This window comes from Paraburkholderia sp. Cpub6 (assembly GCF_014201065.1).
Classification (GTDB): Bacteria; Pseudomonadota; Gammaproteobacteria; order Burkholderiales; family Burkholderiaceae; genus Paraburkholderia; species Paraburkholderia tuberum.
Genome location: NZ_JACHDM010000007.1, coordinates 226,099 through 283,769 on the forward strand (window position 1 = coordinate 226,099; position 57,671 = coordinate 283,769).

The 57,671-nt window shown below is 65.4% G+C and carries 45 protein-coding genes and 4 pseudogenes (2 of these 49 only partly in view); 20 read left to right on the forward strand and 29 right to left on the reverse strand.

Annotated elements, in window-relative coordinates; translation table 11 throughout:
* From HDG33_RS15680 to HDG33_RS15690, 3 genes are all read left to right on the forward strand, one after another.
* A protein-coding gene (locus tag HDG33_RS15680) for an acetyl-CoA C-acetyltransferase (protein WP_184029827.1) crosses the window boundary here: on the forward strand, positions 1 to 1,159 show its 3' portion. 143 nt of this gene lie to the left of the window's left edge; only the last 1,159 of its 1,302 coding nucleotides appear in the window; its start codon lies beyond the left edge, outside the window; it ends in the stop codon at positions 1,157 to 1,159.
* Between the two features lie 55 nt (positions 1,160 to 1,214).
* On the forward strand, positions 1,215 to 3,002 hold the full coding sequence (locus HDG33_RS15685; protein ID WP_184029830.1) for an AMP-binding protein: 1,788 nt from the start codon (positions 1,215 to 1,217) through the stop codon (positions 3,000 to 3,002).
* Between the two features lie 97 nt (positions 3,003 to 3,099).
* The gene (locus HDG33_RS15690) at positions 3,100 to 4,038 is read left to right on the forward strand and encodes a DUF1571 domain-containing protein (RefSeq protein WP_184029833.1); all 939 of its coding nucleotides are present in this window, start codon (positions 3,100 to 3,102) and stop codon (positions 4,036 to 4,038) included.
* Here HDG33_RS15690 and HDG33_RS15695 read toward each other — a convergent pair.
* The 5 genes from HDG33_RS15695 to HDG33_RS15715 all read right to left on the reverse strand — a co-directional run bounded on the left by HDG33_RS15695 (position 4,035) and on the right by HDG33_RS15715 (position 7,831).
* Positions 4,035 to 4,463, reverse strand: coding sequence for a hypothetical protein (locus HDG33_RS15695; protein ID WP_184029836.1), 429 nt, complete (start codon positions 4,461 to 4,463; stop codon positions 4,035 to 4,037). The genes HDG33_RS15690 and HDG33_RS15695 overlap by 4 nt on opposite strands.
* Before the next feature lie 60 nt (positions 4,464 to 4,523).
* A complete protein-coding gene (locus HDG33_RS15700; protein WP_184029839.1) occupies positions 4,524 to 6,101 on the reverse strand; it encodes an FAD-binding oxidoreductase in 1,578 nt (525 codons plus the stop codon).
* A 97-nt stretch (positions 6,102 to 6,198) separates the two neighbouring features.
* The gene (locus HDG33_RS15705) at positions 6,199 to 7,107 is read right to left on the reverse strand and encodes an anti-sigma factor (protein WP_184029842.1); all 909 of its coding nucleotides are present in this window, start codon (positions 7,105 to 7,107) and stop codon (positions 6,199 to 6,201) included.
* Complete coding sequence (locus HDG33_RS15710; RefSeq protein ID WP_184029852.1) at positions 7,107 to 7,667, reverse strand: sigma-70 family RNA polymerase sigma factor; 561 nt, start codon at positions 7,665 to 7,667, stop codon at positions 7,107 to 7,109. The genes HDG33_RS15705 and HDG33_RS15710 overlap by 1 nt, the downstream gene beginning before the upstream one ends.
* A gap of 26 nt (positions 7,668 to 7,693) precedes the next feature.
* Positions 7,694 to 7,831: a hypothetical protein gene (locus tag HDG33_RS15715; RefSeq protein WP_184029857.1), complete on the reverse strand. Its 138-nt coding sequence runs from the start codon at positions 7,829 to 7,831 to the stop codon at positions 7,694 to 7,696.
* 438 nt (positions 7,832 to 8,269) lie between these two features.
* Here HDG33_RS15715 and hfq point away from each other — a divergent pair, with 438 nt between their 5' ends.
* Positions 8,270 to 8,743 carry an RNA chaperone Hfq gene (gene hfq, locus HDG33_RS15720; RefSeq protein WP_184029873.1) on the forward strand — a complete coding sequence of 158 codons (474 nt, stop codon included), beginning with the start codon at positions 8,270 to 8,272 and terminating at the stop codon, positions 8,741 to 8,743.
* 30 nt (positions 8,744 to 8,773) lie between these two features.
* Here hfq and HDG33_RS15725 read toward each other — a convergent pair whose 3' ends face one another.
* Complete coding sequence (locus tag HDG33_RS15725; RefSeq protein ID WP_409259020.1) at positions 8,774 to 8,953, reverse strand: hypothetical protein; 180 nt, start codon at positions 8,951 to 8,953, stop codon at positions 8,774 to 8,776.
* A 273-nt stretch (positions 8,954 to 9,226) separates the two neighbouring features.
* Between HDG33_RS15725 and HDG33_RS15730 the strand changes: the two genes are divergently transcribed.
* On the forward strand, positions 9,227 to 9,418 hold the full coding sequence (locus HDG33_RS15730; protein WP_090805694.1) for a hypothetical protein: 192 nt from the start codon (positions 9,227 to 9,229) through the stop codon (positions 9,416 to 9,418).
* 240 nt (positions 9,419 to 9,658) lie between these two features.
* Here HDG33_RS15730 and HDG33_RS15735 read toward each other — a convergent pair whose 3' ends face one another.
* A complete protein-coding gene (locus HDG33_RS15735) occupies positions 9,659 to 10,375 on the reverse strand; it encodes a DUF2968 domain-containing protein (protein ID WP_184029876.1) in 717 nt (238 codons plus the stop codon).
* A 107-nt stretch (positions 10,376 to 10,482) separates the two neighbouring features.
* A complete protein-coding gene (locus tag HDG33_RS15740; protein WP_184029879.1) occupies positions 10,483 to 10,749 on the reverse strand; it encodes a hypothetical protein in 267 nt (88 codons plus the stop codon).
* Here HDG33_RS15740 and HDG33_RS37315 point away from each other — a divergent pair.
* Positions 10,670 to 10,867: pseudogene (locus HDG33_RS37315) on the forward strand (ShlB/FhaC/HecB family hemolysin secretion/activation protein); the annotation flags it as partial. The gene HDG33_RS15740 and the pseudogene HDG33_RS37315 sit on opposite strands and share 80 nt — an antisense overlap.
* Before the next feature lie 201 nt (positions 10,868 to 11,068).
* Positions 11,069 to 11,554: a DUF2147 domain-containing protein gene (locus tag HDG33_RS15745; RefSeq protein WP_184029882.1), complete on the forward strand. Its 486-nt coding sequence runs from the start codon at positions 11,069 to 11,071 to the stop codon at positions 11,552 to 11,554.
* A 159-nt stretch (positions 11,555 to 11,713) separates the two neighbouring features.
* Here HDG33_RS15745 and HDG33_RS15750 read toward each other — a convergent pair whose 3' ends face one another.
* The 6 genes from HDG33_RS15750 to typA all read right to left on the reverse strand — a co-directional run bounded on the left by HDG33_RS15750 (position 11,714) and on the right by typA (position 21,551).
* Positions 11,714 to 12,172, reverse strand: coding sequence for a transposase (locus HDG33_RS15750; RefSeq protein WP_184029885.1), 459 nt, complete (start codon positions 12,170 to 12,172; stop codon positions 11,714 to 11,716).
* 99 nt (positions 12,173 to 12,271) lie between these two features.
* Entirely contained in the window at positions 12,272 to 13,369 is a 1,098-nt protein-coding gene (gene zapE, locus HDG33_RS15755) for a cell division protein ZapE (RefSeq protein WP_184029888.1), read from the reverse strand.
* A gap of 88 nt (positions 13,370 to 13,457) precedes the next feature.
* Entirely contained in the window at positions 13,458 to 14,900 is a 1,443-nt protein-coding gene (lpdA, locus tag HDG33_RS15760; RefSeq protein WP_184029891.1) for a dihydrolipoyl dehydrogenase, read from the reverse strand.
* Between the two features lie 138 nt (positions 14,901 to 15,038).
* Positions 15,039 to 16,313 carry a 2-oxoglutarate dehydrogenase complex dihydrolipoyllysine-residue succinyltransferase gene (gene odhB, locus HDG33_RS15765; protein ID WP_184029896.1) on the reverse strand — a complete coding sequence of 425 codons (1,275 nt, stop codon included), beginning with the start codon at positions 16,311 to 16,313 and terminating at the stop codon, positions 15,039 to 15,041.
* A gap of 141 nt (positions 16,314 to 16,454) precedes the next feature.
* A complete protein-coding gene (locus HDG33_RS15770; RefSeq protein WP_184029901.1) occupies positions 16,455 to 19,316 on the reverse strand; it encodes a 2-oxoglutarate dehydrogenase E1 component in 2,862 nt (953 codons plus the stop codon).
* A 405-nt stretch (positions 19,317 to 19,721) separates the two neighbouring features.
* Entirely contained in the window at positions 19,722 to 21,551 is a 1,830-nt protein-coding gene (gene typA, locus HDG33_RS15775) for a translational GTPase TypA (RefSeq protein ID WP_184029904.1), read from the reverse strand.
* 327 nt (positions 21,552 to 21,878) lie between these two features.
* Between typA and HDG33_RS15780 the strand changes: the two genes are divergently transcribed.
* The 4 genes from HDG33_RS15780 (at position 21,879) to HDG33_RS15795 (ending at position 26,889) form a co-directional block, all read left to right on the forward strand.
* Entirely contained in the window at positions 21,879 to 22,394 is a 516-nt protein-coding gene (locus HDG33_RS15780; protein ID WP_184029907.1) for a MarR family winged helix-turn-helix transcriptional regulator, read from the forward strand.
* A gap of 52 nt (positions 22,395 to 22,446) precedes the next feature.
* On the forward strand, positions 22,447 to 23,967 hold the full coding sequence (locus HDG33_RS15785) for an efflux transporter outer membrane subunit (RefSeq protein ID WP_184029913.1): 1,521 nt from the start codon (positions 22,447 to 22,449) through the stop codon (positions 23,965 to 23,967).
* Between the two features lie 83 nt (positions 23,968 to 24,050).
* A complete protein-coding gene (locus HDG33_RS15790; RefSeq protein ID WP_184029918.1) occupies positions 24,051 to 25,292 on the forward strand; it encodes an EmrA/EmrK family multidrug efflux transporter periplasmic adaptor subunit in 1,242 nt (413 codons plus the stop codon).
* Positions 25,293 to 25,326: 34 nt separating this feature from the next.
* Positions 25,327 to 26,889: a DHA2 family efflux MFS transporter permease subunit gene (locus HDG33_RS15795; RefSeq protein ID WP_184029921.1), complete on the forward strand. Its 1,563-nt coding sequence runs from the start codon at positions 25,327 to 25,329 to the stop codon at positions 26,887 to 26,889.
* Between the two features lie 124 nt (positions 26,890 to 27,013).
* Here HDG33_RS15795 and truB read toward each other — a convergent pair whose 3' ends face one another.
* The 5 genes from truB to rimP all read right to left on the reverse strand — a co-directional run bounded on the left by truB (position 27,014) and on the right by rimP (position 33,559).
* Entirely contained in the window at positions 27,014 to 27,949 is a 936-nt protein-coding gene (gene truB / locus HDG33_RS15800) for a tRNA pseudouridine(55) synthase TruB (protein WP_184029926.1), read from the reverse strand.
* Between the two features lie 78 nt (positions 27,950 to 28,027).
* Complete coding sequence (rbfA, locus tag HDG33_RS15805; protein WP_008922231.1) at positions 28,028 to 28,393, reverse strand: 30S ribosome-binding factor RbfA; 366 nt, start codon at positions 28,391 to 28,393, stop codon at positions 28,028 to 28,030.
* 222 nt (positions 28,394 to 28,615) lie between these two features.
* On the reverse strand, positions 28,616 to 31,534 hold the full coding sequence (gene infB / locus HDG33_RS15810) for a translation initiation factor IF-2 (RefSeq protein WP_184029930.1): 2,919 nt from the start codon (positions 31,532 to 31,534) through the stop codon (positions 28,616 to 28,618).
* 94 nt (positions 31,535 to 31,628) lie between these two features.
* Entirely contained in the window at positions 31,629 to 33,104 is a 1,476-nt protein-coding gene (gene nusA / locus HDG33_RS15815) for a transcription termination factor NusA (protein ID WP_176120042.1), read from the reverse strand.
* A complete protein-coding gene (gene rimP / locus HDG33_RS15820) occupies positions 33,101 to 33,559 on the reverse strand; it encodes a ribosome maturation factor RimP (protein WP_006052964.1) in 459 nt (152 codons plus the stop codon). The genes nusA and rimP overlap by 4 nt, the downstream gene beginning before the upstream one ends.
* A gap of 654 nt (positions 33,560 to 34,213) precedes the next feature.
* Here rimP and HDG33_RS15825 point away from each other — a divergent pair.
* Positions 34,214 to 34,686, forward strand: a pseudogene (locus tag HDG33_RS15825) (transposase); the annotation flags it as partial.
* A 298-nt stretch (positions 34,687 to 34,984) separates the two neighbouring features.
* Here the strand turns inward: HDG33_RS15825 and rluB are convergent.
* The 4 genes from rluB to HDG33_RS15845 form a co-directional block, all read right to left on the reverse strand.
* Positions 34,985 to 36,760: a 23S rRNA pseudouridine(2605) synthase RluB gene (rluB, locus tag HDG33_RS15830; protein ID WP_184029933.1), complete on the reverse strand. Its 1,776-nt coding sequence runs from the start codon at positions 36,758 to 36,760 to the stop codon at positions 34,985 to 34,987.
* A 63-nt stretch (positions 36,761 to 36,823) separates the two neighbouring features.
* On the reverse strand, positions 36,824 to 37,867 hold the full coding sequence (gene scpB, locus HDG33_RS15835; RefSeq protein WP_184029936.1) for an SMC-Scp complex subunit ScpB: 1,044 nt from the start codon (positions 37,865 to 37,867) through the stop codon (positions 36,824 to 36,826).
* A 375-nt stretch (positions 37,868 to 38,242) separates the two neighbouring features.
* On the reverse strand, positions 38,243 to 39,463 hold the full coding sequence (locus HDG33_RS15840; RefSeq protein ID WP_184029939.1) for a pyridoxal phosphate-dependent aminotransferase: 1,221 nt from the start codon (positions 39,461 to 39,463) through the stop codon (positions 38,243 to 38,245).
* Between the two features lie 190 nt (positions 39,464 to 39,653).
* Complete coding sequence (locus tag HDG33_RS15845; RefSeq protein WP_184029942.1) at positions 39,654 to 40,556, reverse strand: LysR family transcriptional regulator; 903 nt, start codon at positions 40,554 to 40,556, stop codon at positions 39,654 to 39,656.
* 403 nt (positions 40,557 to 40,959) lie between these two features.
* Here HDG33_RS15845 and HDG33_RS15850 point away from each other — a divergent pair.
* Both HDG33_RS15850 and HDG33_RS15855 read left to right on the forward strand, forming a co-directional pair.
* Positions 40,960 to 41,355 (forward strand): annotated as a pseudogene (locus tag HDG33_RS15850) (transposase); the annotation flags it as partial.
* Positions 41,356 to 41,690: 335 nt separating this feature from the next.
* Positions 41,691 to 41,942: a hypothetical protein gene (locus HDG33_RS15855; protein WP_090804114.1), complete on the forward strand. Its 252-nt coding sequence runs from the start codon at positions 41,691 to 41,693 to the stop codon at positions 41,940 to 41,942.
* Between the two features lie 373 nt (positions 41,943 to 42,315).
* On the opposite strand, the gene HDG33_RS15860 is transcribed toward HDG33_RS15855, so the two are convergent.
* Positions 42,316 to 42,639: a hypothetical protein gene (locus HDG33_RS15860; protein WP_018418368.1), complete on the reverse strand. Its 324-nt coding sequence runs from the start codon at positions 42,637 to 42,639 to the stop codon at positions 42,316 to 42,318.
* Positions 42,640 to 42,904: 265 nt separating this feature from the next.
* Between HDG33_RS15860 and HDG33_RS15865 the strand changes: the two genes are divergently transcribed.
* From HDG33_RS15865 to HDG33_RS15875, 3 genes are all read left to right on the forward strand, one after another.
* The gene (locus HDG33_RS15865) at positions 42,905 to 43,624 is read left to right on the forward strand and encodes a YdcF family protein (protein WP_409259021.1); all 720 of its coding nucleotides are present in this window, start codon (positions 42,905 to 42,907) and stop codon (positions 43,622 to 43,624) included.
* Between the two features lie 199 nt (positions 43,625 to 43,823).
* Positions 43,824 to 44,063 carry a hypothetical protein gene (locus HDG33_RS15870; RefSeq protein ID WP_090804113.1) on the forward strand — a complete coding sequence of 80 codons (240 nt, stop codon included), beginning with the start codon at positions 43,824 to 43,826 and terminating at the stop codon, positions 44,061 to 44,063.
* 236 nt (positions 44,064 to 44,299) lie between these two features.
* Complete coding sequence (locus HDG33_RS15875; protein ID WP_090804111.1) at positions 44,300 to 44,557, forward strand: DNA-binding protein; 258 nt, start codon at positions 44,300 to 44,302, stop codon at positions 44,555 to 44,557.
* A gap of 80 nt (positions 44,558 to 44,637) precedes the next feature.
* Here HDG33_RS15875 and HDG33_RS15880 read toward each other — a convergent pair.
* Positions 44,638 to 44,799, reverse strand: a pseudogene (locus HDG33_RS15880) (putative quinol monooxygenase); the annotation flags it as partial.
* Between the two features lie 494 nt (positions 44,800 to 45,293).
* Here HDG33_RS15880 and HDG33_RS15885 point away from each other — a divergent pair.
* Entirely contained in the window at positions 45,294 to 46,589 is a 1,296-nt protein-coding gene (locus HDG33_RS15885) for an EAL domain-containing protein (RefSeq protein WP_184030067.1), read from the forward strand.
* Positions 46,590 to 46,601: 12 nt separating this feature from the next.
* On the opposite strand, the gene arfB is transcribed toward HDG33_RS15885, so the two are convergent.
* Positions 46,602 to 47,006 (reverse strand): alternative ribosome rescue aminoacyl-tRNA hydrolase ArfB, encoded by a 405-nt coding sequence (gene arfB, locus HDG33_RS15890; protein ID WP_184029945.1) that lies wholly within the window; start codon positions 47,004 to 47,006, stop codon positions 46,602 to 46,604.
* 189 nt (positions 47,007 to 47,195) lie between these two features.
* On the opposite strand from arfB, the gene HDG33_RS15895 reads away from it, so the two are divergent.
* Positions 47,196 to 47,837, forward strand: coding sequence for a VC0807 family protein (locus HDG33_RS15895; RefSeq protein WP_184029948.1), 642 nt, complete (start codon positions 47,196 to 47,198; stop codon positions 47,835 to 47,837).
* A gap of 55 nt (positions 47,838 to 47,892) precedes the next feature.
* On the opposite strand, the gene HDG33_RS15900 is transcribed toward HDG33_RS15895, so the two are convergent.
* Genes HDG33_RS15900 through recC form a run of 3 tightly spaced genes read right to left on the reverse strand, consistent with a single transcriptional unit; the run spans position 47,893 to position 57,094 of the window.
* A complete protein-coding gene (locus tag HDG33_RS15900; protein ID WP_184029951.1) occupies positions 47,893 to 49,983 on the reverse strand; it encodes an AAA family ATPase in 2,091 nt (696 codons plus the stop codon).
* A complete protein-coding gene (recB, locus tag HDG33_RS15905) occupies positions 49,980 to 53,705 on the reverse strand; it encodes an exodeoxyribonuclease V subunit beta (RefSeq protein WP_184029954.1) in 3,726 nt (1,241 codons plus the stop codon). Before recB ends, HDG33_RS15900 begins: the two co-directional genes overlap by 4 nt.
* Positions 53,702 to 57,094, reverse strand: coding sequence for an exodeoxyribonuclease V subunit gamma (gene recC, locus HDG33_RS15910; RefSeq protein ID WP_184029957.1), 3,393 nt, complete (start codon positions 57,092 to 57,094; stop codon positions 53,702 to 53,704). Before recC ends, recB begins: the two co-directional genes overlap by 4 nt.
* Before the next feature lie 213 nt (positions 57,095 to 57,307).
* Between recC and HDG33_RS15915 the strand changes: the two genes are divergently transcribed.
* Positions 57,308 to 57,671 carry the 5' end (the start) of an FUSC family membrane protein gene (locus HDG33_RS15915; RefSeq protein ID WP_184029960.1) on the forward strand. It continues 2,159 nt past the right edge of the window, so the window shows 364 of its 2,523 coding nt (coding positions 1-364); its start codon is at positions 57,308 to 57,310; its stop codon lies off the right edge, out of view.

Genomic DNA, 57,671 nt, shown 5'->3' on the forward strand with positions numbered 1-57,671 from the left:
TGACCTGCACGGCGTGCGTCTCGGCGAAGTCGCGGCGGGCGCCGTCATCAAGCACTCGCGCGACTTCAACCTGACGCGCGAGTCCGTACTGTCCACCACGCTCGCGAAGGAAACGCCAGCCTACGACGTGCAGCAGGCCTGCGGCACCGGCCTCGAAGCCGCGATCCTCGTCGCCAACAAGATCGCGCTCGGGCAGATCGACGCGGGCATCGCGGGTGGCGTCGATACCACGTCCGACGCGCCGATCGGCGTCAACGAGCGCATGCGCAAGATCCTGCTCGAAGCGAATCGCGGCAAGAGTACGGGTCAGCGTATCGCCGCGCTCAGCAGGCTGCGGCCCGGCATGTTGTTCAAGCCGCTGTTGCCGCGCAACGGCGAGCCCCGCACGGGGCTGTCGATGGGCGAGCATTGCGAGCTGATGGCCAAGCGCTGGAACATCTCGCGCGAGGCGCAGGACGTGCTCGCGTACGAGAGCCATCGCAAGCTCGCCGATGCGTACGCGCGCGGCTTCGTCAACGATCTGATGACGCCGTACAAAGGCCTCGCGCGCGACAACAACCTGCGCGCCGACCTGTCGCTCGAAAGGCTCGCGAACCTGAAGCCCGTGTTCGACCGCGACGCGGGCACGCTGACCGCCGGCAACTCGACGCCGCTGACCGATGGAGCATCCGCGGTACTGCTCGCGAGCGAAGCGTGGGCGGCCGAGCGTGGCTTGCCCGTGCTCGCGTATCTGAGCTGGTCGGAAACCGCGGCGGTCGACTTTTTCGACAAGCAGGAAGGCCTTCTGATGGCGCCCGCCTACGCGGTGCCGCGCATGCTCGCGCGCGCCGGCCTCACGCTGCAGGACTTCGATTTCTACGAAATCCACGAAGCGTTCGCGGCCCAGGTGTTGTGCACGCTCGCGGCATGGCAGGATGACGAATATTGCCGCACGCAGCTTGGCCTCGCCGGCGCGCTCGGTGCGATCGACCGCACCAGGCTCAACGTGAACGGCGGTTCGCTCGCGACCGGCCATCCGTTTGCGGCGACGGGCGGACGGATCGTCGCCGCGCTCGCGAAGATGCTGGCGCAACTCGACAAACCGGCCGGCAGTGCACGCGGGCTGATCTCGATCTGCGCGGCGGGCGGCCAGGGGGTCGTCGCGATTCTGGAACGCTAGGGCCTGTTCACGCTAATAACGGGCAGCGCATACCAACATTTTCAGGAGGCAACCGATGACCGAGCCCACCCAAGCCCCGCCGCACGTGCCGGACGCAGGCGGCACGCCTCGTCAAAACCCGGTGCCCCACCCCGCTCCGAACACCGACGGCATCTGGTACGCGTCCTATCCGGACGACGTGCCGCGCGACATCGACGTCACGCAATACGAGTCGATCGATCAGTTCTTCGACGAATGCATCGCACAGTTCCGCGAGCGCGTCGCGTACGTGAGCGTCGGCGCGAACCTGACGTACGGTGAACTGGGCCGCAAGGCGAGCGCGTTCGCGGCGTACCTGCAAAGCATCGGCGTGGAGCCGGGCGAGCGCGTCGCGATCATGCTGCCGAACACGTTCCAGTATCCGGTCGCGCTGTTCGGCACGATCAAGGCGGGCGCGGTGGTCGTCAACGTGAATCCGCTCTACACGGTGCGCGAACTCGCGCACCAGCTAAAGGACAGCGGCGCGCAGACGATCGTCGTGTTCGAGAACTTCGCGAAGACGCTCGAAGATGCATTGCCCGGCACCAAGGTGCGCAACGTGATCGTGACCGCGCTCGGCGATCTGCTCGCCGACGGCGCGAACCTGAAGGGACACCTGCTCAATTTCATGCTGCGTCACGTGAAAAAGATGGTGCCCCCTTACAAGCTGCCGCAGGCAGTGCCACTCCTGAAAGCGCTTTCGGCCGGTTATGCGCGGCCGCACACACCGGTGCGCGCGACCCACGAAGACATCGCGTTCCTGCAATACACGGGCGGCACGACCGGCGTCGCGAAAGGCGCGATGCTCACGCACCGGAACATCCTCGCCAATCTGTTGCAGGCGAAGGCGTGGGCCGCGGGGCAGCTGTCCGGCGAGGGCGAAACGGTGCTCACGCCGCTGCCGCTTTATCACATCTACTCGCTGACCGTGAATGCGCTGATCTTCATGGGGCTCGGCGGGCGCAACATCCTGATCGCGAATCCGCGCGACATGAAGCGCGTGATGATGATCATCCGTCACGAAAAATTCACCGGCATGACCGCGGTCAACACGCTCTATAACGCGTTCCTCGACAACGAGGAATTCTGTCGGCGCGACTTCTCGGACCTGAAGCTCGCGATGGCGGGCGGCATGGCGACGCAGAAAGCCGTCGCCGAGCGCTTCAAGGCGGTGACGGGCAAGCCGATCATCGAGGGCTACGGACTCACCGAGTGCTCGCCGATCGTCTCGATGAATCCGGTCGATCTGACCAATCTGCGCGACTTCGAGGGCTCGATCGGCTTGCCCGCGCCGTCCACGCAGGTGCGCTTCAGGAAAGACGACGGCAGCTGGGCCAATATCGGCGAGGCGGGCGAGCTGTGCGTGAAGGGCCCGCAGGTCATGAAGGGCTACTGGAACCGCCCCGACGAAACCGCGAAGGTGATCGACGATGACGGCTGGCTCGCGACCGGCGACATCGGCGTGATGGACTCGCGCGGCTTTATCCGTCTGATCGATCGCAAGAAGGACATGATCCTCGTGTCGGGTTTCAACGTGTATCCGAACGAAATCGAGGACGTGATCGCCGCGCATCCGGACGTGCGCGAAGTCGCCGCGATCGGCGTGTCCGACCCCGCGCAGGGCGAGCGCGTGAAGGTGTTCATCGTGCGGCGCACGCCGACACTGACCGCCGAGCAGGTGATTGCGTACTGCCGCAAGAATCTGACTGGCTACAAGGTGCCGAAGCTCGTCGAATTCCGCGACGAGCTGCCGCAAACCAACGTCGGCAAAATTCTGCGCCGTGCGTTGCGCGACGAGGAACTCGCGAAACAGAAGTCCGCCTGACGGGAATAAGCGTTGCTTCAAAGCGTTATTGCCTTGTTGCTTCGCGTTATTGCCTTGCATGTTGCATGAGCGGCCGCGTCACTTTCTGGAGAAATTCATGAAGCACCGCATGTCCGCCCGTTCGCATCGCCGGCGACAGCGCTTGCTGGGTGCGCTGCTCGTCGCGCTCGGCCTGCTGTCGGTGCCGACGGCCTTCGCGCAGAACGACGATCGCCCGCCCCCGCTCAACACCGCGAGCGCCGTCAAACCGCCCACCACGCCGGCCGCGCAGGTCGGCAAGCTCACGCTCGACCAGCAGGTCAAATGGCTGCGCGCCGCGCAGCAAAGCGGCACGCTCGAAAAGCTCGACGACGCGCAACTGGTCGCGCTGTTCCAGTCGCTCAATCCGCTCGCGCTGCCGCGCTATATCAAGGAAGGGCCGAACGACTACCCGTCGTACGAGTTCACGATGTCGCGCTTCGAACGCATTCGCGGCATCTGGCCCGACAAGCCCGATCACATGCTGGTGCGCGTCGCGCACGACCCGCTGCGCATCTACGCGAAGTGGCTGCCCGACGGCGCGCACGCGGGCCAGGAAATCATCTACGACGAATCGAAACGTAGCGACGAAACCTACGGCCACCTCGGCGGCATCATGAACGTGATGCCGTTGTGGACGTCGCTGACCGGCGCGCTCGCACGCTCGCAATCGAATCACAGCGTGCGCGATCTCGGCACCGAGTACGTTGCCGATCAATACCTGAGTGAAGGAAAAAAATACACCGAGGCCGGCTTGCCACGTTCGGTGCGGATCGAAGTGAAGACCATCGACGGTGTGCGCGTCGTCGCGTTCACGTTCGAAACACCGGTCGGCCAGCCACAGTTCTACGCGAAAAAGGAGACGCTCGGGCTCGATCTGCGTCATCCGTTCTTTCGCAGCGTCCAGTCTTACGACAACGACGGCAAGATTTTCGAGCAGATCGTGTTCGAGAGCATCACGCCGAGGACATTCGACGATTCGACCTTCGATCCGAAGAACAAGGACTACAAGTTCTAGCGCGCGCTGCGCGGCGTCAGCGCGAAGGCCACGTGGGCGGGTTGCGCATCCAGTCCCTCGCGCGCTTCGTGACGATGCTCGACGAAGCGTCCCGTGCGAAGCGCGAGGTGTTGCAGGACGAAGTAATCGGACGCGCGCGTGAAGCCGATCAGCGCGGGCATCGCGTGCGGGGTCCGCCCAACGTCGAGCAGTGGCGCAAGTGTGGTGAACCAGAGCGCGCCCGCATCATCGCCGGTTTCGAAGGTCGGCAAGCGAAGATGCGCGGCATAGCGTGCGAACGACGCGCCGCATTCTAGCGTCGAGTCGACGATCGCGAACGCGCGCGCATCGTCAGCGCACGCGGCGGCTTGCGCGAGCCACGGCCATGCGCCGCCCGCGGCCGTCGCGAGGCATGCACCGGTGAGCATGAAAGTGCGTCGATCCATTGGCGTGTACGTTCCGTTCTGTTTGCGCTTCGGTTTGCCGTGCGTGTGCGCACGCGTCGTTCACGTGTACCCCCGCCGGTCGCGCCATGCCGCCGGCCAGATGCCCTGCTTGCCCGGCGCGAGAATGCCGTTCGGGTCGAGCGCATCCTTCAGCGTTTCGGCGAAGCGCAGCGACGCACCGTCGTTGAAGCTGTATTGCGCGGCCGCGAAATCCATGTACGCGAGATGCGCGCGATATTCGCCGTAGCCGGCCGCGCGCGCGTCGCTCATCAGCGAGCGCAGCAGCGCGCCGGCCTGCTCCACCTGGTTCGCGTCGTCGCGATCGAAAATCGCCGCGAAAATATGATGCAGATGCCGCGCGCCCGCGGTGAAGCCACCGTAGTAGTCGAAGCCGTATTCGGCGGCGCGCGCTTTCACCATCGTGTACTGGCGCATCGCGTCGCGCCCGGTCGCCGGACAGATCGGCGCGAAGTCGACGTGCGCGCCCGCGCCGCCGCGCCAGTCGAGCATGCGAAACGCGGTCATCGCGGGAATGCCGGCCATGTTGCGATCGCCGCCGCCAGTCGGCTGAGCATCGCCCGCATAGCGCGCCGCCGTGAGCCGCGCCTCTGGCACCCGCGCGAACGCGCGCTCGATCAGCGCGTAGCGCGCATCGATCACCTCGGGCGTGCCGTACAGAGCGAAATGCAGGTTCCAGCGCCCGACGCCGAGTTTGTCGAGCATCGCCTGCACCGCGCTCCCGGGCATCGGGCCCGCGCCGTCGTACCACTGCCGGCGTGGCGACAGGCTCGCCGCGCGCCGCAATCCACCCTCGATCACCGCGTGATTGCGGATCGTGCCGTCGAGCCGCAACGGCCGCAGAATCTCGACGATCTCCTCCAGATCGGCCTCGCGACGAAACTGGATTTCGCCGAGCAGATACGCGGGCGGCGCGGGCATCAGCCACACGCCGAGCTTCGTCACGATGCCGTAGTTCGACTGCGTGAACATCGCATCGAACGACGGCCCGTAGCCCGGCTGATACAGCTGCCACGCAGTGCCGATCTCGACGCCGCCCATGCCGGTGCGCAGCACGTCGCCGTTGGCGAGCACGACCTCCATCCCGCATTGGGCCGCCGCGTGATCGCCGTAGTCGGTATAGCCGAAGCCGCGCTCCAGCGTGTTGCCGACCACGCTGCCCCAGCCGGCAGCCGGTGGATCGACCCACAGCTTGTAGCCCTTGTCGCGCAGATGCGCGTACAGATCGAAATAGCTGACGCCCGGTTCGACCAGCGCGTAGGCGAGCGTTTCGTTGACTTCGAGGATGCGGTTCATGCGCTGCAAGTCGAGCACGACCGAGCCGCTGAGACGCGGCGCCGCGCCGCCGTACGCGAAGTTGCGCCCGGTCGACACGGTCCACAGCGGAATCCGGTACTGATTGGCGATGCGCAGCACCGCGCGGATTTCATCGACCGACGCGGGCAGCAACGCGGCGCTCGCGACAAACGCCCCCGGCTCGCCAGGAGCGAACGGATCGACATAGGCGGCGAGGCCGGCGTCGGAACGCAGCACGTGCGCTTCACCGACGATCGCGCGCCAGCCGGCGAGCGCCCGCTCGAACTGCGCGGCGGACAGGTTGGGCGGCAGCGTCTGGGGCAAGGCGTCTCCTTGTCGGTCGGGTAACCCGCGGGTGCAGTCGCGCGGGCAGCTTATGCGTGCGTCGCCGCTGACGGCCTTGACGACACCCTACCGCCCGCTACTGCTGCCACGTCTCTGGCTTACCACCGAGCGCGCTGCACACGTCGATCGCGATCTCGCGCAGCTTGCCTTCCGCGATCGCGCCAGACAGCGCGTAGCCCATGCCGTCGCTGATCCAGTAGAAGGTGCGGCGGTTGCCGTCGCGAAACAGGCGGAACGCGGTTTCGTCGCGGGTGACGCCGGTCACGTACAGCGTCAGGCGCGCGCCGGCCTGGTTCTCGTACATGAACTGCGCAGCCGGCCCGGCCTCGCCGGGCAACAGCCGGCCGCCCACCAGCGAATAACCATACTCCTGCAGCGACGGCACCGACAGCGGACGATTCAGCCGCTTCGACAGCCAGGTGATCAGATGCTCCTCTTCGCTCGCGGCGACTTCGACCGGATGACGCCGCTCCGGCGAGTACACCGCGTACGCGACATCCGCGCGCTGCGCAAAACCGGCCGGCTGTCCGCCGAAGCCGCTCCACGCGCCGCCGGTCAGCCGCGGTGCGAGCGGACCGAGGGCCAGCGCGAGCCCGGCGCCTGCCGCGAGCCAGCAGGCGGCGAGACCCGCGCGCTGCCACCACGGCCGCGTCCGACGCACGACGATAAAAGCCGGCTCCTCCGCCTCCGTGGGCTGGCTGCCTGCATAGCTTCGCTCGCCGGCTTCAGCGGTTTGCTGCCGATCGTCGGCCCGCTGCCCTGCTTGCGCTTGCCGCGCATCGCTGTCCGGCGCGCCGCACAGCGCCCGCAGCGCCGCCTTCTGCGCGCGCCACGCGGCCACGCGCGCGGTGGCCTGCGGATGCTGGCGAAGCTGCGTTTCGATCGCGGCGCGCTGCTCTTCCGGCAATTCGCCATCGACATAGGCCGACAGCGCGCGCAGATCGAGCTCGTCCTTCAAGCCGGAATCGGAGTCATCGTTGTTCATTATCGGTTTCTCACCACTTTCAGCGGCGCGACTTTATGCGCCGCCCGCGGCGCACGGGGCTGCGGTCCGTGCATCGGCCCTGGCGGCTCCTCGCACAGCAACGCGCGCATATGCTCGCGCGCGCGCGACAGCCGCGACATCACCGTACCGATCGGCACCCCCAGCGCGCTCGATGCCTCCTGGTACGACAGCTCCTCGACGCACACCAGCAGCAGCACCTCACGCTGCTCGAGCGGCAGGCAGTACAGCGCGCGCTGCACGTCGCGCAGCACCAGACCGTCGACCTCACCGTGCGGCGCCTCGAGATTGCGCCACGGCGCGCTTTCGTCGTCGACGGCGATCTCGCGGCGCCCGCGCAGCTGGTCGATGTACAGATGCCGCAGGATCGTCAGCAGCCACGCGCGCAGGTTGCTGTTTGGCCGGAATGCCGACCAGCGCGCGAGCGCGCGCTCCGCCGTATCCTGCACGAGATCGTCGGCCCAGGCGCGGTCGCCCGTCAGTGCGCGCGCATAGCGGCGCAGCTGGGGCAGCCACGCGATCACTTCCGCTTCGAATGTCACCCGGCGTGCCAGGCCCGGTCGCGGCGTTAGTAGCCGCCGCCGCTGCTGTTGCTGTTGCTGTTCGAACCCGACGCGGCGTTGTCGGTATCGGCCGCGTGCGCGAGGGAGCCGCACGCGAGCGCGAGCAGGACGAAGAGCGCTGACAGAATACGGGATGCTTTCATGGTGAGCCTCCTGGCAGATGCCCGGCACGCGATCGACCGACCGGCGCGGCGGGCGGCAGGCCGCGGGATGCGGTGCTGCCATACTGGACTTAACGCCGCGATCGCGTGGTTTATTCCATCGCCGTCGTGGCGCTGTTTCGCTGCGCTGTTTCTCCGGGCTTTTTCGCGGCGCGTCGACGCCGCCGCCGTGGTCTCGCAACATGCCCCTATGTTCTTCCTTTTCCGCCAACCATGCCGGCAATGCCTGGAGAGACCGGAAGAAGACGACATTGACCAGCAGATTCGTAACTCAACGTTACAGTCCCGCGTTATCGGATGCTTATGTGCTCGCAAGTCGTTATAGTGGACAAAGTTCGCCCCGTCGACGCGCTCTGCCCCCGCATAGGGGAGAAAGGGTAGAATCGCGGCGAACCACCGTCTATCTAACCTGAATTGTCCATGGCTTCCGCAGAATCGCATCCGCAAAACGACTTCATGAACGCTGCGCGCAAGGAACGAAAGCGCGTCGAGATCTATCTGGTCAACGGCATCCGCCTGACCGGATGCATCGAGTCGTTCGATCAGTACCTGGTGATGCTGCGCACGCCGGTTGGCCTGCAAGGCATCTACAAGCGCGCGATCTCCACGATCCAGCTCGACACCGGCACGCGGCCGGCGCCGCGCACGGGCCGAACGTCGCATGGCGAACATGGCGCGCGCGGTCCCCATGGTTCGCGCGAACATCGCGAGCCGCGCGAAGGGCGTGAATCGTACGGCACGCCGTCGGCGGAACGCGCGCCGAGCGAGCGCAGCGGCAACTCCGAAGGTCCGGTGGTCGTCACGCGGCGGCGGCGTCTGTTCGGCACCGGCGGCGAAAGCGGCAATCATGGCGGCAACCACGGCGGCGGCAGCCCCGGCGGCAATCAGGAATAAATACGAAGAAGCTGTAGCGGTCGCGCCTCGCTACTCCGCGGACGAACCGAGGCGCCGCAGAATTTTCTCCAGTTGGGTCAGCTGACGCTCGGTCAGCTCGAATCTCCCCTTGACCGCCAGCACGCGGCGCCGCCAGTAGCCGGCGTCGAACAGGTGCAGCGCCAGTAGCCGGCGTCGAACAGGTGCAGCGCCGGTTGCCGCGTCGCCCAATCCAGGTGTTCCAGTTCGGCTTCCAGCACGTGGGCTGCGAGCACTCGTCGCGAGCCCGCCGGCTTTTCCCCGTTCATCTGGTTCGCTGTGTGATGGATCGATGGAGGTGTCGTTCGCGGCTCGAGCGCGGCTCAAGCGCGGCCGGGTCACCACTCGGAGAACGAATCGATGCCGGCCGGCTTTAAACGACGCGCCTGCGCCATCTGGCGGTCGTTCACCGATAGCCGCGATGCGCTATGCTGAATGATCGACCCTCTACCGATGGAGCGCGCCATGACCAGCAAAAACCAGCATGCCTCCCGACCGGCGCGCACGCGCCGGACGCCCCCGACGTCCGCCGATACGCGGCTCGACGAAGCGCTGATGGAAAGCTTTCCCGCCAGCGATCCGATCGCCGTCGACGTGACGCAGCCGCCTCGCGAACGGATGCGCAAAACGCAAGCGGATACGCGCAAGCGGCATTGAAATCGCGCCGTCTTGCGTCGTACGACGGCGGCGCACGACGACACGGCAACGAGCCGTCAGGGCTCGCGAAAAATGCCGAGTGCAAATGCCGAAAAGCCCGGCGGCAAAGTGCGATGCGCGGGCTGGCGGGGTATGGAAAGCACCGATCAAACATAACAACGGTAACGCCCGCGGACGAGCCGGACGGCGCACCGATTTCCGCGCCGTCCCGCCACTCCACCCAGGCTCACACCGTCGTGCTCAATGCACCGGCAAGCCGCTATTGAGCTGACGCTGCAGGTCGCGCACCTGGCGCTGCGCGACGCGCAACTGATCCTGCGCGGCGGCCTTCTGCTGCGCCAGTTCGGTCGCCTCGGCGCGCTTCTGCTCCTGCTGGCTCGCGACGATGCTTTGCTGCTGACGCGCGACGTCGAGGTCGGCCTGCAGCCGGCTCGCGCGTTCCTGCGACAGCGCGACCATGCGCTGCGTGAACGCCTTCTGCGCTTCGAGTTGCGTACGGCGGATCTCGATGTCCGACAGTTGCATCGTCTGCCGCGCGAAATCCTTGTAGATCAGCTCGGCGCGCGCGGCGTCCTGCGACTTGATCACGCGCCAGAAGTTTTTCTGCTGGAACAGCGCGACGTAGTAGGTCATCTCCTTGCCGTAGAACAGCAGGCTCGCGCCATAGCTGCCGTTATACGTGGTGCGCAATTCGCTCAGATCCGGGCCGTGGATCATCTGCTGCAATTCAGCCACGTTCCCGGTGGCGGATTGCCGGTTTTCATCCGGCGTCAGTGCAGTGGTTTCCGCCTGGCCGGCCTGCGAGGTGTCGGGCAACGCACTCGTCGTACCCGGCTGGGACACGACCGTACCGCTCGCACCACTGTTCTCCAGAGCCTGTGCATTCGCGCCCTGAAGGGCCCCCAATACGATGCATGCGGCCAGAGCAATCTCTCGTAGCTTCGACTTTCGGTCCATGTGATACCTGTTGAACAGATTTTGTTTTAGTAGAAAACGGGGAATTATTACTCACTTTCGCGGGTTTCGGGCTCTTCGTCGAAAATATGGTACTTGCGCGTTTGCTTCTATAACAGGCACAAGCGTAGTCCCGCCTCACCGGCGCGGCGGTAGACGACGATCCGTTCGATTCCCTGCCGCTGATCGAGGCGCCCCACGGCGGTCCGAACCTGACCGTGCAGGTCGCCGGCGGGAAGTCGATTTCGTTCGACGAAGTCGCGCAACGCTTCACACCGCTCGTCGGCCAGGACATGCCATGAGCCGGGCGATGCGTCGGGCGATTCCGGCTGGGGCGCGACGGTCGAGGCCAACCGGCCGATCACGCTCGGCTTCACCTATGCGTACTGCGACAGCCTCGATGCGTCCGTCGGAAAAGCGGTCGGTGATGCGCCGGTGGAGAGCGCATCGCACAGTCCGCGCATCAACGCGAGGTTCTGCTACCAGCTGAATTGACACGCTTCAGAAGTGCCGCGAGCGGATTAGAAGCTCCACTATCAAACGACGCATGCACTTTCGCGTATTCTGCGCTGACGATGCAAACGGCACACCGCTGGCACCGTTACGGATCGCGAGGGCTGGTACCGCACATCCGACCACGATGCCCATAACACCGCGCGACCATGATCGCGCTGTCTCATATCAAGGAGGAAAGCAATGACGCGATTCACTCGACGTGCCGGCGCGCTTGCGCTGCGCACCGCCCGTCACGCCGCGCTCGCCGGCGCCCTGCTCGCCAGCGCCGTGACCGCGATGGCGCAGACCGATACACCGATCGGCACGTGGCAAACCATCGACGATCACACGGGCCAGCCGAAGGCGCTCGTGCAGATCACACAAGACGGCAATGGCGAACTGAACGGCAAGGTTATCAAGGGTCTCGGCGCGAACGATCAGCCGGATCGCCGTTGCACCGAATGCACCGACGCGCGCAAGGATCAACCGCTCCTCGGCATGACCATCATCAACAGCATGAAGAAGGATGGCGACGCGTGGGATCACGGCCAGATTCTCGATCCTGAAAACGGCAAGGTCTACAAATGCAAGATGCATCTCGAGGACGGCGGCAACAAGCTCGTGGTGCGTGGCTACATTGGGGTCGCGCTGCTTGGCCGCTCGCAAACGTGGATACGGCAGCAATGAGGGTCGACGTGCGGCGCATGCGTGGCGCCCGGCACGTCGCCTGAATGTGCGCATGATGCTGCAACGATGCGCGCTCGGCGCCAGGAGGTGCAACATAAAAAACGGCCGGCGATCAAGAATCGCGCGGCCGTTTTCATTGGGGCAAGCTGTTTGCGATGGTCATGCTGCCTGCTTGAGCGGTGCAGCGTAAGCGATCGGCGACGCCGGCACCGACGTGGCCGGTACCGGATTGTATGCGGCGGCCGGAACACGAAACGCCGCGGGCACGCGCTTGGACGCGGCGCGCTTGTGCTGCACGCTCGCGTGCGTGCGCATACGCGCTTCCATCAATCTGCAGAAATCTTCACTCGCGGTGCCGAGCAGTTGCTCCGTGACGTGCTTGAGCACGCCCGATTCGTACCACGACTTGAAGCGGCGATGACAGGTCTGATATGGCGGGTAGCGGCGCGGCATTGCGGACCAGGTGGCGCCGCTATACATGACCCAAAGCACGCCGTTGAGCACCGAGCGGGTATTGGCAAGTGGACGGCCACGCATTTCGGTACGCGGCCGGAGTTCGGGCAGCAGTGGCGCAACGCGCTGCCATTCTTCATCGGTGATTTCGCGATACGGGTTCATGCTTCCTCCTTTGTCAGAACAACGACAAAAGATAGCCAGTCATCCGTGCGCTGTATATCAGACCACTCCGATTCCTGAAAATGTGTCGTGCGCGGTAGCTCAGGTTAGGGACGTGTCGACGATCCGGCGCGGCGTGTCGAGATACTCCTTCGACTGCATCTCGACGATGCGCGACACCGTACGCGTGAATTCATTAGCCATCGGACCGTCGACGTACAACTGCTCCGGCGGCACCGCAGCCGACATCAACAGCTTGACCTTGTGGTCGTAGAACACGTCGATGAGCCACGTGAAGCGGCGCGCTTCCGACGCCATGCGCACCGACATCTGCGGCACGTCCGACAGGATCACCGCGTGAAAGCGGGTCGCGAGTTCGAGGTAGTCGTTCTGCGAGCGCGGGCCCCCGCACAGCGTCGCGAAGTCGAACCAGACCACGCCGTCCGCGCGGCGCAGCGCCTTCAGCTCGCGCTTCTCGATATGCAGCAGCGGGCTTTCGTCGGGCACCGCGGCGAGGCGCGCGAAGGCGTCGCGCAGCGCCTTGCCGGCGGCGGCGTCCAATGGCGTGTGATAGACCTCCACCTGCGCGAGCGTGCGCTGGCGATAATCGATCCCCGCATCGACGTTGATCACGTCGAGCTTCTGCTTGATCAGTTCGATCGCGGGCAGCATGCGGTCGCGATGCAGGCCGTCCGGGTACAGCGTGTCGGGCGCGTAGTTTGACGTCATCACGAACTGCACGCCGTTCTCGAACAGCTTGTCGAGCAGGCGATACAGGATCATCGCGTCGGCGATATCCGACACGTGGAATTCGTCGAAACAGATCAGCCGATAGCGCTTCGCAATGCGGCGCGCGAGTTCGTCGAGCGGATCGGCCCGGCCTTTGAGTTCTTCGAGTTCGCGATGCACTTCGCGCATGAACTCGTGGAAGTGCAGACGGGTTTTGCGATGCAACGGCACGATCATGTAGAAGCTGTCCATCAGGAAGCTCTTGCCGCGGCCCACGCCGCCCCACATGTACACGCCGCGCGGCAGATCGGGGTGAATGATCAGCTTCCTGAACGCGTTCGAGCGGCGCGACTTGTATGCGACCCACTCTTCAAAGCACCGCTGCAGGCGGTCGACCGCCGCGCGCTGCGCCGGATCGGATTGATAACCGCGCGTCTGCAGTTCTTTTTCGTAGTATTCGGTGACGTTCATCGTGTTGCTGCAAAAAGAAAGGCGGGAGGGATTGAACCCCGCCCGCCTTTGGTGATGCTAAGGTTGCGTTTCGGTCAGGCGTGCGTGCTTACATGTTCAGCGCGCGCTTGTCGACGGCGAGTGCCGCTTCGCGCATGACTTCCGACAGCGACGGGTGCGGATGGCAAATACGGCCGATGTCTTCCGACGCCGCCTTGAACTCCATCGCCACCACGGCTTCCGCGATCAGGTCCGATGCGTTCGCCGAGATGATGTGCACGCCGAGCAGTTCGTCGGTCTTCGCGTCGGCGATCATCTTGACGAAACCGTCCGCCTTGTTGATGCCGAGCGCGCGGCCGTTAGCCATGAACGGGAACTGGCCGGTCTTGATCTCGCGGCCTTCCGCCTTCAGTTGCTGCTCCGTCTTGCCGACCCATGCGATTTCCGGTTCGGTGTAGATCACCCACGGAATGCAGTTGTAGTCGATGTGCGGCTTCTGACCGTCGATCACTTCGGCAACCAGCACGCCTTCGTCCTCAGCCTTGTGCGCGAGCATCGGGCCACGCACCACGTCACCAATCGCGTACACGTTCGGCACGGCCGTCGCGCAGTGGTCGTCCACGTCGATGAAGCCGCGCTCGTTGGCCTTCAGGCCGATCGCTTCGAGGCCGAGGTTGTCGGTGTTCGGCACGCGGCCGACCGACACGACCAGGCGGTCGGCTTCGAGCGTCTGCGCGTTGCCGTCCTTGTCCGTGTAGGCGATCGTCACGCCGTTTTCGCTCGTCTTCACTTCGCCGACCTTCACGCCGACGCGGATGTCGAGACCTTGCTTCTTGAACTGCTTGGCCGCTTCCTTCGACAGCGCCTGGTCAGCCACGCCGAGGAATTCCGGCAGCGCTTCGAGCACGGTCACGTCCGCGCCGAGGCGGCGCCAGACCGAGCCGAGTTCCAGACCGATCACGCCTGCGCCGATCACGGCGAGCTTCTTCGGTGCCGTGTCGAACGAGAGTGCGCCTTCGTTGTCGGCGATCAGCTTGTTGTCGACCGGAATGCCCGGCAGATGACGCGCCTTCGAACCCGTTGCGATGATCACGTTCTTCGCCGTGACGACTTCGCTGCTTGCACCATCTTCGCCTTCGCCGCTCACTTCGATCTGCACGCCGGCGTCCGTCTTGCCGGTGAACTTGCCATGGCCCTTGAGCCACGTGATCTTGTTCTTGCGGAACAGGAATTCGATGCCCTTGGTCATCTTCTCGACGATGCCGTCCTTGCGGCCCATCATCTTCGAGATATCGACCGAAACGTTTTCCACCGAGATGCCGTGGTCGGCAAGGTGATGCGACGCGTTCTCGAACTCTTCCGACGAAGCGAGCAATGCCTTCGACGGAATGCAGCCGACGTTCAGGCAGGTGCCGCCGAGCTTCAGCGTGCCGGCCGGGTTCTTCCACTTTTCGATACATGCGACGGTCTTGCCGAGCTGCGCTGCGCGGATGGCGGCGATATAACCGCCAGGGCCTGCGCCGATCACGACGACGTCAAATTCTTTGGACATGACAATCCCTTTGATGGCGGAACGGCGCCGGGCCACCCGAGGTGGCGCGCGCCGTTCCTGTACTGCGGAATGCTAAAGACGTGCTACGGATGACGCCGGCCCGCGCAAACCGCCGGCCGGCGTCGGTGGAACGTGCGCTTACAGGTCGAGCAGCAGGCGAGCCGGATCTTCCAGCGCATCCTTCATCGCGACCAGCGACAGCACTGCTTCGCGGCCGTCGATGATACGGTGGTCGTACGACAGCGCGAGGTAGTTCATCGGGCGGATCACGATCTGGCCGTTTTCGACCACTGCGCGTTCCTTGGTGGCGTGCACGCCGAGAATCGCGGACTGCGGCGGGTTGATGATCGGGGTGGACAGCATCGAGCCGAACACGCCGCCGTTCGAGATCGAGAACGTACCGCCGGTCATTTCTTCGATGGACAGCTTGCCGTCCTTCGCCTTCTGGCCAAATTCGGCGATCTTCTTCTCGATGTCGGCGAGGCTCAGCTGATCTGCATTGCGCAGGATCGGCACCACCAGACCGCGCGGCGAACCGACAGCGATACCGATGTCGAAGTAGCCGTGGTAGACGATGTCGTTACCGTCGATCGACGCGTTCACGAGCGGGAACTTCTTCAGCGCGTGAACAGCCGCCTTCACGAAGAACGACATGAAGCCGAGCTTCACGCCGTGTTCCTTCTCGAACTTGTCCTTGTACTTGTTGCGCAGCTCCATGACCGGCGCCATGTTCACTTCGTTGAACGTCGTGAGGATGGCGTTGGTTTGCTGCGACTCGAGCAGACGCTCGGCGATACGAGCACGCAGACGCGACATCGGCACGCGCTGTTCCGGACGGTCCTTCAGCCATTGATCGGCCGATGCCGGGGCCTTGACGTCCGGCAGCGACGGCTTCGCAGCCTTCGGTGCGGCAGCCGGAGCCGGTGCGGCCTTGGCAGCCGGAGCAGCCTGGCCGGCGACGAGCACGTCGCCCTTCGTGATACGGCCGTCGCGGCCGGTGCCGGCGACGTCGCCCGCAGCCAGACCCTTCTCTGCCATCAGCTTGCCGGCAGCCGGCGAAGCAGCGGTGTTCGACCCCGTTGCCACAGCGGCCTGAGCCGCCGGTGCGGGAGCCGCAGCCGCGACCGGAGCCGGCTTCACTTCGGCTTCGACAGCGGCGGCGCCTGCGGTGCCTTCCGTGTCGATCTTCGCGATCACCTGCTCAGCCGTCACCGTGTCGCCGTCGTTCGAAATGACTTGCGCGAGCACGCCTGCTGCCGGTGCCGGCACTTCGAGCACGACCTTGTCGGTCTCGATTTCGATGAGGATTTCGTCCTGAGCGACAGCCTCGCCCGGCTTCTTCTTCCACTGCAGCATGGTCGCTTCCGAGACCGACTCGGAGAGCTGGGGAACCTTGACTTCAACAATAGCCATTATGAGTATCCTGAATACGTATCGGGTGACGGCGCTTCTTCACGACCGCCTGCGAACCGTGAACGCCGCGCCTGAACCTCATGGGAAACGTTCGGCGCGGCGCGGGAAAGCGCACTGCGCTTTCCCGGCTCGTCTGTTTCTTTATTTAGCGATCGACGCGCTCTTGAGACGGCCGAAAGCGCCTTCGATCAGCGCCTTCTGCTGCTCGTAGTGCTTCGCGTAGTAGCCGACTGCAGGCGAAGCCGAAGCCGGACGGCCGCTGTACGCCAGCTTCTGCCCTTCCTTCATGCCTTCCTTCAGATGGTGCTCGATGTAGAACCACGGGCCCTGATTCTGCGGCTCGTCCTGCACCCACACCACTTCGGTTGCGTTGTCGTACTTCTTCATTTCCGCTTCGAACTGCTTGTGCGCGAATGGATAGAGCTGTTCGATACGGATGATCGCGACGTCGTTCACCTTCGCTTCGCGGCGATGCGCGACCAGGTCGTAGTACACGCGGCCCGAGCAGGCCAGCACGCGCTTGACCTTCTTCGCGTCGATGGTTTCGTCCACTTCGCCGATGACCGGCTGGAACGAACCCTTCGCGAGTTCCGACAGATCCGACACGGCTTCCTTGTGACGCAGCAACGACTTCGGCGTCGCGACGATCAGCGGCTTGCGGAACAGGCGGATCATCTGGCGACGCAGCAGGTGGAAGACCTGCGCCGGCGTGGTCGGCTGAACGACCTGCATGTTGTGGTCTGCGCACAGTTGCAGGAAACGCTCGATACGCGCCGACGAGTGCTCCGGACCCTGGCCTTCGTAGCCGTGCGGCAGCAGCATGGTCAGGCCCGACACGCGGCCCCACTTCACTTCGCCCGACGAGATGAACTGGTCGATCACGACTTGCGCGCCATTCACGAAGTCGCCGAACTGCGCTTCCCACGCGACGAACGTGTTCGGTTCAGCGGTCGAGTAACCGTATTCGAAGCCGAGCACCGCTTCTTCCGACAGCACCGAGTCGATCACCGTGAACTTCGCCTGACCTTCGGCGATGTTCTGCAGCGGCACGTAGGTGCCGTCGTTCCAGCGCTCGCGGTTCTGGTCGTGCAGCACTGCGTGACGGTGCGTGAACGTGCCGCGGCCCGAATCCTGACCGGTCAGGCGCACGGCATAACCGGATGCGACCAGCGACGCGAACGCGAGGTGCTCGCCCATGCCCCAGTCGAGCTTCGCTTCGCCGCGGCCCATGGCGCGACGGTCGTTGATCACGCGCTCGACGAGCGGGTGAACCTTGAAGTTTTCCGGAATCGTGGTGATGCGTTCGGCGAGGCGCTTCAGTTCCGCGAGCGGCACGGCCGTGTCGGCCGCGTCGGTCCACTTGCGGTTAAGGAACGGCACCCAGTCCACCGCGTACTTGCTCTTGTAGTTCGAGAGCACCGGGTCGACCGTGTGGTGGCCCTCGTCCATCGCCCTGCGATAAGCCTTGACGAATTCCTCGCCATCCTCGGCCTTGATGACGCCCTGCTGAACAAGCTTTTCAGCGTACAGCGCGCGCGTGCCGGGGTGCTTCGAAATCGTCTTGTACATCAGCGGCTGCGTGACCGCCGGGGTGTCCTGCTCGTTGTGGCCCAGCTTGCGGAAGCAGACGATGTCGACGACGACGTCCTTGTGGAACTGCATGCGGAAGTCGATCGCCATCTGGGTGGCCAGCACGACCGCTTCGGGATCGTCACCGTTCACGTGCAGCACCGGCGCTTCGATCATCTTGACGACGTCCGAGCAGTACAACGTGGAGCGCGAGTCGCGCGGGTCCGACGTCGTGAAGCCGATCTGGTTGTTGATGACGATGTGCAGCGTGCCGTGCGTGCCATAACCGCGCGTTTGCGCGAGGTTCAGCGTTTCCATCACGACGCCCTGGCCGGCGAACGCCGCGTCGCCGTGGATCTGCACCGGCAGCACCTGAACGCCGTTTTCGTCGCCGCGACGGTCCATACGCGCCTTCGCCGAGCCCTCGACCACCGGGTTGACGATTTCGAGGTGCGACGGGTTGAACGCGAGCGACAGGTGAACCGGGCCGCCTTCCGTCGCGACGTCCGACGAGAAGCCCTTGTGGTACTTCACGTCGCCAGCCGGCAGATCATCGACGTGCTTGCCTTCGAATTCGGCGAACAGGTCTGCCGGCATCTTGCCGAGCGTATTGACCAGCACGTTCAAACGGCCACGGTGAGCCATCGCGATGACGATTTCCTGAACGCCGCGCAGACCGCCGTGACGCACGACTTCGTCCATCGCCGCGATGAAGCTCTCGCCGCCTTCGAGCGAGAAGCGCTTCTGCCCGACGTACTTGGTGTGCAGGAAACGCTCGAGGCCTTCGGCGGCCGTCAGGCGATTCAGGATGTGCTTCTTCTTGTCGTTGTTGAAGCTCGGCGTCGAACGGATCGATTCGAGGCGTTCCTTCCACCAGCGCTTCTGCTCCGGATCGCTGATGTACATGTACTCGGCGCCGATCGTGCCGCAGTACGTGTCGCGCAGGGCTTTGACGATCTCGCGCAGCGTCGCGCGCTCGAACCCGAAGTACAGATTCGTTGCGCTGAACTCCTGGTCCATGTCGGCTTCGGTGAAGTCGTAGAACGCGGGTTCAAGTTCGGGGATCGCGGGACGCTCGCGGCGCTTCAGAGGATCGAGATTGGCCCATTGCGAGCCGAGGAAGCGATATGCGCCGATGAGGGACTGGACGTAAACCTGTTTGCGGGCGGTTGCGAGATCTTCGCCGCCGGCCGTTGCGCGCGGTAGGAAGGCATTGGCCTTGGCGCGCTGGGCAAACGATTCGACGATCGGGCCATGGGCCACGTCGTTGGCGTTGCTGCCGTCCGATGCGGGCACGTTCTGCAACGCATCGAAATAGCTGCGCCAGGTCTCGGGCACTGACGCCGGATTATCGAGATACGCTTCGTACATTTCTTCAACGTACGGAGCATTGCCGCCGAACAGATAAGAGTTCGACTGGAATTGCTTCATCATTTTTACGCTCACCTTTCTTCGAGTTTCTCGAGAAATAGCGGGTTACCGAACCTTCCGCGACACGGCCTGACCGTTTAGCGGATTGCGCGAATCAAGTCTTGCTTGGAAGGACCTAAAACTTTGCACCCGGGAGCATAGCACAGAACGAATAGTCCAGATAGTGAACGGCACAGGCGCAGAGCCTGTGATGGCGGGCGTTTCGCGGGCGACGGGGTGCCTTTTCACAGCGCGCAACAGTGTTCTGTGAGAAATGAAGGCGAACAGCGCAATGGGTGTCTACATGTGTTCCGCCCCTGAAAGTGGCAGGCATGATGCAGCGCCAAACGTTTTGATGCGCCAAAAACAAGGAAGCCACCCGAAGGTGGCTTCCGCTTCCTGCTATCCAGACGGATATTCGAGTCCGGCTTATTCGCCGGCAACCTTGTTGCGGCTCGCGCTGCGGCGCTCGTGTTCCTTCAGGTAGCGCTTGCGCAGACGGATCGACTTTGGCGTGACTTCGACCAGCTCGTCGTCGTCGATGAACTCGACCGCGTATTCGAGCGACAGCTGAACCGGCGGCACGAGACGCACGGCTTCGTCGGTGCCAGACGCGCGCACGTTGGTAAGCTGCTTGCCCTTGATCGGGTTCACGACGAGATCGTTGTCGCGGCTGTGGATGCCGATGATCATGCCTTCATACAGCGCTTCTCCCGGCGCCACGAACATGCGGCCGCGGTCCTGCAGCTTCCACAGTGCGTACGCGACTGCCGCGCCGTCGTCCTGCGAGATCAGCACGCCGTTGCGACGTTCGCCGACTGCGCCTTCCTTGACCGGCTGGTAAGAATCGAACGTGTGGCTCATCAGACCCGTACCGCGCGTGAGCGTGAGGAATTCCGACTGGAAGCCGATCAGACCACGCGCCGAAATACGGTACTCGAGACGCGTGCGGCCACGGCCGTCCGATGCCATGTCGAGCATTTCGCCCTTGCGGCGGCCAAGTTCTTCCATCACGCCGCCCTGGTGGGTGTCTTCCATGTCGACGGTCAGATTTTCGTACGGCTCGTGCTTCTCGCCGTCGATTTCCTGCATCACGACGCGCGGACGCGACACGGCCAGCTCGTAGCCTTCGCGGCGCATGTTTTCGACCAGAATGGTCAGGTGCAGCTCACCGCGGCCGGCCACTTCGAACGTCGTTTCGTCGCCGGTGTCGCGCACGCGCAGCGCGACGTTGTGATTCAGTTCCTTCATCAGGCGGTCGCGAATCTGGCGGCTCGTGACGAACTTGCCTTCACGGCCCGCGAGCGGCGAGGAGTTGACGAGGAAGTTCATCGTCAGCGTGGGTTCGTCGACGGTGATCATCGGCAGCGCTTCCGGCTGTTCCGGCGAGCAGATCGTCACGCCGATGCCCACTTCCTCGATACCGTTGATCAGCACGATGTCGCCCGCCTCGGCCGAGTCGACCTGCACGCGATCGAGACCCTTGAACGACAGCACCTGGTTGATCTTGCGATTGAGGATTTCGCCTTCCGGGCCCAAGCGCACCGCGACGGCCATGCCCGGCTTGATGCGGCCGCGCGTGATACGGCCAATGCCGATACGACCAACGTACGACGAGTAGTCGAGCGACGTGATTTGCAGTTGCAGCGGACCTTCCGGGTCGGCCGGGCGCACCGGCACGTGCTGCAGGATTGCCTCGAACAAAGGACGCATGTCGCCGTCGCGTACATCAGGCGTGAGACCCGCGTAGCCGTTCAGGCCCGATGCGTAGACGATCGGAAAGTCGAGCTGCTCTTCGCTGGCGCCGAGCTTGTCGAACAGGTCGAAGGTCTGGTTGATCACCCAGTCGATCCGCGCGCCCGGACGGTCGACCTTGTTGACCACGACGATCGGCTTCAAACCCAGTGCGAGCGCCTTCTTCGTGACGAAGCGGGTTTGCGGCATCGGGCCTTCCACCGCGTCAACGAGCAGCAGCACCGAGTCGACCATCGACAGCACGCGCTCCACTTCGCCGCCGAAGTCGGCGTGCCCCGGCGTGTCGACGATATTGATGTGCGTGCCCTCGTACTCCACCGCGCAGTTTTTCGACAGGATCGTGATGCCGCGCTCTTTTTCGATGTCGTTCGAGTCCATCACGCGCTCGGCGATCTGCTGGTTCTCGCGGAACGTGGCGGTCTGACGGAGGAGCTGGTCGACGAGCGTGGTCTTGCCGTGGTCGACGTGAGCAATGATGGCGATGTTGCGTAGGGCGCGGGTCATAGGAAACCTGAAGACGGTTGAGTGCGCCGCTTGCTTATGCTGCTGGTTGAGGAGCCAAACCACGACAACAAGCCCAAAGCGCACTTTTGGGAACCCAAAATTATAGCACGCACGGATGATCCTTTTCTGGTATTCCCCGATAGACCGTCCGCTCTCCGCGCCTGCGGCGAGTTGCGCGAATCGCGCCTTGCCCCGCCCTACGCCATTCCGTACGGTTTGTTGCTTGAGCGCGAAATAATCCTTGCCTAAGCTGTATTAACGCTTGTCGCGTCAATCAACAGCCAGCTATACTAATGCCTAGTCAACCATTGCATTCGCACGAGAATCATGACGGAGCCGTCCAACGAATCCACGCCGGATCTCAGCGAGTACCAGCTCGGCGAAAGCGTCGGCTATCTCATCTCACGGGTGAAGTCGACCCTATCAAACCTGATCACGCAGCGCAGCATGGCCGAACTCGGCATCACCAGCCAGCAAGGCAGCATCCTGTTCATGGTGGCAAGCGGCAAATGCCTGCTCGCGGCTGAGTTGGCGCGTGAATACGGTATCGACGCAAGCGCCGTCACGCGCCTGATCGATCGGCTCGAGAAGCGCGGCCTGCTCACGCGGGTGCGCAGTAACGAAGACCGCCGCGTCGTGCGCCTCGCGTTGACGCCGGAAGGCCATGCGATCGCGGCTCGCATGCCGGCCATTTTCAATGGCGTGCTCGATAACCTGCTGAACGGGTTCACCCCGGAAGAAGTGGGCTTCCTGAAGAGCATGCTGCGTCGCGTGCTCGTCAATTCCGGCGAACACACGGGACTTTCCCGCGACGCCGCAAGCCATCCCGATAGCAAATCGTAATAGCTTGCTTGCTGCGTCCATCAATACATTCCACTCAAAGAAGAGTCGAGCGATGAAATCCCTTTCCCTGTCCGCGCCCGCGCTGTCGAGCCGCGCCGCTGTCGCCGCCGCGGTGACGGCGCTCGCCCTCACGGGGTGCGCGAACTACTTCGGCGTCAAAAGCGACAAGCAGATCGCGTCGCCGACGCAGTACGAGTCAACGCAGAGTCTGCCCAACGAGGGCGGCCAGTGGCCATCGCTCGACTGGGCCAACCAGTTCGGCGACCCGCAACTGCCGAAGCTGATCGCGGAAGCGCTCGAGGGCAGCCCGTCGATCGCCCAGGCGCAAGCGCGGCTCGCAAAGGCTTCGTCGTATATCGAAAGCTCGCGCGCAGCGCTGTTCCCGAAGGTCAGCGCGAGCTATTCGTGGACCCGCGAACTGTACTCGGCAAACTCCCTTTACCCGCCTCCGTTCGGCGGCACCTGGTTTAGCGAGAACAACGTGCTCGCGAGCGCGTCGTGGGATCTCGACCTGTGGGGCAAGAACCGTCAGCGGCTCGGCCAGGCCGTGTCGCAGCAGAAAGCCGCCGAGGCCGATATGCAGCAGGCGCGCGTGACGCTCGCCGCGTCGGTCGCGAGCACCTACAACCAGCTCTCGCAGCTGTATGCGTTTCGCGACATCGCCGCGCGTGAAATCGCGAACCGCCAGGACGTCGGCCGTATCACGAATGACCGCGTGACGGCCGGCCTCGACACCAACGTCGAGAAGCAGACCGCCGCCGGCAACGTCGCGACGAGCCAGTCGAACCTGACCGACCTCGACGGCCAGATCACCGTCGTGCGCTACCAGTTGGGCGCGCTGCTCGGCAAAGGCCCGGACCGTGGCCTGCAGATCGACAAGCCGGTGCTCACCGGCGGCGACGTTGTCGCTCTGCCGGACAACATCCCGGCCGACCTCGTGGCGCGTCGCGCGGACATCGTCGCCGCGCGCTGGCAGGTCGAAGCCGCGATGCATGACGTGAAGGAAGCGAAAGCCGAGTTCTACCCGGACGTGAATCTCGCGGCCGGCTTCGGCTTCGACGCGTTCGGCTGGGGCCGTTTCCTGACCGCGTCGAGCCGTCAGATCCAGTTCGGCCCGGCGATCCATCTGCCGATCTTCGACGCCGGCGCGTTGCGCGCGCAGTTGAAGGGCCGCTACGCCGACTTCGAGGGCGACGTCGCGAACTACAACCAGACGCTGATCAACGCGCTGCAGGACGTCTCGACGCAGGTGTCGTCGATCCGCTCGATCGACCGCCAGGAGGGCGACGCCCAGCGCGCGCTCGACGCGTCGAGCAAGGCGTACCAGCTCGCCGTAATCCGCTACAAGGCCGGCCTGTCGCCGCAGCTGCAGGTGCTCACCGCCGACGAAAACCGCCTTGCCGCCGAGCAGACGGTCACGGGTCTGCAGATGCGCCGCCGTAGTCTGCAGATCGGTCTGATCAAGGCACTGGGCGGCGGCTTCGACGCAACCCAGACCGGTCTCGTCGTGCCGACCGATGCTCCCGCATCGGCCAACGCCGCGAACCACGCCACGAGCACCGCCGCGAACTGAGCGAGCCCGCCCGCGCCGACGCACACGCATACACACGAACACCCGAATAAACGACGACGTTCAAAAGAACCCGGAGCACATCAATGAGCACCCCCCAGCAGCCCGCCACTCCACCGCAAGCGGCGAACAACGGCAAACGCAAGCGCATGATGACGCTGCTCGTCATCGTGATCCTGATTGCCGCGGTCGCGTACGGCCTGTACTACTTCCTCGTCGCGCGCTTCCATGAAGACACCGACGATGCCTACGTGAGCGGCAACGTCGTGCAGATCACCCCGCAGGTCACGGGCACCGTGATCGCGGTCAACGCGGACGACACCCAGGTCGTCAAGGCCGGCGACCCGCTCGTCGTGCTCGACCCGGCCGACGCGCGCGTCGCACTCGAACAGGCCGAGGCCAATCTTGCGCAGGTGGTGCGCCAGGTGCGCGGTCTGTTCGCCGACGACAGCCAGTACGAAGCCCGGGTCGCGGCGAGCCAGGCCGATCTGTCGCGCGCCCAGGACGACCTGAAGCGCCGTATGACGGTCGCGCAGACCGGCGCGGTATCGCAGGAAGAAATTTCGCACGCACGCGACTCCGTGAAGAGCGCGCAAGCCGCGCTCGACGCCGCCAAACAGCAACTCGCGGCAAACCGCGCGCTGACCGCGAACACCACGATCGCCGATCACCCGAACGTGCAGGCCGCCGCCGCGAAGCTGCGCGACGCATACCTGAACCACGCTCGCAATACTCTGCCGGCGCCGGTCACAGGCTATGTCGCAAAACGCTCCGTGCAGGTCGGCCAGCGCGTATCGCCCGGCTCGCCGCTGATGGCGATCGTGCCGCTGCATGACGTGTGGGTCGAGGCGAACTTCAAGGAAGTGCAACTGAAGCACATGCGCATCGGCCAGCCGGTCGAACTGACGGCCGACGTCTACGGCTCGTCGGTGCCGTATCACGGCAAGGTGGTCGGCTTCTCGGCCGGCACGGGTTCGGCGTTCTCGCTGCTGCCCGCGCAGAACGCGACCGGCAACTGGATCAAGGTCGTGCAGCGTCTGCCGGTGCGTATTTCGCTCGATCCGCAGGAACTGGAGAAGCATCCGCTGCGTATCGGTCTGTCGATGCAAGCTGACGTGAACATCAAGGACGACACCGGCGGCCAACTCGGTCAGGCGCCGTCCACGGTTTACCAGACCAACGTCTTCGACAAGTACGGCGCGGAAGCCGATGCGGAAATCGCACGCATCATCTCGGAAAACGCCGGCACGAACGCGAACGGCGGCGCGCAGAAGTCGACCGCGGCGAGCGCCGCGGCCGCCGCGAAACCGGCGGCCCATAAGAGCTGAGGCTCCGTCCGACGATTCAAAGAAGGCTCTTTTAATGGCTCAGGCTCAGGCGCAAGTCCCTCACCCGCCGCTCGAGGGCGCGCAACTGGTGATCGGCACCATCGCGGTGTCGCTCGCCGTGTTCATGAACGTGCTCGACACGTCGATCGCGAACGTGTCGATCCCGTCGATTTCCGGCGACCTCGGCGTATCGTCCGACCAGGGCACGTGGGTGATTACGTCGTTCGCGGTGGCCAACGCGATCTCGGTGCCGCTGACCGGCTGGCTCACCGACCGCATCGGCCAGGTGCGGCTGTTCATGGCGTCGATCGTGCTGTTCGTGCTGTCGTCATGGATGTGCGGGCTGTCGCCGAACCTGCCGTTCCTGCTTGCGTCGCGCGTGCTGCAAGGCGCGGTGGCCGGCCCGATGATCCCGCTGTCGCAGACGCTGCTGCTCGCGAGCTATCCGCGCGCGAAGGCGCCGATGGCGCTATCGATGTGGGCGATGACCACGCTGATCGCACCGGTTGCCGGTCCGATCCTCGGCGGCTGGATTTCCGACAACATCTCGTGGCCGTGGATCTTCTACGTCAACATTCCCGTCGGCGCGGTCGCGGCCGCCGCGACGTGGATGATCTTCCGTAACCGCGATTCGGTCATCAGGAAGGCGCCAATCGACGGCGTCGGCCTCGGTCTTCTGATCGTCTGGGTCGGCTCGCTTCAGGTGATGCTCGACAAGGGCAAGGACCTCGACTGGTTCTCGTCGACGACGGTCGTCGTGCTCGCGCTCGTCGCGGTGATCGCGCTCGCGTTTTTTATCGTGTGGGAGTTGACGGCCGAGCATCCGGTGGTTGATCTGTCGCTGTTCAGCCGACGCAATTTCACCGGCGGCACGATCGCGCTGTCGATCGGCTATGGGCTTTACTTCGGCAATCTCGTGCTGTTGCCGCTGTGGCTCCAGACCGATATCGGCTACACGGCGACCGAAGCCGGACTCGTGATGGCACCCGTCGGTGTGTTCGCGATCCTGTTGTCGCCGCTGACCGGCAAGGTGTTGCCGCGTACCGATCCGCGCTATATCGCGACGCTGTCGTTCCTGATTTTCGCGCTGTGTTTCTGGATGCGCTCGCGTTATACGACGGGCGTCGACACGTACTCGCTGATGCTGCCCACGCTGATTCAAGGTATCGGTATGGCCGGCTTCTTTATTCCGCTCGTGTCGATCACGCTGTCGGGCTTGCCGGGCCATCGGATTCCGGCGGCCTCGGGGCTGTCGAACTTCGTGCGGATCATGTGCGGCGGTATCGGCACGTCGATCTTCCAGACCGCCTGGGATCACCGCACGATCATGCATCACGCGCAACTGACCGAACAGGCGAATGCTTACAACCCAGCGTTCAGTCAATCGATTCATCAGATGGGCGCGGCGGGCCTGGATCAGCAGCAGACCTATGGTCTCTTCAACACCATGGTCACGCAGCAGGCCGCGCAGCTCGGCGTAAACGATCTGTTCTTCATTTCGGCCGGTATTTTTGTCGCGCTGATCGCGCTGATCTGGATCACGCGGCCGGAACGGGCCGGCGGCGATGCGGGAGCGGCGGCCGCCGCGGCACATTGAGGGGGGCGTTTGTGGTGTTGCTTTAGTTCGACACCGCTCCACCGCAGGGCATGATCAAAACGGGATCGCTCGATGGCGATCCCGTTTTTTTATTGTCCGCGCCGGGCTGGCAAAACGGCGACCTCTAGCTCTCCGTCGTCACGATCAGACGGTCGGGTGCGAGCACGCCTTCGCCCGGCTTCGCGACCCCGAGAAGCCGCCCCTGCGCCGAGTACACCCTCACGCGCGGGGCATTCACCGCGTCGGCGGCGATCGTCAACGACGACAGCTTCAGGCGCTGGCCGTGAAGGAAGCGGCGCGTGTCATCGTCGTTCAGACAGACCTGCGGGAACGTCGACAGCAGCGCGTCGACCGGTTGCAGCCATGCGTCGCGTTCGAGTTCGGTCGCGTAGGACAACGCGTCGAGCGTGACCGAATGCTCGAGCGTCAGCGCGCCGACGCCCGTGCGCCGCAGCGCGACCAGATGCGCGCCGCAGCCGAGCGCTTCGCCGATATCTTCGGCAAGCGTGCGCACATAGGTGCCCTTGCTGCACGTCACGCGAAACGTCACATCCGGCAACGCGCACGCAATCAGCTCGAGCGCGCGAATCGTCACCTGCCGCCCGTCCCGTTCGACCGTCTGGCCGGCGCGCGCGTACTCGTACAGCGGCTTGCCATCGCGCTTGAGCGCCGAGTACATCGGCGGAATCTGAACGATCTCGCCGATGAATTTCGGCAAGGCCGCCCGCACCGCCGCTTCGTCGCAGTCGACGGCGCGGATGTCGAACGCCTCGCCTTCGGCGTCGCCGGTGGTCGTGCGGATACCGAGGCGCATCGTCGCCTCGTAGGTCTTGTCGGCTTCGAGCAAGTCTTGCGAAAACTTGGTGGCCTCGCCGAAACACAGCGGCAGCAGGCCAGTTGCCAGCGGATCGAGCGTGCCGGTGTGGCCCGCCTTTTTCGCCAGATAAAGACGTTTCGCGCGAACCAGCGCGTCGTTGCTCGACAGGCCGAGCGGCTTGTCGAGCAGCAGCACGCCATCGAGCGCGCGACGCGGCACGCGGGGGCGTTGAGGTGCGGTCATGTCGAGGGAGGCAGAACGTTCGGGAAATGCGAAAAACGGCGCCGCGCGCTGCATGGAACGCCACGGCATGGCAGACGCTCAGTCGTCTTTCGCGCGCGTGGAATTTGCCTCGTCGATCAGACGCGACATCTCCACGGCGCGCTCGATCGTCTTGTCGTAGTGGAAATGCAGCGTCGGCACCGTGTGGATATGCAGGCGCTTGAACAGCAGATTGCGCAGATGGCCGGCAGCGTGCGTCAGCGCTTCGAGCGTTTGCTGCGGGTCGCCCGTCAGCGTCGTGAAGTAGACCTTTGCGTGCGCGTAGTCGGGCGTTAGCTCGACGCTCTGAAATGTGACGATGCCGATGCGCGGATCCTTGACCTCGCGCAGAAGCTCAGCCAGGTCGCGCTGGATCTGATCGGCGATCTGCACGTTGCGATTGGGAGTAGTACGTTTCTTAGGCATGGTGTTGTGTGCTCCGCTAACACGGATGCAAAAAATTGGTTCGCGCGAGCCGTGTTCGATATTCGTTCGATACGACGGCGTCGCGGTCGCCGCGGCGGGGTGAGAGTCCATTTGCGACGAACGCGGCAACCAAGCCAGCAACAAACTCGACACTGCGGGCTCAAAAACAACGGGCGGAGCGGGCGTCAAGCCCGTTCCGCCCGTTGTGCCGTGCCGCGCGAATTACAGCGTACGCGCGACTTCGGTGACCTCGAAGACTTCGAACTGATCGCCTTCGACGATATCGTTGAAGTTCTTGATCGACATACCGCACTCGAAGCCCTGACGGACTTCTTTCACATCGTCCTTGAACCGCTTGAGCGAATCAAGTTCGCCCGTGAAGATGACGACGTTGTTGCGCAGCACGCGCACCGACGACGAGCGCTTGACGAAACCGTCCGTGACCATACAGCCGGCCACCGTGCCGACCTTCGGCACCTTGAATACCTGGCGTACTTCCACCGTGCCCGTCACGACTTCGCGCTTCTCCGGCGCCAGCATGCCCGACATTGCCGCCTTCACCTCATCCACGGCGTCGTAGATGATGTTGTAGTAGCGGATGTCGACGCCATTAGCTTCCGCGAGCTTGCGAGCCTGCGCATCCGCGCGGGTGTTGAAGCCGATGATGACCGCCTTCGACGCCGTCGCGAGATTGACGTCCGACTCGCTGATGCCGCCGACCGCTCCGTGCACGATTTGCACGCGTACTTCGTCGGTGGAGAGCTTCTGCAGCGACTGCACCAGCGCTTCCTGCGAACCCTGCACGTCGGCCTTGACGATGAGCGGCAAGTACTGCACTTCGCCCTCGCCCATCTGCTCGAGCATGTTCTCGAGCTTCGCGGCCTGCTGCTTTGCGAGCTTGACGTCGCGGAACTTGCCCTGACGGAACAGCGCAACTTCACGCGCCTTGCGCTCGTCCGGCATCACGATCACTTCTTCGCCAGCCTGCGGCACTTCCGACAGACCCTGGATTTCGACCGGGATCGACGGACCCGCGGACTTGGTCGGCTTGCCGGTTTCGTCGAGCATGGCACGCACGCGACCGTAGGCGCTGCCTGCCAGCACGACGTCGCCGCGGTTCAGCGTACCTGACTGGACTAGGATCGTTGCGACCGGACCCTTACCCTTGTCAAGCTTCGCTTCGATGACGAGACCCTTGGCCGGCGATTCGACCGGTGCCTTCAGCTCCAGCACCTCGGCCTGCAGCAGCACGTTTTCGAGCAGATCGTCGATGCCCGCGCCGGTCTTCGCCGACACCGGCACGAACGGCGAGTCGCCGCCGTACTCTTCCGGCACGACGCCTTCCGTGACGAGCTCCTGCTTCACGCGCTCCGGATTCGCTTCCGGCTTGTCGATCTTGTTGATTGCGACGACGAGCGGCACGCCGCCAGCCTTCGCGTGGGAGATCGCTTCCTTCGTCTGCGGCATCACGCCGTCGTCGGCGGCCACCACCAGGATCACGATGTCGGTCGCCTTCGCACCGCGGGCACGCATTGCCGTAAAGGCTTCGTGACCCGGCGTGTCGAGGAACGTGATCACGCCGCGCGGCGTTTCGACGTGGTAGGCGCCGATGTGCTGCGTAATACCGCCCGCTTCGCCTGCCGCAACCTTCGCGCGGCGGATGTAGTCGAGCAGCGAGGTCTTGCCGTGGTCGACGTGGCCCATCACCGTGACGACCGGCGGACGTGGCAGCGCTTCGGCGTCGCTCGCTTCGCCTTCGACCAGCATGGCTTCCGGATCGTCCAGCTTCGCCGCGAGCGCATGGTGGCCCAGTTCCTCGACGATGATCATCGCCGTTTCCTGGTCCAGCATCTGGTTGATCGTGACCATCTGGCCGAGCTTCATCATCACCTTGATGACTTCCGAAGCCTTCACCGCCATCTTGTGCGCGAGATCCGCGACCGTGATGGTTTCCGGCACATGCACTTCACGCACGATCGGTTCGGTCGGCGCCTGGAACGTGGTCTGCTCCTGATGCTTGCCACGCCCCTTCGGACCGCCGCGCCAGCCACGATCGACGCCGCCGCTCGAATCGCCGCGCGTCTTGATGCCGCGGCGCTTCGCTGCGTCGTCCTGCCAGCCGCTCTTACCGCCGCCCGGCTTCTTCTTGTCGCCCGCCGACGGTGCGCTCGCGGGCGCCGGAGTCGCGGCGGTTGCCGGCTTTCTCGCTGCCGGGCGCGCCGGTGCTTCACCAGCCGGACGCGCCGGCTTATGCAGCGTGCCCTTGGCTTCGGCCGCCTTGGCCGGCTCGGCAGGCTTCGGTGCCGGTTCCGGCGCCTTCACCTGCGCCTTGCGCGGCGTGTTCATCATTTCGCGAATCGCGCGCGCTTCGGCTTCGGCCGCCGCGCGGCGCTTGGCGATTTCTTCCTGTTCGGCGCGCGCCTTGTCGGCGGCCACGCGCGCGGCGTCTTCCGCTTTCTTCGCGGCTTCGCGTTGCGCGGCGCGTTCCGCTGCCGCGCGTTCGTCGTCCTGCTCGTTTGCCTTCTCGGCAACCGGTGCAGCGGCTTTCGCCGCCGCCTGCTGGGCCTTCTCGCGAGCCGCCGCCTCGGTCGCAGCCGCTGCGCGCTTCTTTGCATCTTCTTCCGCGCGCTGACGCTCGGCTTCCGCGGCCTGCTCGCGCGCCTGACGGTCCGCTTCTTCGCGCTCGAGCTGTTCCTGGCGCGCCTTCAGCTCCTGCGCCTGCTTTTCGAGCAGCTCGGCTTCGTGACGTGCTTCTTCCTCACGACGCTGCAGTTCGAGATCTTCTGCGTCCGCGTTCTCGGCCACATGATTCGATGCATCCCCGCCTTCCGCGACAGTCTCGTCGCGGCGGACGAACGTGCGCTTCTTGCGCACCTCGACCTGAATGGTGCGAGCTTTGCCCGTCGCATCGGACTGCTTGATCTCCGACGTATGCCGTTTCGTCAGCGTGATCTTGCGCTTGTCTGCATCAGTCGAGCCGTGAGACTTGCGCAAGTGGTCGAGCAGACGCGCCTTGTCCGTTTCGGACAAGGAGTCGGCTTCGCTCGCTTTTGTGACGCCAGCTGCCTGCAGCTGCTCAAGCAGCACGCCTGCAGGCATTTTCAGTTCCGCGGCAAATTGGGCTACGTTGTTACTCGCCATTCATTCCTCTTAATGCAAGGACCGATTCCTTGCGGTTAGCATCGGGTCATGCGGCCTGACGGCCGCGTTCAATTCAGTGCGCCATGGTCATTTCTCACTGGAACCAGTGTTCACGTGCTTTCATGATCAACGCCTTAGCGGCATCCTCTCCCATCCCAGTCATCTCGACCAGTTCATCCACGGCCAGCTCGGCGAGTTCGTCGCGCGTCTGGATCTGATGTTCGGCCAGTTTCGCGAGCAGGTCGGCGTCCATGCCGTCCAGGCTCTTCAGGTCGAGCGCTACATTCTCGACCTTTTCTTCGTTCGCGATCGCCATCGTCAACAGCGCGTCGCGCGAGCGGTTGCGCAGTTCGTGAACGGTGTCTTCGTCGAATGCCTCGATTTCGAGCATCTCGTTGAGCGGCACGTAGGCGATCTCTTCGAGGCTCGTGAAGCCTTCGTCGATCAGGATGTCGGCGACTTCCTCGTCGACATCGAGACGCGCCATGAACAGGTCGCGCAGGACGCCGCGCTCCTGATTCTGCTTCTGCGCAGATTCGTCCGGCGTCATGATGTTGATCTGCCAGCCGGTGAGCTCGCTGGCAAGCCGCACGTTCTGGCCGCTGCGGCCGATCGCGACCGCGAGTTCGTTCTCGTCGACGACGACGTCCATCGAATGCTTTTCTTCATCGACGACGATCGACTGCACGGCTGCCGGCGCGAGCGCGCCGATCACGAACTGGGCGGGGTCTTCCGACCATAGCACGATGTCGACGTTTTCGCCACCGAGCTCGTTGCGTACGGCCTGCACGCGCGAGCCGCGAATACCGACGCAGGTGCCGATCGGATCGATGCGCTTGTCATAAGCCACCACGCCGATCTTCGCGCGCACGCCCGGATCGCGAGCCGCCGCCTTGATCTCGAGCAGGCCCTGCTCGATTTCCGGCACTTCCATCTCGAACAGCTTCATCAGGAATTCCGGCGCCGTACGCGACAGCTCGATCTGCGGACCACGCGCGGTGCGGTCGACCTTCGCGATATACGCGCGCACGCGGTCGCCCACCCGAAGGTTTTCCTTCGGGATCAGCTGGTCGCGGCGCAGCAACGCTTCGACGCGGCCCGATTCGACGATGAAGTTGCCCTTGTCGAGGCGCTTCACCGAGCCGGTCATGATGTGTTCGCCGCGCTCGAGGAAGTCGTTCAGGATCTGCTCGCGCTCGGCGTCGCGCACCTTCTGCAGGATCACCTGCTTGGCGGCCTGCGCGCCGATACGGCCGAATTCAATCGACGGCACCGGCTCCTCGATGAACTCGTCGAGCTGAATATCGGGCTGCTGCTCGCGCGCCTCGAACAGCAGAATTTCCTGATCCGGTTCCTGCAGACCTGCTTCGTCCGGCACTACCTTCCAGCGGCGAAACGTTTCGTGCTCGCCGCTTTCACGGTCGATGTGGACGCGGATATCCGCATCTTCTTCGAAGAGTTTCTTGGAGGCCGAAGCGAGAGCCGCTTCGAGCGCGGCAAATACCACGTCCTTATCGACATTCTTCTCGCGTGCCAGCGCATCCACCAGCATCAACACTTCGCGACTCATTGTTTGCGGCTCCTAAAGTCAACTTTCGGAACAAGGCGCGCCTTGTCCATGTCCGCGAGCGTGAAATCGAGCATCGCGGCTCCTTCTTTTCCTTCAAATTCCAGACCGATCGTCTCGCCTTGCGGAGCATGCAAAATGCCCCGGTACGATTTCCGACCGTCCAATGGCTTTTTCAGTGTGATAACCGCTTCGCTGCCCGCGAAACGTTCAAAATCCGCCAGTTTCTTCAGCGGGCGATCGAGACCGGGTGACGATACTTCGAGCCGCTCGTAATCGATATTTTCGACCGTCAGAACGTGCTGGAGCTGACGCGTAACTTTCTCGCAGTCTTCGATTGCGATGCCGGCTGGCTGGTCGATATAGATACACAACATGCCGCGCCCGGTGCGCTCGAGATCGACGAGCTCGTAGCCGAGTCCCACGACCGTGGTTTCAATCAGTTCCGTCAGTTGCACAGTGCCCTCTTAGATGTTCGCGCAGCGAGCCTCGCCTCTTCTGCAAACAACCAATGCGGGCCGCGCGCCAAGCCGGCGCACGTTCGTGCGAACCCGAGATGCCGAACCACGATGAACTGAGCGGCAAAAAAAAATGGGCTGAACGCCCATCATCTTATTGCCGGTGGTCGCACCTGAGCCGCACATGAAACCGTACGCCCAGCGACTTCGCGATTGTAGCCATTTTCCGGCCCAAACGCAATCCGCGGAACGCCGGGCGATGCGCATTTCCGCTTGATTTGATAGGAATCTTTCGACAATGTGGCGGCAAATCCGGGCTTTTGCAAGGTCGCCCGAGCCGTCGGGAAGGGGAGCCGGACGGGCTACGCCAACACTTTGCGGCGATGCGTCCTGTCGGTCTTCAGCGCAGTTTCGCACGGCGTTTGACGCATCGGAACGCCGTGCGAACGCGGCAAACAAGAGGCGGCATAAAATCGCCAAAAACGATAAACGGCTCGGCCGGGAAGCACTCGACATTGCTAGTCAGTATGCAGTATGACTGCCGTGAGGCAATGGCTGGCCCGCCGTAAGGAATCAAGCGCGGGTTGGCATTGCAGCCAGAGCAGCACAGTGCGGACACGGCCGCTCCCGGCGATTTCCGGCACGGCGGCCAGCATGGAAGACGATAGCACGCTGTGCGTCGGTCTCGATGTACACAAGGACTCGATCAAAGTCGCGTATGCGCCGGGCTCAGGCGAAGTCGAACCGCTGGGCAAGATCGGTATGACGCAGGCTGATGTCGATCACCTGTGCAGGCGCCTGCAGTCGAAAGCGCGGCACGTCTGCGTTGTCTGCGAGGCCGGTCCATGCGGCTACGGACTTTACCGGCAGTTCGTGCAGAAGGGATTCGGGTGCATCGTGTGCGCCCGATCGCTGATTCCGAAAAAACCGGGTGAACGGGTCAAGACTGAGCGGCGTGATGCGATCAAGCTTGTGCGGTCTTTGCGCGCCGGTGACCTCTGCGCGGTGTACGTGCCAAGCGACGACGACGAAGCGTTCCGCGATCTGGCACGGACGTGGGTGGCGCCAAAGACGACCTGAAGCGCGCACGGCAATGCGTGAAGGCCTTTCTACTCTCGCTTGGGATGAGTAACCCGCGACCAGGCTACGCAACGGACTACTGCATCCGACTTGCGGTTCCAGATAGCGGCAGGCTCATTGGGCGGACATCTGTAGTGCGGTACCCAACCCGCGAATATCAGCTTGATCCACCGCCGAAATGTACTGCTACGCCGCCCTGGGGAAATTCCGGCAATATGAATTCGAGAAACTAAAAACCCGATCCCGATTGACACCGGGAGCATATCAGCCTGGCAGGTCATGCGAACTGCACCAACGGGTATGGCCGTTCAACGGCCACCCCTCAAACGCGGTACAGCGCCCCGCTCAACGGCCGCGCGAGCGACCGCGCGCCGTGCCGCCGCCACGATTCGCGCCGCCCGAACCCGCGTTGCCGCCGGCACGGTTGGCGTTGCCGCCACGATTGCCGCCCGGCCCGCGATTGCCGCCGCTGTCGCCGGCCGCGCCGGCACGCTTGCCGCCAGTGCGCGCACGGTTGCCGTTGGGCGACGACGCGCGATTGCCGTCGACGTCGCGGCCGCGCTGCCCCCCGACGCCGCGATTGCCCGCACCGACACCAGAACCAGTGCCGCCCCCCATGCCCGCGCCGAAGCCACCGCCCGCCGCGCCACGGCGACCCTGTCCGCGCGGCTGCTGCTCGAAGCGGCTGTGCGACATTAACACCGGCTCGCGGTTGATAAAGCCCATCGACGTCTGCATCGGATCCGGCTGACGACGCTCCGGCGCCGCATTGCGGCTACCGCGCTCCTCAGCCGGCGCCTTCAGGCCGACCGATGCCATCAGTGCGCGCACCTGATTGTCCTCGAGTTCTTCCCAGCGGCCGCGCTTCAGACCACGCGGCAGGGAGATCGGGCCGTGGCGCGTACGAATCAGCCGGCTGACCATCAGGCCGGCCGCTTCGAACATGCGGCGTACTTCGCGATTCCGCCCTTCGGCGAGCGCGACGTGGTACCAGTGATTCGTGCCTTCGCCGCCGCCGTCGCGGATGCGCAAGAAATTCGCCGGGCCGTCCTCGAGTTCGACGCCGTTTAGCAGCTTCTGACGCATACCCTCGGCGAGTTCGCCGACGACACGCACCGCGTATTCGCGCTCGACGCTATAACGCGGATGCATGAACCGGTTCGCGAGATCGCCCGAGGTGGTCAGCATCAGAAGACCTTCGGTGTTGAAGTCGAGACGCCCGACCGCGACCCACTTGGCGGTTTTCATCGGTGGCAGCTTGTCGAACACCGATGGACGGCCTTCCGGGTCCGCGTGGCTGACGATTTCGCCGGCCGGTTTGTGGTACAGCAGCACGCGCGGCGGCTTGCTGGCGAGCCTGCGCTTGACCGGCTTGCCGTTGATGCGGACCTGGTCGGTCGGCATGATGCGCTGGCCGATGTGCGCCGGTTCGCCGTTCACCGACACGCGGCCGGCGATGATCAGCTCTTCCATGTCGCGGCGCGAGCCCATGCCCGCCTCGGCGAGCACCTTGTGCAGCTTCGGCGCGTCGTCATCGGGCGACAGCACGCGCTTCGGGCCCGCTGCCTTGTCACGGCGCAGCATCGGCGCGCGTACGCCGCCAGTCGTGGTGTTGTCGGCATCGAATGCGGGCGACGTCACGTATGAGAACAGATCGTCCTGAGCTGACTCCGCGGCCGCATCGGCGCCGCGGCGATTCTGGCGCTGGCCCTCACGTTGACCTTCGCGCGGCTGACGTTCGCGCTGGTCTTCGCGTGACACGCCCTCGCGCTTCGCACCGCCAGCGTTACGACGCCCGCCCTGTTTCGCGCCCGCGTCCTTGCGCGGCGTGCGCACCTGGGCGACGACCTCGCCGTCCGGAGGCGTTTCGGCGACGACCGGCGCGCCTTGCGCGGGCGCGCCCTCGGCTGCCTTCGTCTTCGCGCCGGCGCGGCGTCGCGCGATCAGGCTGCGCGGCCCGCGACGCAGACCGCGGCGGGGGCGCTCTTCGCCCTCTGTTTCCGCGCCATGAGCCGGGCGCTCGCCCTCGCCTGCCGCCGCTTGCGTAGTGCGTTCGTCGGTCCGCGCCGACGGCACGGGACGCTCGGATTCGGACGAATCGGTGTCGTGGGTATGTGTCAAAACAACCTCAAAATGTCAGGTCGCGCGCGCCCGTTGCGGGCGCGGCAAAAAAGTTCGGTTACGTCAGGCGCTGCGCGACTCGGTTTCGTCGTGGGTCAGAAAGCCTGCGTCCTGCGCGGCATCGCGGCGATCCTCGGGATCGTCGTGCGCCGCCTCGATCGGATTCGGCTCGGCAGCGTGCTCCGTATTGCGAGCCACGCCCGAGCCGTGCGCGGGTATTGCCGGATCGGTCTGGGCGACCGGATCGTAATGCTGTGCCGAGCCGGCGACGCTGGCATGCGCTGCCGCGGGTGCCGGTTCGGGCTGTTGTTGCATTTCGTGCGGCGCGCTCGACGCGTCTGACGCACTCGTCGTGCCGGCCTGCCCGGTCGCTTCCGCACGGGGCTCCGGTTCGAGCGTCGACTCGGCTACCGTCTCGGGCGGCGCTGCTTCAAATCCCGACGCGGCGTGCTGCGCCGCTTCCGGCGGAGCCGGCTCGCGAGCCTCACCCGCGATGTCGTGCCCGGCATCCTGCACCGGCTGCTGCATGCTTTGCGCGTCGCCCTCGGCAAACTCGATCGCGTGCTGACCCAGCAGATCCGCGTTCAGTTGTGCGGACGGATCGGCAAGCGGAGGCAACTCGTCAAGCGCCGTTAGACCAAGGTCATCGAGGAACTGGCGCGTGGTCGCATACAGCGCCGGACGCCCGGGCACGTCGCGATGACCGATCACCTCGATCCAGCCGCGATCCTCGAGCTGCTTGACGACCTGCGTATTCACCGTCACACCGCGAATTTCTTCGATATCGCCCCGTGTCACCGGTTGCCGGTAGGCAATGATCGCGAGCGTTTCGAGCACCGCGCGCGAATATTTCGGCGGTTTTTCCGGATGCAGCCGATCCAGGTACGAACGCATCGCGGGCTTGCTTTGAAACCGCCAGCCCGACGCCAGCCCGACCAGCTCCACACCGCGCCCAGACCAGTCCCGCTTCAGGTCTTCGAGCAAAGTCCGAACAGTGTCCGCCGACACGCCGTCGGCAAAGAGCTTGCGCAATTCGCCGAGCTTTAACGGCTCCTGCGCGCAGATCAAGGCAGTCTCGAGGACGATCTTCGCCTCTTGGGTATTCATGCAGCTAGGTCAGACCCTGTGGTCAAAGAACCGGATCAAACAGACGATGTGGAACTGAAGACGCGCTCGCCCGATTCTGATCGGTCATATTGATGGGAGCACGCACCGGGGGGTGGCGAACAGACTTATCGAGCCAGACCCAGCCGGACGGAGCGGCGATATTCCTGAAAGGAATCGCGTGACTGAGCGCCATATTACGCAAAAACGACCGGGGCGTAAAGCCGCGATCTGCCGTGCCTCTTCTGCTGCGGCGCCGACCGGTGTAGCCGCGCCCGCCCGGGTCGAGTCAACAGCAAGAAGATTCTCACGATTCGCGGCTTTTCGCCGCTCGCGGTGCGGCAACACGAAGCGCGGGGGGCGTACGAGGCCGCATGATCAGGCCCCGGCGTGGCGCGCCAGAAACCGCGTCAAGCGCTCGACGCCGGCATCGAGCCGCACCGTATCGCACGCATAGCACCAGCGCACGAACCCCTCGCCCTGCGGCCCGAACGCGCTCCCCGGTGCCACGCCGAGCCCGACCTCCCGCACCATCGCCTTGCATAAATCGAGACTGCGCGTCGAGCCCGGCATCGAGAAGAACAGATACATCGCGCCCAGCGGGGCCTTCACATCGACGCCGGGAACCGCCGACAGCGCGCGCACCAGATGATCGCGCGACGTCCTCAGGTCGCGCACCAACTGCTGCGTAAAACGCTCGCCCTGCTCGAGCGCCGCGATGCCCGCCTGCTGCACGAACGGCGGCGCGCACGACGTGTTGTACTCGACCAGCTTCGCCAGGTCGTCCATCAACGCGGTCGGCGCGACGATCCAGCCGAGCCGCCACCCCGTCATCAGCCAGGCTTTCGAGAACGAATTCACGCAGATCACGCGTTCGTCGCGTGTCGCGAGGTCGAGAAACGATGGCGCGGTGCGCACACCGGCCGCCTGGGCGGCGTCATCGCCGGGATAGTAGAGCCGCTCATAGACCTCGTCCGCGACGATCCAGATGCCGTGCCGCCGGCAGTGTTCGAGCACGCTGCGCTGGTCGTCGCGATTCATCACCCAGCCGGTCGGGTTGTTCGGCGAGTTGATCATCAGCATCTTCGTGTCAGGCGTCAGCGCGGTCAGCAATTGCCCGACGTCGAGCTCCCACCCGCGCTCGCCGTAGCCGAGCGCGACGGTTTCGACATGCGCGCCGAGAATCTTCGGGATTTCGACCAGATTCGGCCATAGCGGCGTCACCGCGACGACGCGGTCGCCGCCGCCGACCACCAGCTGCGCGGCGAGCATCAGCGCGTTGACGCCCGCGCTCGTGACCGCGACGTGCTCGGGCGACGTCGCCCCGTGCAACTCGCTGACGTAGCCCGCAAGTGCCGCGCGCAATGGCGCGATGCCGAGATTGTGCGTGTAAAACGTCGCGCCGGCGGCGAGCGCGGCGCTCGCGGCGTCGCGAATGAATGCGGGTGTGACGCGATCGGACTCGCCGAACCAGAACGGCAGCACGTCGTCGACGCCGAAACCGGCGTTCGCGACTTCACGGATTTGCGATGGACGCAGCGCGCGCACGGCGTCGCGCGCATTCGGGATGGAGGGCACGGGCAGGTCCAATTCGCTCATCGAGGCTTCCGGGTGGATGAAGGATAAGAGGCTCGAAGCGCAACCGCGAAGGCGTGCGCGATGAAGATGGTAGTTTAGCGCGCCGGGTAACCGGACAGCGGCGCAGCGAGTAGCGGTAGGCGGCGTGTGGACGGCGGGCCGCGCCCGGCGCCAATCCTCCAGTCGAACGGATCGCACGCGACCCCGCCCCTCAATTCAACTCCTCGGCCCGGCCCGGCAACTGGCGGATCAGATTCCACACCGCCTCGGCCGCGGGCGACAGCGACCGGTCGCGCCGCCGCACCAGTTCGACGAGGCGTTCCGCGCGCGGCACCAGCGGACGCGCGACCAGCGACGCCCCCGCCGGCAGCGGCAGCGCGAGCCACGGCAGCACGCTGATCCCGACGCCCGCCTCGACGAGCCCGAACACCGTCGCCGAATGGCCGAGTTCCTGCACCACGGTGGCGTTCACGCCCTGCGCCTGCATCACGGCATCGATGAGGGGGCGGCTGCCGGACGCATAATCGAGCATCACGAGTTGCTCGCCGTCGAGGTCCTTCCACGTAACCTGTTTGCGCGCGGCGAGCCGGTGATCGTCACGCGACACGATGCAGAACGAGTCCGTCATCAGCGTCTCGCTGAGCAGATCGTCGTCGGAGAACGGGCCGATGATCACGCCGAAGTCCACTTCACCCGACTTCACCTTGCGCACTACATCGCTTTGCACGTCGTCGCGCAGCCCAAGCGTCACATAAGGAAACTGCTGTCCGCACGACGCGACTACGCGCGGCATCAGCCGGCACGCGACGGTCGGGCTCGCCGCGACCACCACGCGTCCGCGGCGCTGCTCGCCGATTTCGCGGATCTCGCGCAACGCGTCGTCGAGATCCCCCAGCAGTCGCGACACACTCGCCACGAGGTTGCCGCCTACGTCGGTCAGTTGCACTTCGCGCGTCGTGCGATCGATGAGCTTCAGGCCGATCTCGCTTTCGAGCTCGCGTACGCAGCGACTGACCGCCGACTGCGTGAGGCCGATTTCGGCGCCGGCCCGACTGAAGCTTTGCAAGCGCGCCACCTCGATGAAAACCCTGAGCTGTCGCAGCGTCACATTCATTTGTTCACCTCATTAATAGCGCAGCTTGATGCGCATTGTACGACCAAATACATGCGGCATAGCACCGTCCACGTGGCCGCTGCAATGCAGCAAAAAAGCGCGAACGCACGCCGGCCGGGCTTTTCTGCCCCAGATTGGTGATTGTCCCGATTTGCGAGATGGGTTTTTTGGATTCTTATACGGCCCTGGCTGGCGCCCGCGTTGGCCCGCCGCCACGGGGCTTTCAGGCAATCGGCAGCAGATTGGCACACTTCGTGCGTTGTGAAACGCCCAAGGAGGGCGCCATGATTTCCGACGGCAATCCGTGGCAAGCCCGTCCCCTTTGGCACTCGCCTATCGAGTGCGTGAAGAGTGCGCGGCGCGGGGCAGCGCACCGGAGTTAGCTTCGCTGAGGTGAAACATGATGCTGTTCGACGATTTGAGAGATAACGAGTGGGCGCTGGTCGAGGCTTTGTTCTGCGCCGAGCCGGCGCGCAGCGAACGGCGCGGTCGACCGCGCGTGGAAGCTCGGGCGGTGGTCAACGCCGTGCTTTGGGTGTTGTCGACAGGCGAAGGCTGGTCCAAGTTGCCGGGCCGCTACCCGTCCCCCCCGACTTGCCGCCGGCGCTTCGACGAGTGGCAAGCCGATGGCACGCTCGCTGAAATTGTGAAACGGCTTGGCACGAGCGGCCGCGAAATCTCGCTGCGCGGCCGGATCGGCGCAACGGCCGCGAAACCGCCGGCACCGCCGAGCCGCGACCGCCTACGCGGCGCGTTCTGGACCAATCCGGAATCGTGGCGCGCGCCGGTCAAGATGGCCTGACGCGAAACTACGCGGTCACCGGGCGCCTGTAGGTGCCCGGTTTTTTATCCAGCCGACTTTTCCACGATTGCATGCGCGCCCACGACCCGCCAGCATTTGACGGTCGCCGCGAGACGCTGTCTTCTCCGCTTCGCGCGCCCCTTTCGTCTCGCCTCCCGCACGACCGCCACAGCGCTCCTTGCGCGCTGCCTCAGACTGCCAAACTACCCGATAGCTCCGGGTGAAACATCCATTTACTATTAATTACAGCGTGCTTTCGTCCCCCGGCATACGTTAATACTTATGCAAACAGGCCTTGAGTCGAGGGGCTCGAGGTTGAGGGGGATTTCGGAATGAAACCAATGTCACTGGTGTTGTGCGGCATTGTGATTTCATCGATGGCCGCGCCCGCAATTGCGCAACAACGCCCGCAAGGGTGGAACTGGCGCCCGGACCGCCAAGCCACGCTGGAAGCGTGGCAGCAGAGCGAGGCCCATAATCGCGACTTCACGCCGCCGACGCCGCGTGGCGATCTGCGCGGCGATATCGCCAGCAATGTGCGGGCACGGCCCGATGCGCCGCGTGAGGATCAGCGGCGGCGTTGATTTGCTATGTCGCCGCTCGGACGGTGCGTGGCGCGACGCGGTCGCCCAGTATCTTGCATTGCGCACTTACGATCGGGGAACCACCGGACGCGGCGCCAGTCTGACTCAACGCCATTAGCACAGCGTGGCAGTAGTAATTCCGGTATGCCCGTATCTTCGTGATACGGGCTTTTTTTCGCCCTCGAGGCGTTGATGGCATGAAAGGCGCGCAACGGCAACGACCTGCGCGGATCGCGTCGCCGCCTTGTCGATGGGAAGCGGAGATTCGCCCCCGGACGCGCACGGCGACCGGTCGACGTCAGCGACGGCCCGCCGAGGGGGTGACAGGCCCGGGCGGACAGTGACTCAGTTCAGATAAGCGATGAACCTTGAGCTAAGATCTGACTTCGGCTGTCGCGGCGGACTGCGGTTCGGCCGCGCCGAGAACGTAATCGTTCATGCGTTGCGCTGTCCATGTGAGCAGACGCTCGTCGTGCTCGAGCCGCGCAAACTCCGCTTTGCCGCGTTCGGTGAGCACCGCGATATCGACGGGAGCATGAAAGCCTGGCGCCGGTGCGACGGTTCGCTGACGAACAGTGTCCATCAGCCCCAGCGCGCGAAGATATTGGAAGACACCTGGCCTTCTGGCCCAGGGAACCTGACGATATTGCGCTCGCCGCAGCGCTTCAAGTACCGCTTCGTTGGAATACGTGGTCATCTCACTTCTTTCTTAAAGTGCAGCTATGACACATTCATGCCCACGCGTCACTGCGCCACCGGCGACGCGCGTAGCACCCGCTCCTGGTCGGAAGCTCGCCGCCTGTCTGACAGCGGATTTCCGCCAGGTGCTGCCTGGTCTCGTTTTCGGAACCCCCGTCAGAACGGCATGTTAGCGTTCTCTCCATGAACCGACGATGCAACCGCCGCGGCGCGATGGCAGGCCCGTGGATTTGTCCCGAAAGACATACGTTACCCCATTTAAATTGATTCTATTCACTTTATTAGCGCTTTTTTTTGCAGCAATCGTGCTATGGAAACGTGCGCGCCGGCCGCTCATCGTCTGCATGATCGCGCTGTTCTGGCTGCTCGCGGCCGGCTGGCTAACCGCGCCACTGCTCGATCTGGCGCAGCCGCAACGACAGAGCGCCACGGCCGCCACCTTCGCGCCACGCACCGCGATCATCCTGCTCGGCGGCGGCACGGTCTACGACCACGACCACGTGCTGGTGCCACCGCGCGACGTACTCTCGCGCATCGAGGTCAGCGCGCAGAACTACGCGGCCTGCAAGCGCACGGCGAGCACGTGCCGGGTGATCGTCAGCGGCGGCAATCCGCAGCGGCATAGCGCGACCGAAGCCGACACCTACCTGCCCTATCTGCTGCGTCAGCAGGTGGCGCGCTCGGACATCGTGCTCGAGCGAAGCAGCCGCACGACCTATGAGAACGCGCGCAACGTCTCGGTTATTGTCGGTCAATCACATTACGACACGTTGATACTCGTCACCTCCGCGTATCACATGCCGCGTGCGCTGCTCGATTTTCAGCGCTTCGGCGTCGAGCCGCAGCCGCAGATTTCGAGCGCGCGGCGCGCGCGGATCGGCGTGCTGCCGCGCTTCGCCAATCTCGTGGCCGCGGAGATAGCGTTGCATGAGCTGATCGGCCTCGCGCAATTTCACCTGTATCGCGCGATCGGCTGGTTCTGACGGACGATGTAGGCCGCTGCGCTCTCGCACTCGAGGACGTCGCGGTTTATTCAATCAGCGTCCAGCTATTACAAAACGTAACAAGTGTTGAGCGCGGTTACAAAGCCATCGGCTGGAGAAGAGTTTGCTCGATAGAATGCATTGTCTTTCCCACTGGACAGGCAATACTCGGGTCCACCACCATTCTACGGAGGTAACGATGAAGAAAGTGTCCATGGCGATCCTGGTTTCCTTGTGTGCCGCAGCCGGCGCGGCTCACGCGCAGGACAACGGCATCACGACGAGCACCGATCCGGCGAAGGCCGCCGACGTCGAGCAGCGTGCGCAAGATTTGCAAAACCGCGAGCAGTCGATGGGAAGCGCACCGGCCGCGCCGGCCAAGCATCACAAGATGGCTCCGCATCATCCGAAGAAGGGTGCCGACGCGTCGGGCACCTGAGCGACTTCGCGGATCTCGCCTCGCGGCCTCGTCGTGAAGGTGAAAAAGCCGAAGCTGGCAGCGCCGGTTTCGGCTTTTTTTATTTGTGCGACCCGCTCGCCGCTGGCAAGGCACTCCGAGGCGCGCACCGGCCTGGCAAGCCGCCGGTGCTCTGCTCTCGGTATGCTAAAGTCGCGCACCGACCGGCGAGCCGCCGGCATCCCCTAACCCGTGCGCACCCTGGTGCGGAGGACAGCATGAGCAACATCCAGCTTGATATCGAATGGACCGAAGCAGCATCTCGCAAGATCGAAAAACTGATGCCGCGTGGCGGTCAGGAAGCGTACCTCGCGCTGCCGCCCGTCGAATGCCTGCCGATGGAAGGCGACGTGCTGTTTCTCGGCCCGGCTGGCAAGCAGGAGCCGTTCATTGTCGCGGAGCGCCAGTATCACCATGACGGCGACGCCGACTGGACCATCATCCTGATTCTCGATGTCCCGCAAGCAACCCACTGATCGCTGACGGCGCGCCGGCGGCCTCAGGGCCGCCCCACCTGTCCTGCGTGTCCGCGCGCCGCTGACGCCCGCGCCCGAATTCAGGCGATCTTCGACACCACGCGAATCTCCGCGTGCTCGATCCAATCCGCGGCCGCCTTCTTATATGCCTGGATATGCGCGGATTTCGCATGCGCCGCGAGCGCATCCTGGCTTTCCCACCGCTCGGTGAACACGAACCGGCGCGGCTCCTGCACGTCGCGCCAGAATCCGCCCGGCAGAGCAGTGCCAAGCCCACCGCCCGAATGGCCGCATCAGCGCCTACAGCGGCACTAGCATGTGAGCACCGTCGGCGCCTGGAGTTTGGCGGACGACCACTGGGCGCCCTGCTACCCTCGGCGTGGTACGGTAACTCATTGCGATTGAGAATCGGTTTCGCGCGTGGCAAGCGCGCGGGACGCTCCGGCGCATTACCGCAACGGATTGCCGCACGGCCGTAGGCAGCCGTTTTGCAGACAATTTTCGCGCCCATGCGTTTGTGATAACCCGCACATTGTCGCGCGCTGCAAACTGCTAGACTCATTTTGACCAATTCGCCGGAGTCCAGCGTGGCTGGTACCGCCCTCCGTGTTCGCGGGACGCATTCGTTTCGTTCCCGCGGCGCTTCGGGTGTGCGAGCGCTACGCGCCGAATGGGTTTGCGTGCCCCTTCATTCCCTTGCCGCAACGATCCCATGTCAGCTTTCATGCCCGCTTCTATGCCATCCGTCAGCGAATTGACCGTGAGCGGCCTGCTCCCGCACCTGGTCCGCGGCGAGTCGGGCTGGACCGCGACCTGGCGCGCGTTGACATTGCACAGCGTGTTCCAGCCGGTGCTGTCGGTCACGCATCAGTGCGTGGTCGGCTACGAGGGGCTATTGCGCGCGTTCGATCCCGTCGGTCTGCCCGTCTCGCCCGAAGTATTGTTCTCGGGCACGCGCTCGGCCGCCGAAGCGCGCGAACTCGATCGCATCGCGCGCTGCCTGCATGTGGCGAACTTCATGGAGCAAGGCATCAGCACCGGGTGGCTGTTTCTGAACACGCGCCCGCAGGTGTTCGAAACCGGCTGGCCGCAGCGCGCTTTCATCGACGAGTTGTCCGCGCATTTCGGGCTGCCGCAGGAGCGCATCGTGATCGAAGTGCTCGAGCAGCCCGCCGACGACGAATCCGCCGTCGCCAGCATGCTCGCCGCCTCGCAGCCGCGCGATTTTCTGATCGCGATCGACGACTTCGGCACCGGCTTCTCGAACTTCGATCGCGTGTGGCGCTTCCGCCCCGACATCGTCAAACTCGACCGCTCGCTCGTCGCGCGCGCGGGCAAGCGCGAGGGCGACGAATCGATGATCAGCCATCTGATCGCGATGCTCCATCAGTCGGGCACGCTCGTGCTCGCCGAAGGCGTCGAAACCGATGAAGAGTTGATGATCCTGATGCAGGCCGACGTCGATTTCGTGCAGGGGTTCTGGTTCGGTCAGCCAAAGAGCAGCGTGCTGGCCGCCTGCACGAAGGTGCCTGCGCTCGTCGCGTCGATCTGGAGCAAGTTCGCCGAATACGAGCGTGCGCACGCCGGCCACCAGCGGCTCGGGTTCGAGGGCTTCGCGGAAGCGGTGCTGGCCGCCGCCGACACCTACAAGGCGACCGGTGACCTCGAACAGGCCGCGCAAAAGGTCTGGCATCTGCCCGAAGCGCGCCGCGTGTTCCTCACCGACGGCCTGGGCGAGCAGACCCAGCCTTCGGTGACGGCGGCGTCGGTCCCGCCGCCTCCGAAGCGGCTCGCGCCGCTCTATACGGAGACGCGCAGCAACTGGTCGCGTCGCGCGTATTTCCGGCACGCGCTCGCGGCGCCGGGCCGCGTCGCGATGATGGGGCCGCATTATTCGCTCGCCGATGGTCAGGACTGCTACACCGCGGCGATCGCGTTCGAGCGCGACGGCACGCACGTGCTGTGCGTCGACTTCGTGCCGGAGGCGGCGCCGCCGGATGTGCGCGCCGGCAGACGCGGCGCCAGGCGTTAGCGACCCACGCCGCTACTCGTGCACGCGGCCGCGCCCCGACTTGACCTCGCTGCGCCTGGTCTTGCTGTCGAGCCGCCGCAGGTTCGACGCGCGGGTCGGCCGCGTCGCGACCCGATGCTTGCGGGTCACGCTGACGCTTTCGATCAGTTCATCGAGCCGCGCGAGCGCCGCCGCGCGGTTCATCTCCTGGGTCCGATGCTCCTGCGCCTTGATGATCACGACGCCGTCGCGCGTGAGCCGGTGGTCGGACAGCGCGAGCAGACGCATCTTCAGCACTTCCGGCAGCGACGAGGCACGCACGTCGAAACGCAGATGGATCGCGCTCGACACCTTGTTGACGTTCTGACCACCCGCCCCCTGCGCGCGCACGGCGGTCAATTCGATTTCGTTGGGCGGGACCGGATAGCGGGATGTCATGGGTGGTCGGCAAGGAAGATGCGTCAGTGTACAAGCGCTCGACGCGAGATGCCCGAACTCGCGGGAAGGCGGCGGAGCGCCCGGTGCGGCGCCCGGCGGCACCGGCTCGCGAACGCTACGAAAAAAACCATTTGCGTCGGCCCGACCGGTTCATCGATACTGGTTCTTTCGCTTACGGCGTAAATTCATATGAAAATCCGTCCCGGTTTCGTGCTCGAACTGGCCGTCAACTTTCTGCTGCCGTGGCTTGCTTACCGGCTCGCGTTGCCGCGGGTCGGCGAGACCGGCGCGCTGATCGCGTCCGCCGTGCCGCCGCTCGTGTGGAGCGCGATCGAGCTCGCGCGCTTCAGGCGCGTCGATGCGCTCAGCGTGATGGTGGTGGCGGGCATCGTGCTGTCGGTCGCGGCCATGGCGCTCGGGGGCAGTCCGCGCATGCTGCTGTTGCGCGAGTCGCTGGTGTCCGGCGCGGTCGGCGTCGTGTTCCTGCTGTCACTGCCGATGCGTCGTCCTCTGATCTTCTACCTCGCGCGCGCGACGGTCGCGCGCGAAATGGAAGGCGGCGCCGCGCATTTCGAGGCGCTATGGCGCGAGCGCCCCGGTCTCGCCACCGCGATGCGAACCATGACGCTCGTGTGGGGCATCGGGCTGACCGCCGAAACCGCGCTACGCGCGTGGATGGCGCTGACGTGGCCGATCGAACGCTTCCTCGTCGTGTCGCCCTTGATCGGCTACGGCATCTACGCGGGACTCGCGCTGTGGACACTGTGGTATCGCAGGACGATGCGCAGCCGCGTCGAGGCCATCGAGCGGGCGAGCGGGGTTGCCGGTTGAGCGCCGCTCGCACCACAAGTCCGCCACTTCGCTTTTTCTGCCTGCTGCCGCGCGATCAACGCGATGCTTCGGCAATCCGCGCGGCCAGCCCCGAATCACGCTGCGTCGGCGTCGCGATCGCCTGCGCGAGCACGGCCCGCGCGCCGATCACCTCGACGCGTTCGCGCGCGCGAGTAATCGCCGTATACACGAGCTCACGCGACAACACCCGGCTGAACGCCGACGGCAGCACCAGCACCGCTTGCTCGAACTCCGAACCTTGCGACTTGTGGACCGTCAGCGCGAACGCGGTGTCGTGCGGCGGCAGCGCGGCCGGCGACACCGCGCGCACACCGCCGTCGCCGGTGCGAAAGTACACGCGCAGCGCGCCACCCGCGCCCGGCAGCGCAATGCCGATGTCGCCATTGAACAGACTCAGCGCGTAATCGTTGCGCGTCACCATCACCGGACGTCCGGCAAACCACTGCGCGCCGACCGCGAGCGTGACGCCCGCGGCGCGGCGCACCTCAGCCGCCATCGCCGCGTTGACCTGATCGACGCCGCGAGGTCCGAGCCGCGTCGCACAGAGGATGCGGAAGCGGTTGAGCGCGTCGAAGAGCGGCACTGGATCGGGCGTATCGACGGCGAGCGCCCTGGCAAGCGCGTCGGCGTACGGCGCGAAGCCACCGGCAAGTCTTGCGGTGGTGCGCTGGGCCAGCGTCGTGTGAGCGTCCTCGTGCAGCGCCGCGGCGCAGACCTCGGTCGGGTCGATCTGCAATACGTCGAGCGCCGCGCTCGGTGAGCCGTTGCGAATCGCGACGGACAAACGGCCGATCGGCGACTCGAGGCCGAACCGGTAGTTGCGCTCGAGCCAGACGACGCAGTCCGCGAGCGGGTTGCGTTCGATCGCCGATCGCTTATCGCGATCCGCCTGCTCGCCAGTCGCCGATGTCACGCCGTCACCGAACAGATCGCCCGACGCGGGTGGCTCGACGGTTTGTGGCGTCTCGGGCGGCGCAAATAAATCGTCCAACGGTGCTTCATCGACTTCACGCAACGCGCGCGGCAAAGCCCGCGCGAGCCGCGCCTCGTCGATGTCGAGCGCCTGCGCGACCCATTGCAATCCGCGCGCGCTCAACGCCGGCCGCGCGCTGAGTTCGGCGAACACCGCGCCGGCTTCGACCGCGGCGAGCTGGTCCTTGTCACCGAGCATCACGAGCCGCGTTTGCGGCCCGATCGCGTCGAGCAGATGCGTGGCCATCGCCACGTCGATCATCGACGCCTCGTCGACCACGACCACGTCATACGGCAACGGATTATCGCGATGATGCCGGAAGCGCCCGCTCGGCCCCGGCCCCAGCAAGCGATGCAGCGTGTACGAGGTCTGCGGCAAACGCGCGGCGAGTTCGGGCGGCAGGTCGCCCGCGCGCGCGAGCAACGCTTCCTGCATCCGTTGCGCCGCCTTGCCGGTCGGCGCCGCCAGCGCGATGCGCAAATCGGCCCGCGCATCGAGCAGACACGCAAGCACGCCGACCACGGTCGTGGTCTTGCCGGTTCCCGGGCCGCCGCTGACGATCGTCAGCCGCCCCGACAGCGCCATCACGGCCGCGACGCGTTGCCAGTCGACGTCATCGTCTCGCGGCGGACCGAAGTAGCGCAGCAGGCGTTCGCGCAAAGCGGCGGGGGCGGTGTCCGCGTCGGCCTTCGCGGTGCTCGCCTCGCCCGTCGCATGCGCGACCAGGGCGTGGGCCAGGCGCCGCTCGTAGTCGTAGTAGCGCGCGAGATAGAGACGCCCCTGCGCGTCGATCACGAGCGGGCGCAACGCCGCCGCGCCCGCCGCGTCCGCTGCGCCATCGCTTGCCATGCCGCTCGCGAGCAGCGCCGCGCGCACTTCGGCGCTCGACGCGTCGAAGCGGCGCGCGAGCGTCGCGAGCGGCACGCACACGTGCCCTTCGGCGGTCGCGCGGCTCGCGGCGAACGCGCCGCGCGCGGCCCACTTCACCACCTCGGTCGATGCGCCACCGCGCCGCGCGAGCATGCCGATACGGCGCGCGAACCCTTCGGCGAGCGCGATGCTGAAATCGGCCGGTGCGGGCAGGTTGACGCCGATGTCTTCGAGCCCGAGCGGCGCGGCCGCGCGCTCATCAAGCGTGCCGGGCGTGCTCATGCGCCACCTCCGATCATCGCCGCGTCGAGCAGCGCCACCAGTTCGAACGGCGCACGCCGCCTGTGCACACCAGCGGCACCGTCGACATCGCGCCAGTCGGGCCGCACGCCGCGCACGAACAGATACAGGTAGCCGCCGATATGCGTGTCGTATGCATAGTCGCGCACGCGCGTCTTCAGATAGCGATGCAGCGCGACCGTATAGAGCAGCGCCTGCAGGTGGTACGCGTGACTCGCCATCGCCGTTTCGAGCGGCGCGGCCGCGTAGTCGGCGGCGGTGTCGCCGAGATGGTTCGACTTCCAGTCGACGATCCAGAAGCGGCCGTCGTGCTCGACGATCATGTCGATAAATCCTTTGACGAACCCGCGCAGCACGCCAGGCTCCAGCGCGACGTCGGGATAGCCGTATTCGATCAGCAGCTCGCGCAGCGCCGGAAAATCCAGCGACGGGGCCGCGAACAGAAACTCGAGTTCGTTCAGGCGCCGACGCGGATCGAGCCGCGCGAGCGTCATGCCCGGCACGAGTTCGGTCGAGACGACGTCGGCGATCAGCCGATGCATCATCGCGGGCAAGCGCGCGGCGAGCTCGGGCGCGGCCGGCGCCGGACGCTCGCGCAGCGCGCCGCGGATCGCGTCGGGCCAGGTGCGCGCCTCGGTAAAATCGGCGAGTTCGAACATCCGATGCAGGCAATCGCCGGCCGCCGCGCCGCGCGGGAACGCGAGGATGTCGTCGTCGGCATGCGCCGGGGCGCTCGACGCGGCGAGCGGCGTGAGCAGCGGCGCGGAGGGTAGCGCATCGGCGATTTCATCGTGGTCGGGCCGCACGTCTTCCTGCGGCGCGTGCGCGTGCGCATCCGCGCTCCTGCCGCCGGCCGCGATCAGCCCGCTGAAACTTGCCATGCGCCACTGATCGCGCAACGGCCGCCGATTCGCGCGCGCGTGCAGATGCGCGCCCTGATCTCGCAGACTTTCGAGCGGTATGCGGCGCGTCACTTCGGGCAGCGCCCGCAACGTGACCGGTCCGCCCGCGAGCGCCTGCCAGCTCGCCGCGAGCGCGGCTTCGTCGGGCGGCTCGGCGAGCCAGGCGTCGAACGTGTGGCCGCTGCCGCCGACGAGCCAATTCAGCACGCTGCGCCGCGACTCCTTCGTCGAGCGCGCCGACAGATACGTGCCCGCGACGAGATAGCAGCGATACACCGCGCGCGTGAGCGCCACATAGACGAGCCGCGCGCGTTCCGCCGCCTGCTCGCGCACCGCGTAACGCGAGGCGCGCTCGGCTTCCTCTTCGTCGCAACCGTAGTGCAGCACCGCGTCGCCGCTGTCGTCGTGATACTCGCGCGCGTCGGGCAAGCCCGACGAGGGCGGCTCGCGCAAGCCGCCATCGTTCAGGAACGGACAGAACACGACCGCGTATTCGAGTCCCTTCGATTTATGGACCGTGACGATCTGCACGAGATTGCGATCCGACTCGAGCCGCAGTTGCGCCTCGTCACCGCCGCCCTGCTCGCGCTGCGCGGCGAGCCAGCGCAAGGTAGGCGCGATGCCGGGCTGGGTGGCCGCGCGCGCCTGCACGAGCTCGGCGAGATGGTTCACGTTGGTCAGCCGACGCTCACCGTCGACACCCGCGACGAGCCGCTGCGCGACGCGCAGCTCGCGCACCAGCGTGCGCCACATCACCGCGAAGCCGCGTTCGTGCCACAGCATCCGGTAGCGCGAAAAACGCTCGACCCAGCCCATCGCGTCGGCGGCGTCGAGCGCCGGCGCGGGTTCGTCAACGGCCGCGGCCGCGGGCGCATCGGCGACCTGCGTGAGACGCCACAGCGCGGCGGCATCGAGCCCGAGCCAGTCGGTGGCGAGCGCGGCGCGCAGGCGACGCAGATCGCCGGGCGTGTCGATGGCGGCCAGCACGCGCTCGATCTGCTCGGCGTCGAGCGTCGCGAACACCGACGCCTGCGCAAGCTCCACGCTGCCGACGCCCCACGCCGCGAGCACGCGTTTGACGAGGCTGCCCTGCTTGTGCGTCTGCACGAGCACGGCGATATCGCCCGGTGCGAGCGGCTTGTCACCGATCGTCACGACACCTTCGCGCGCCCCTCGCAAAAGCCGCACGATCTCGGCCGCGCACGCTTCGCTCGCGGCGCGCTGCGCGCTGCGTTTGTCCAGCGGCGTTGCGCCGCGCGGCAACGTCCAGATGCGGAAATCGCCGCCGCTCGCGTCGGGATCGGTAAACGGCGCGCGGCGCCGCTCGCCCGCACGCACTGGCTGATAGTCGAGCCCGTCGAGCACGAACGCCTGGCGGTTCGCTTCGAAGATCCGGTTGCACGCCTCGACGATCGGTGCGGTCGAACGCTGGTTGACCGCGAGCGTGTAGCACGCGGACGCCGACTCGCGCGCCGCGAGATACGTATGCAGATCCGCCGCGCGAAAACTGTAGATCGCCTGCTTTGGATCGCCGACGAGGAACAGCGGTCCCGCCGGCGCGAAGATGCGGCTGAAGATCGCGAATTGCAGCGGATCGGTGTCCTGGAACTCGTCGATCAGCGCGGCCGGATAGCGGCTACGCAATGCATCGGCGAGCCAGGCATGCGCGGCCAGTGCGCGATACAGATTCGCGAGCAGATCGTCGAACGATACAACTCGGCGCGTGCGCTTGCGCGCCACCAACTCGGCCGGCGCGTAGTCGAGCCATGTCTGCACCAGCGCGAGCCAGCGCGCGCGCTGCGCGGCCTCGGCGGCGACCACGGCCGCGGCCAGCGCGTCGGCATGCTCGAAGAACGGATGTGCGGGCGGCTCGAACTTGACCTTGGTTGCCTTCTTCAACGCCGACGCCGTCAGCTTCAGCGCGGCGCGCGGCGGCGGCGCATGGCAGTCGCCCTGCGCGAAGTAGTCGGTCCACGCGGCGATCGCGGCGCTCACGTGATCGAGCTTGTGCGTGGTCTTGCTCAGGCGCTCCTGTGCCTCGGCCAGTAGCGCGACGATCGCGTCGCGTTCGGCCCGCCAGATCGCGCACGCGACATCGAAGCCGGCCTGCGGATCGGCGCTTGCGCCGGCCGCGTCGACGCTGCCCCAGCGCAATTGCGCGAGCGGCTTTTTCAGGCGCCGTGCCAGCTGCTCGTCGAGCGACGCGGGACCGGCGCGCTTGGCCACCAGCCACGCGGCGAACGCCGGATGCGCATGCGCGACCGGCTCGACCTGCTCGCGCCAGAAATCGGCGGCGAGTTCGAAACGCAGCGCCGCGTCGTCGGCTTCCATCTCGAACGCGAATGGCATCGCGGCCGCGAACGGCGCTTCCTGCAAGGCGCGCTGACAGAACGCGTGGATCGTGTGGATCGCGGCCTGATCGAACGTGCGCAGCGCGCGGCGCACGACCTTCAACGCGGCCTCGCGCTCGATACCGCGCTCCGGCGCGAGCGTCGTTTCGAACAGCCGGCGGATGAACGGATCGTCGCCGTCGTCGTCCATCTCGATCGCGCGATGCAGTTCCGCGAGACGGCCGCGTATGCGCTCGTGCAGCTCCGCGGTCGCGGCCTTCGTGAACGTGACGACGAGAATCTGATCCGCGTTCAGGTTCTTTTCCAGCAGCAGCCGCACGTACAGCGCGCAGATGTTCCACGTCTTGCCGGTGCCCGCCGACGCTTCGATCTGGTTCACGCCGTCGAGCGGGCATGCGAACACGTCGAGTTCGTCGGCGGCGAGGCTTTGATGGCGCAGCGCGTGGCTCATGAGGCGCTCCGCAAATGCTGGATCAGTGGCTTGAAAACGATCGCGGCGAGGCTGCCGAACGGTTCGTCGAGCGTGAGCGGTGTGCCGCGCAGCGCGATGCGCAACGCGGGGTCGTCGGATTCGCCGCGCACGCGGTCGTTGACCCATACGCCTTGCGCCGCCGATTCGCTTTCGCTGAGCCGCGCCCATGCGCTTTTCGGGAAGAAGCGCAGCGGCAGCCGGCGGCCGGCATTGAAGAGCGCAGCCAACGGCGCGAGTTCGTCGAGCGGAGCCGCGACGGGCGCGAGCTCGAAGCTCTCGCCGCTGCCGTGCCACACGGTGCGGCGCGGGCCGTCCGGCTGCGCCGCGCAATAGACCAGATGCGCGAGCCACGCGGACAGATAGTCGCGCGCGCTGGCTTTGGCATAACGAAAGATCACTTGTCCCGTTCCGGTCAGCAGGTTCAACGTGCCGCGCAGTTGCAACGGCGTTTCGGCGGACTCGAGCAACAGCGCGTCGTAGTCGCCAAACAGGGAGACGGCGCCGTCGGTGCCAGCGCCGCCTTGCGGCCAGCGCGGCGAGACGTCGAGCACGAACGGCAAGCGCTCGACGCCCTCGGCCACTTCGCGCCGCACGCTTTGCGCCAACTGCCGCAGCGCGGACAGCTCGCGCGCGCGCCACACCGCGCCGGTCGCGCCGCCGGGCAACTCGGGGCTCGCCTCGGCGACGCGCTGCACGCGGCTATAGATCACCTCGTCGTCGGTGCCGGCGTCTAGCAGGACCGGCAGCAGGCGCTCGGCGAGTGCGTCGCGGCCCGCGTAGTCGAGATCGAACGGCTCGGTGTCGAGCAACTCGCCCTGCGCATCCGACAACGCGATTCCGAGCCGGTCGCGCAGCAGTGCGCGCGCCGGATGACGCCAGAAGCGCACGAAGTCGTCGAACTCCACCTCGTGCATATCTTCCGGCGGCAGCGGTTGATCGAAGAACGGCGTGGCGGCGGCATGCTGCGGTTCGGCAAGCAGCGTGGCCAGCTCGGCGCGATCGGCGTCGTAGGTGAACAGGTCGGGCTTCGCCGCGAAGTAGTCCGACGCGAACGCCTGCAACGGATGCTCGACGATGAACTCGCGCCGCGCGCTGTCGACCTCGGCCGGACTCGCGTCCTCGCCCGCCGACACCTGCGCGAGATGATCGAGCAGTTCATCGACGAGCGCGGCCGGCGGCAGCGGCGCGTTATCGCGAATGCTGCGGCCCGTGTAGGCGATGAAGAGCCGCTCGCGCGCGGCGAGCAGCAGATCGAGGAACAGATTGCGCTCGTCGTCGCGGCGCTGACGGTCGCCGGCCTTGCCAAACGCGGCCATCAGGTCGAACTCGTCGGCACGCGCGAGCGACGGCAGCACGCCGTCGTCCATGCCGAGCAGGCAGACCACGCGGAACGGCAAACCGCGCAAGCTCGTCAGCGAAGAAAACGTCACGCTGCCCCACGGCACGCCGCCGCGTGCGGGGTCGTCGAGCGCTTCGGTGAGCGCGGTGCGCACCACCGACGCCGGCAGCAACACATCATGCGCGCCGGCCTGCATCGCGGCGCTCATCGCATCGAGCGCGTCGCGCACGGCCGCGAGCGAATCGGCGAACTCGACGCCGCCGTCGAAGCACTGCCCGAGCGTTTCGAGCAGCAGTTGCGACCAGTCGGACGGCATGCGCTCGATCGCGCAGCTCGCCGCGAAGCTGTCGATGTCGTCGACGAAACGCGACAGACGGCCGAGCAGTTCAGCATCCGAACCGCCCGCGCCTTCGACCGGCAGCCACGCATCGACCGGCTCGCCGCCTGCCGGCATCGCGTAGCCGAGGTACAGGCGCGTCAGCGCATCGGCGAACGTATGACGCGCGACCGGCACGTGTTCACCCAACGGTTCGAGCGGCGCGAGCCCGCGCCGCGCGCCGGCGGCCGCGAGCCATTCCTGCGCGGCTTCGAGCGAATTCGCATCGATGCCGTAGCGCACCGCGACCGCGTCGACGCGCAGCCATTCGATCAGATCCGGCGCGCCGACGCTGCGCTCGGGCAGCGCGAGCCAGTCGAGCAACAGACGCGCGACCGGATTGGCCTGCGACGGCGGCAGGCCGGTAATGCGGTACGGAATGCGGCGCGTGTCGCCGGCGGGCGTGGTGCCGAACACCGCATCGATCAGCGGACCGGCCGCCGCGAGATCGGACACCGCGACCAGCACGTCGGACGGCTGTAGATCGTCGAATTCGTCGAACCAGCCGAGCAGGCGATCGTGCAGCACTTCGAGCTGCCGGGACAGGCTATGACAGACGTGCACCTCGATACCGCGCTTGATAGGCAACTCGTCGGCATCGGCCTCATTGCGCAAAGCGAGGATGCCGTTCTGCACCGCGGCGAGCCAGCTCGGCTCCGGGTTTTCGGTGAAGTCGCCGGTCTCGGCCGATGCGGCGCTTTCGGTCAGCTCGTGCAGCATATGCAGCTGCGCCTGAGTCTGGCGGCCCCATTCGGCGAGCAGCGGATGACCGACTTCCTGATAGTCGAGCTGCCCCGCCGCGTCGAGTGCCTGCACGCGCCCTTCGCTGACCACGTCGAACCAGAACTCGCGGCACGGGTTCATCACGTACAGACGCACGTCGATCCAGCGCGACAGCGCGCGCAGCAACGCGATATGCAGCGGCGGCATGGTCGGCAGCGCGAACACGCTGACCGCCTCGGGCCATTGCGCGTTCGAGATCGCCTCGAGATCGAGCGCCGCGATTTCATCGAGGAACCGATACGCGGGCGGCAGCGCGGCCGCGGATGTGTGCGCATGACCCCCGGCTTGCGCGAGCTCGGCGAGCACCGCGCGCCACAGCGCCGCCTGCCAGCGCTCGTCCTCGCGCGCCGCGTCGCTCGCGCCGGTCAGACGCGGACCGGTGTCGTCAGCCGCGCCGCTCGCGAAGATCGAGCCGCCCTTGTGCCATTGCAGCAGCCATTCGGGACGATAAGTCAGATAGTGATCGAGCACGGTCGCGACGCGCCGCGCGAGTTCGTAGCGCATCGACGCGTCGGCCGCATCGAGATAGGTGCGCAGACGCGGCGACCCGTTCCACGGCAGCGCTTCGTCTGAGTCGTCGAGCAGCCGGTAGCAGCGCCACACGAGCCGGTCCGGCGCGAACGGCGAATGCTTCGGCACCTCGATCACGCCGCCGATCTGCGCCCACAGCCATTGCGCGAGATAACCAAAGTCAACGTTCGCGCAGATGCCCTGGCGCGCGGCGATATCGAGCTCGAGCCGCCGGCGCACGGCCGCGCTCGGCACGATCACGGGCCGCGCGGTCCACGGGTCGGACGGCGCTTGCGCGAGGTCGCCGAGCAGCGCGCCCACCAGCGTCTCGTAGCGGTTCGAGTAGAAGAGCTGAAGCATGGATTCCAGATCACATTTGGCACGCTGATGGCCCGCGAGCGATGCGCGCGAGCCACGGCGGACATTGAAGCGACAGCATAACAAACCCATCCCCAGGGCATAACCTGGCCGGATGGACGAGGTCAGAACGCGCGCAAAATCAGTTAGACTCGACGGCAGTTTCGCGCTGTCTTTCCAACTGCGGTTTTCTCGGTGAATGGATTCAGGTAGTCGATGCGCTATTCGGTCGAAATAAGAAAATTCCTTTATAGCCAGTACTTTTATGGCGGCCTGCGCATCGCGGTCGGCGTGTCGTTACCGGCCATCCTGTGCCTGATCGTGTTTCACAATCGTGACCTCGGCTTCACGATCGCGACCGGTGCGCTCGGCGCCTGCGTCGTCGACATGCCGGGCCCGCTCAAGTACAAGCACAACGAGATGCTGGCCTGCTCGGTGATCGGCTTTCTGTCCGCGCTCGCCACCGGCCTCGCCACCGTCAATCCGCTCGCGCTGTGGTGCACGGTCGTGCCGCTCACGTTCGTGCTGTCGCTAATCGTCGTGTACGGCAATCGCTGGCCGCAGATCAGCTTCGCGACGC

Excerpts from the sequence above, each read along its gene's own strand:
- HDG33_RS15685 (WP_184029830.1), top strand. The coding sequence starts at position 1,215 with ATGACCGAGCCCACCCAAGCCCCGCCGCACGTGCCGGACGCAGGCGGC.
- HDG33_RS15690 (WP_184029833.1), top strand. The coding sequence starts at position 3,100 with ATGAAGCACCGCATGTCCGCCCGTTCGCATCGCCGGCGACAGCGCTTG.
- HDG33_RS15695 (WP_184029836.1), bottom strand. The coding sequence starts at position 4,463 with ATGGATCGACGCACTTTCATGCTCACCGGTGCATGCCTCGCGACGGCC.
- HDG33_RS15705 (WP_184029842.1), bottom strand. The coding sequence starts at position 7,107 with ATGAACAACGATGACTCCGATTCCGGCTTGAAGGACGAGCTCGATCTG.
- HDG33_RS15715 (WP_184029857.1), bottom strand. The coding sequence starts at position 7,831 with ATGAAAGCATCCCGTATTCTGTCAGCGCTCTTCGTCCTGCTCGCGCTC.
- hfq (WP_184029873.1), top strand. The coding sequence starts at position 8,270 with ATGGCTTCCGCAGAATCGCATCCGCAAAACGACTTCATGAACGCTGCG.
- HDG33_RS15730 (WP_090805694.1), top strand. The coding sequence starts at position 9,227 with ATGACCAGCAAAAACCAGCATGCCTCCCGACCGGCGCGCACGCGCCGG.
- HDG33_RS15735 (WP_184029876.1), bottom strand. The coding sequence starts at position 10,375 with ATGGACCGAAAGTCGAAGCTACGAGAGATTGCTCTGGCCGCATGCATC.
- HDG33_RS15745 (WP_184029882.1), top strand. The coding sequence starts at position 11,069 with ATGACGCGATTCACTCGACGTGCCGGCGCGCTTGCGCTGCGCACCGCC.
- HDG33_RS15750 (WP_184029885.1), bottom strand. The coding sequence starts at position 12,172 with ATGAACCCGTATCGCGAAATCACCGATGAAGAATGGCAGCGCGTTGCG.
- zapE (WP_184029888.1), bottom strand. The coding sequence starts at position 13,369 with ATGAACGTCACCGAATACTACGAAAAAGAACTGCAGACGCGCGGTTAT.
- lpdA (WP_184029891.1), bottom strand. The coding sequence starts at position 14,900 with ATGTCCAAAGAATTTGACGTCGTCGTGATCGGCGCAGGCCCTGGCGGT.
- odhB (WP_184029896.1), bottom strand. The coding sequence starts at position 16,313 with ATGGCTATTGTTGAAGTCAAGGTTCCCCAGCTCTCCGAGTCGGTCTCG.
- HDG33_RS15770 (WP_184029901.1), bottom strand. The coding sequence starts at position 19,316 with ATGATGAAGCAATTCCAGTCGAACTCTTATCTGTTCGGCGGCAATGCT.
- typA (WP_184029904.1), bottom strand. The coding sequence starts at position 21,551 with ATGACCCGCGCCCTACGCAACATCGCCATCATTGCTCACGTCGACCAC.
- HDG33_RS15780 (WP_184029907.1), top strand. The coding sequence starts at position 21,879 with ATGACGGAGCCGTCCAACGAATCCACGCCGGATCTCAGCGAGTACCAG.
- HDG33_RS15785 (WP_184029913.1), top strand. The coding sequence starts at position 22,447 with ATGAAATCCCTTTCCCTGTCCGCGCCCGCGCTGTCGAGCCGCGCCGCT.
- HDG33_RS15790 (WP_184029918.1), top strand. The coding sequence starts at position 24,051 with ATGAGCACCCCCCAGCAGCCCGCCACTCCACCGCAAGCGGCGAACAAC.
- HDG33_RS15795 (WP_184029921.1), top strand. The coding sequence starts at position 25,327 with ATGGCTCAGGCTCAGGCGCAAGTCCCTCACCCGCCGCTCGAGGGCGCG.
- truB (WP_184029926.1), bottom strand. The coding sequence starts at position 27,949 with ATGACCGCACCTCAACGCCCCCGCGTGCCGCGTCGCGCGCTCGATGGC.
- rbfA (WP_008922231.1), bottom strand. The coding sequence starts at position 28,393 with ATGCCTAAGAAACGTACTACTCCCAATCGCAACGTGCAGATCGCCGAT.
- infB (WP_184029930.1), bottom strand. The coding sequence starts at position 31,534 with ATGGCGAGTAACAACGTAGCCCAATTTGCCGCGGAACTGAAAATGCCT.
- nusA (WP_176120042.1), bottom strand. The coding sequence starts at position 33,104 with ATGAGTCGCGAAGTGTTGATGCTGGTGGATGCGCTGGCACGCGAGAAG.
- scpB (WP_184029936.1), bottom strand. The coding sequence starts at position 37,867 with ATGAATACCCAAGAGGCGAAGATCGTCCTCGAGACTGCCTTGATCTGC.
- HDG33_RS15840 (WP_184029939.1), bottom strand. The coding sequence starts at position 39,463 with ATGAGCGAATTGGACCTGCCCGTGCCCTCCATCCCGAATGCGCGCGAC.
- HDG33_RS15845 (WP_184029942.1), bottom strand. The coding sequence starts at position 40,556 with ATGAATGTGACGCTGCGACAGCTCAGGGTTTTCATCGAGGTGGCGCGC.
- HDG33_RS15855 (WP_090804114.1), top strand. The coding sequence starts at position 41,691 with ATGAAACCAATGTCACTGGTGTTGTGCGGCATTGTGATTTCATCGATG.
- HDG33_RS15860 (WP_018418368.1), bottom strand. The coding sequence starts at position 42,639 with ATGACCACGTATTCCAACGAAGCGGTACTTGAAGCGCTGCGGCGAGCG.
- HDG33_RS15870 (WP_090804113.1), top strand. The coding sequence starts at position 43,824 with ATGAAGAAAGTGTCCATGGCGATCCTGGTTTCCTTGTGTGCCGCAGCC.
- HDG33_RS15875 (WP_090804111.1), top strand. The coding sequence starts at position 44,300 with ATGAGCAACATCCAGCTTGATATCGAATGGACCGAAGCAGCATCTCGC.
- HDG33_RS15885 (WP_184030067.1), top strand. The coding sequence starts at position 45,294 with ATGCCATCCGTCAGCGAATTGACCGTGAGCGGCCTGCTCCCGCACCTG.
- arfB (WP_184029945.1), bottom strand. The coding sequence starts at position 47,006 with ATGACATCCCGCTATCCGGTCCCGCCCAACGAAATCGAATTGACCGCC.
- HDG33_RS15895 (WP_184029948.1), top strand. The coding sequence starts at position 47,196 with ATGAAAATCCGTCCCGGTTTCGTGCTCGAACTGGCCGTCAACTTTCTG.
- HDG33_RS15900 (WP_184029951.1), bottom strand. The coding sequence starts at position 49,983 with ATGAGCACGCCCGGCACGCTTGATGAGCGCGCGGCCGCGCCGCTCGGG.
- recB (WP_184029954.1), bottom strand. The coding sequence starts at position 53,705 with ATGAGCCACGCGCTGCGCCATCAAAGCCTCGCCGCCGACGAACTCGAC.
- recC (WP_184029957.1), bottom strand. The coding sequence starts at position 57,094 with ATGCTTCAGCTCTTCTACTCGAACCGCTACGAGACGCTGGTGGGCGCG.